The following is a 57671-nucleotide window of genomic DNA, read 5'->3' as shown; positions in this document are numbered from 1 at the left end:
AGCTTCTCGGCTATTGAATAACCGAGCATGCTGAAAGGCGTGTGAAGTTATCCGTAGTACCCGAAAGGGCGCGCTGACTAGACTCAGGGTGATGGGATCCACTTACGATGGTGGATATCATTGCACTACGTCCCGGATATCAATACCCGCCCCGGTTGTGCCAAAGCTGGTACAGGGTTCAGGCAACGGATGTCTCCCCGGAGAAGGAGGCACTGACCTGGTGCACGAAGTATCCGGAACCTTGTCGAAGGGCGATGACTCCCGTATGGGAGGGCAGGACTCTTGCGTACCTGCCACAATAACAAAAGGAGGGACCAGCCATGAGTGTGTTCGTGGTAGGGCAAAGCGGATGCCGGCTGATGCCTGTATCTGAAAGGAAAGCCTGTTTATTACTTGATGGCGGGAAAGCTTCCGTATACCGGAAGGTCCCGTTTACCATAAAACTGAACTATAAGACAGGCAGTACCACACAGCCCGGTTATCTTGGCATAGATACTGGGTCCCAGCAGATCGGGGTGTCCGTTGTGCGGGAAGACGGCACAGTCTTACATAAGGAGGAGATCAGTCTCAGGGATTCCATGACCAAAAGGAAACTACTGGAAACAAGAGCTTCCTTAAGGAGAGGGAGACGCTGCCGCAAGACCCGGTACCGCCACCCAAAATGGAGACCGAAGACCAAACGTATTTACTGTGAGGTGCCTGACAAAAAGGGACGGCACTGGAAGAAACAGAAGAGTACGTTCACATCCGGAAGGCTGAAAGGATGGCTGCCGCCGTCCCTGCAGTCAAAGACAGACCACCATATCCGGTGGATCAAAAAGCTGCAGGGTCTTCTCCCGGAAGGGTACCGCCTTTCCATCGAACTGGGACGTTTCGACCCGGCCCGCATGAAAGATCCTGAGATTCACGGTGACCTGTACCAGAAAGGACCGCAGTACGACTATGAAAATGTCCGTGCCTATGTCCTTGCCCGTGACAGGTATACCTGCCAGGTCTGTAAAAAGAAAGGCGGGAAGCTGCATGTGCACCATATCCTGTACCGGAGCCAGGGGGCTTCCGATAACCCGCAGTATATGGCCACGGTATGCAGCAGCTGCCATACCGTGGAGAACCATCTTCCTGGTGGGATCCTCTATCAGTGGATGCAGGAACAGAAGAAGTTCACCAGGGGTCTTCGGGATGCCACGTTCATGAACATCTTAAGGAAACGCCTCATGAAGACATTCCCGGATGCGGTATTTACCTATGGGAACATCACGAAAGTGGACCGGGAGAAGCTGAAGCTCCCAAAGAGCCATGGGAATGACGCCACAGCCATTGCCCTGGTAAGGACAGTAGTCACTTCCGTTAAGGATGAGGAACCTGTTCTCTATGTCCAGCAGGTAAGGAGAAAGAAGCGTTCCCTTCATGAGGAGACACCGAGGAAGGGACGGAAGGAACCAAACCGGAAAGCTGCACGGAACAGCAAGAACACAAAGGCAGTGACTTTCACGAAAAGACGGGGCGGAAAGAAAACATCCGTTACCGCCTGCCTGTTCGACCGCGTGGAACTGAACGGGAAGAAAGGCTGGATCTCCGGGTTTACCGGGACATCCTGTTATATGAAAGATGCAGAGGATGACTACATCTGTACATCCGGAAAGTATAACCAGGTCAGCCTGTCAAAGCTCAGGATCCTGCATCACTGCGGGAACTGGGTCATAGGGGCAAGGAAACCTCTGGGGAAAGGCTGATGGCTCAAAGAGCCATACTGCTTCCATCCCGGTAATTGAATTACCGAGAATTCCCGCAGAGTGTCTTAAAATTAGATACTTGCAGGAAAATCATACAGATAGGCAACCACGTGATTGGATTTACGGGGCTGTATGATTTTGCAGAAGGATATATTGAGGATATTCTGGGTACAGCACTTCTTCCCGAAGATCCGCCGGCAACCGCATTTCACAAAATCATGCTTTTGCATCAGCAACTGCAGCCCCAGCTTATCTATACAAAACTGGATCTGACCTATGCGGGGACTGATGGAAGAAATGTTCTTGTCCGATCCATTTCCGGGAACAGTCAGGAGCAGAATATGGTAACCCTCCATGCTGACCAGTATATTGGGACAGGAATATCCTTTGCTCCGGATGATTACCTGCTTCCACTTGATTCAGATCAGGCAGCAGATATTGCATTTGCCAAGAATTTTCTGGAAAAAGAAATTTCCGTACATCAGAAGTACGAACGTTTTTCCATGATTGGCGGGCCGCTGCAAGGATATCTTTTGGACAAAAACGGGGTACAAAAAATATTCTGATTTACGAAAACCAATGTGACTTCTTTAATGTTTCGTATACGGTAGGTGAGCAATAGCTGTAAATGAAGATATAATTTATTGAAATTTACCCGTAAGGTAAATTGTGTGTTGACTAATTTACTTTTATATGTTACTATTTATTTACCTCAAAGGTAAATAAAAAAAGAGGTGAGACATTGGATATTACGTACAAAAGCAATAAGATTGAAAAGATTTGTACGGATGCCAAAATATCCGATAGAACGTATGGAAATGAAATGTCAGAAAAGATCCAAATGCGTATAGGAGAAATTGAGGCTGCAGATACTGTGGAAGAGATGATCAAGTATCGTATTGGAAGATGTCATCCATTAATCAATAATCGGAAGGGACAATACGCAGTTGACCTGGTGCATCCGTATAGATTGGTATTTGAAAAGCATGGTAATGAAATTCAAGTAGCACATATAATGGAAATAGTAGATTACCATTAGAAAGAAAAAAATTAAATAGGAGGCAGCACTATGGTGAGAAGTCGCAGTTTTATTGCAACACCACCTGGAGCGACGATTAGAGAGCAGCTTAGCGACAGAGGAATGAGTCAGAAAGAGTTTGCGGTAAGAATGGATATGTCAGAAAAGCATATTAGCAAACTTATTAACGGTGAGGTTCAGTTGACTCCAGAGGTGGCTGTTAGATTGGAAGTAGTATTAGGAATTCCTGCTAAATTTTGGAATAATCTTGAAGCTCTCTACAGAGAAAAATTAGTTAAGGTTAAAGCAGAAAACGCAATGGATGCCGATCAAGAATTATCTAAACAATTGCCATACAGTGAGATGTCTAAGTTCGGATGGATTCCTGAAACAAGAGATCCAAAGGAAAAAGTTATAAATCTTAGAAAATATTTCGAGGTTGTTGAATTATCGTTGTTAGAGAATAGGCAAGTTACAAGAATTGCGTGCAGAAGACTTGCAGTAACTGAAAAGAGTGATTTTGCATTGATGGCTTGGGCTCAGCAAGCGAAAATTTTGGCAAGAAATATTGAAACATCCCCAATTAATATAAAAAAATTAATAAATATTATTCCAGAAATCAGATCTATGACTATTTTGAAACCAAAAGAGTTTTGTTCAAAGATAAAGAGTATGTTATCCGAATGTGGGATTGCTCTTATTTTTTTACCACATTTAAAAGGGTCATTTTTGCAAGGGGCTTCTTTTATGGATGGAAATAAAATAGTTGTGGGTCTTACTGCTAGGGGAAAAGATGCAGATAAATTTTGGTTCAGCTTATTTCATGAGTTGGCTCACATTGTGTTAGGCCATATTGGTCAGTTGGATGGGACAACTGAGCAAGATGAAAAAGACGCTGATACATGGGCAAGAGATACTCTGATATCTAAAACAGCTTTTGATGATTTTGTTGTACAATCAGATTTTTCGGCAATGAGTATTCGAGCGTTCGCAAAAATACATGGTATTGCACCAGGAATTGTTGTTGGCAGATTACAGAATGAAGGCTGTATTAAACATTACATGATGAATGAATTAAAAGCACATTATGAAATAATTGTCTGACTGTCCTGACAGATTCGAAAAGAAACGGATTGGAATATATCCGTTTCTTTTTTTGCTATCTTTTTTCAAAAATGACATATTACAAATGGGAGGTGAAAAAATCCTCCTGTTGTCAGACCGAGTTATTCGGCGGACCAATGTACATTGAAAAGTGAATAATGAAAGGAGAACTAACTATGAAGAGAAAGTTAGTGTCAGTTCTGCTGACAACAGCTATGGTGACTTCTTCGTTAGGTGTGGTGTCTGCGGAATCTATGGGCCCTGCTGCAGAAACATCCTGTAATGAAGCAGTTCAGACCGAAGCTGAAGTGCCGGAAACACAGCCGGAACAGACAGAAAGTGAGTCTGAATCTGAAGCAGTTACAGAGATTCAGACAGAAAGCCAGACGGAGTCACAAACTGTGGTACAGCAGACAGAGTCACAAACGAGTGCGCAGACAAACAAAGAGGCGGAGCCTCAGACGGGTAACCAGACCGATATGCAGACGGAGACGCCAAAAAGTGACCAGACAGACGAACCGGCAGAAGTTCAGACAGATGTCCAGACAGATGCCCAGACTGAGACAGAAGCAGTGGAGGAGACAGAAGAGACTGAAGAGACAGGCCACATGGTCACTGTTAAGACTGAGAAAGCAGATGTCTTTTTTGTGTCAGACCTGCAGAAGTTAAAGGAAGGGGTACTGGAAGACCCGGATCTGAAAAAAGACCCGGTACCAGAAACGGAATCTGATACACAGGAGAAAAAGGATAAACGCGCTGCGGCAATCAAGGCTGCAGGCGAAATCCTGCCAGATGAGTACGTAAAGATCCTGAACGATGAATCCTATCAGCTTTTGATGAAGCAGGAGCATACGTTCAGTCCTTCTGCTTACGTGGACTTCTACGTAGTGCCAGAAGAAGGGTATGAAGTGGATACGGTCAAAGCAGCATCTTCAGTTTATGGGGAACTGCAGGTAACGGACTATGAAAATGGTGCTTATGAAGCAGTCATGCCGGACGATGCGGTTTTACTGGATGTAAAGGCCAAAGAAAAACAGGCAGAATCCGAAATGGAACCGGAAACAGAAACTGAAAAGACCGGGGAGACAGAAAATGGTGTCCAGGAACACTTCCTTGAAAAGGCAGAAGGCACAGAAAGCCTGGATGCATCCCATTTTTCGTCAATGAGACTGGTCGTCCTTGCTTCTGACAGGGACATGATCCTGGATCCGGAACATCTGATCGGGGAATATGACAATATTTACCTTCTGCAGTATACAACTGTAGAACAGGCAATGAACGCTTATGTTTATTATCTTGGAAATGCAGAAGCTGTAGAGCCTGATACTGCAGTAGTGGCTGCTTCAGATGAGCCAACAGAAGAAAAAACAGAGACAGAAGAGAAGCCAGAAACAGAAGCCGAGACAGAAACTGAACCGGATACAGAAGCTGAAACAGAGGCCGATGTGAAGACGGAAACAGAAGCTGAACCGGAAACAAAAGCTGAAACAGAAGCTGAACCGGAAACAAAGCCTGAGACAGAAGCTGAAACGAAAGCTGAACCGGAAACAAACGGGACAGCCATTCCATCCCAGGTAACGGCAGATGCGATCGACAACCCAATTTCCACGCTGGCCGGGGAGCAGGATTCTGCTGCAGCCCAGGCCGAGAGCAAGGTGATCGCACTTCTGGATACCGGGGCAGAAGGCAGTAATGTCATCGACCAGGTATCTATGATCGATGGGGGCCTTGTTGGTTCCGGCAGCCATGCATCTGTTATGGTGGATGCCATTACAGAACAGAACCCGGATGCAAAGATCTTGTCTGTCAGAGTTCTTGGGGATGATAACCTTGGTACGGTTTCTTCCATTGTAGCCGGTATGGAATACGCTATTGCACAGAAGGTGGATTTTATCAATCTTTCCCTGTATGCAAGGAAATCCCTTTCCAACTCCGTGCTCGCCTCTGAGATCCAGAAAGCAGTGGATGCAGGGATCCAGGTTGTGGGTGCAGCCGGAAATGACGGGGCAGACGTTATCAATTATATGCCCGGTTCTGTTGAGAGTGCATGGATCATCGGTGCCTGTGATGAGGAAGGGAACCGGATCGAAAGCTCCAACTATGGTGCAACCGTAGACTATAACGTGACCGGTGACTCCACATCCGTGGCAGCCGCCAGATTTACAGGTTACATTTCAAAATATGGAACGGAAGATATCAGCAGTGATATCATTTTCACTTCTGATGGTGTCACAACAGATAAAGAAGAAGTTTCAGACAAAGAGGAAGACTTTGAGGGAGCTGCTGTTCTGGCAGGGACCCAGGCATGGGGCACAGCGATTGATTTTACCTATGGTTCTGGTTTCCTTTCCTTATGCAAATGGCAGGATGCAACATTTTCCGGATTTGGAGCCCAGCAGGTCAATACCGGAGCCGGAGAGTGGGGGGCTTCCTCACAGACCTGTGTTTACAGACGGTGTACACAAACAGGATCTTTTGATAAAGATGTTTACGTTAAAGTCCCGAACATTGGCGGTTATTACACCGGAAACGGTTATGTCAGTGTAGATGCAAAGATCTTCTGCTATTCAGACCAGGCTACCGGGTTTGTGGTTTCAGCTGCAGATACAGGTCATAGGATCCGATTTGGCAGCCCGTATCTGAAGACCAATAAGAAAGTGGCAATCAATAGTACCAATATACATCTGAGATACCGTTTCTATATCAGTGGGACAAACTCAGAAATTTCCATGACAGGAACCGGGGCGTTTTCAGACATTGATGCGGACAACCAGACCAATTCTTTGCAGATGGAAGGTTACAAGTTCGTAAGGGGTGTCGGGACTGTCTATACCAGTGCCGATACGGAGATCATTAAAAGATCGAAAGCACCGTTAAGCGGGTTCTATGTGGGAACAAAGAACTCTGACGCGGCAAACCATGAAAAGTCACTGATGTTTACCTTTGCTTCAACCCCCGCGGCTCCGTTTGAGATCATTTATCATTGTGGGGGATATTATACTTCCAGTATGACTTATGGTTCTGTGGCATTGAATTACCATTTGATCAATAACCCGCCCACAACCACGAAACCTACCAATAAGCGTTTTGCAATGAATACAAACACCGCTTCCAATTATGGCCAGCTTTCCGGGTATCAGCCTGTTCCCGGGTATAACTTCAGCGGATGGCACAGGGACAGTGCAAATGGGCCGATCTATGTGGGAGACTATACAATGGCAGCCGATGTCAATCTGTATGGATGGTATACGAAGCAGTATGGAAGCCTGACCGTCTGGAAAGGCCTGGATGGCGGACCAGCCGGTTTTTATAATACCATGCCTTTGGCAAATAGGACTTTCCAGGTAAGGCTGTATGGAACAAGCACGACAGGAGAATGGTATGACCAGACCCTGTCCCTTACAGTAGGAAACACAAACTATGTTACGTTTTCCAATGTTCCTGTTGGTACCTATACGCTGGTGGAGTCCGGGATTGACAGCAGGTATTGGTATTGTTCTACAGGCCCCCTGACTATCACGATCACCAATGGTGGTTCTGCCGGGGCAGAGATCCATAACTGGGCATCCTTCGGGAACCTGACAGTAAAGAAGGTCCTTGCAAATGTTACGGAAGAGGCCATCAGTAATGCGGCAGAAAAGAAGTTCCAGTTCACTCTTTTTGGAACATCTGCTTACAACACCCCGGTCAATGAAACACGGGAGCTGACCGGTTCCGGTTCTGTTACATTTAGCAGCATCCCGGCAGGTACCTATACCTTAAAGGAATCCTATTATGACGGGAAGATCTGGACGCCGTTTGCCAACCAGCAGGTGACCATCGAGAAGAATGTGACCAAAGAAGTAAGCGTGGTAAATACCTTTATTCCTGAAAGGACCCAGCAGCCGAAACCGGAAAAGAGCTTGAATACGTTTTATGGAAAGCGTAAGCTGACATTTAAAAGAATCAATGACCGTACTGAGGAAGTAACATTCAGTATCTTCCAGCAGGTCAATGCTTCCTCCCATGAGGCAGTTGCACCTACCCGTCTTACGGTCACCGATGTCCTGGAACCTGCATTCGAGTATAAAGGCTTTAAAGCTTATGTGGGAGATGGTGCGGATGATTCCTGGACGGATGATACCGCATCCTTTAAAGACGCCACAAACGGGAATACGGTTTCCCTTTACAAAGACGCATCGTTCATGTCCGGCCAGTGGTACCGGTTCGATATCACGGTAAAGGTAAGGGAAGGGCTTAACCTGGATAAATATGTCCAGGATGTGGATGGCGTAAATATGTATGTGATCCCGAACACCGCTTCCTCCACTTTCACCTACAAATCCGGGACTCCAAAAGAAGTGACACAGAACACAAATACGGTAATTGTACGGGTGCCGATTGATGAACTGAGTATCATCGTCAAAAAATCGAATGAAGTAACTGGTGAGAATATTGCAAATGCGGAGTTTACCGTCTATGAATGGGATGGAACGGAGTATAGCACGAATGGTCAAAAGATGGTTTATATTTCTAATGCCAACAATACTGCCGGAATATATCAAATCATGCATTTAAAAAAGACTGAAAACAACCAGGGGAAATTCAAGATTGTTGAGACCGTTACCCCATGGGGGCATACGGGTTCTTGGAGCAAAGAGGTTGTGGTAGGGAACAACGCAACAGAAACCTACGAAGCGGCCAACCCAATGGGAACAGGCACGATTACTGTCATCAAAAACGGAACGCATGGGGAAGTCCTTGCCGGTGCTGTATACAGCATCCGGGCGAAAAAGGATATCGTTTCCCCACAGGGAAAGGTATTGGTAACTTCCGGGACAGAGGTAGATACCGTTACTACCGGGGATGATGGGACTGCAAAATCCAAGGAGCTGTATCCTGGAATGTATACGGTCACTGAGACCAAGGCACCTCTTGGCTATGCCCTTAATGAGACCCCGCAGGATGCGGAAGTCAAATACAAGGACAAGGATACAAAAGTAACCAACACAAGTGTCACTTTTGTAAATGACAGGCTATACAGTATGATCACCTTAACAAAGGAGATTGACACAGCTGATATCGTATGGGAACACGATAACCCGACATTTACCTTCCAGGTGGATGGAACGGATGTCCTTGGAAATCCCCATACGTATTACCAGACAGTGGAATTTACCACGGCGAATGTCGGAAACGGAAGCAAGTCTACCTTAAGTACAACATTTGAAGTGCTTGCCGGTACCTATACGGTATCTGAGGAAAAGACAGCCAGGTACAGATTAGACAGCATCCATGATGTAGTCAGTGGAACTGTTAATGGACAGACGGCGGTATTGGATGTATCTGGAAAGAAAGACGGAACACTTACAGAAGGTCCGAAAGGCGCTGCTACATTCTATAATGTAAAGACAACGGATGAAGACCTTACCCATACGGCATTCGTAGAGAACACGATCGCATGATCTTTGGACAGCCCGGTTTTCCGGGCTGTTTTTTTCAGTCCCAGGGATTAGAATAGCGAATTATTCGATATTTGTCAGCGGTCCACAGAGAACTTATATTATTTCTGCGGCAGTAATTGGCCACAGAAGGGCCAAAATAAAATTCTGTTTTGTCGAAATTATGAGCTATGCGTTTGTCTGTAATATGATCATTCCATCCGCAAAAATATATCTTCTCTTTCTCATCAACATTGCGGTAGGAAAGATATTTTTGCAAATACCTGTAGTCAACGCCCTGTTTACTCGAAATGGCAGGAGCCTTTTCAGAAAGGAGTTGGAGGAACAAAAAAGAGTTAAAATGATCATTATTCCAATTCAGTTTCAGAATTTTACAAAGCGAGTAGTAATCATTGTCCTGCATGTATACATTCAGATTACGATCCATCTCTAAGACACATCCCCAATTGCATGTGTGGATTGCAACGAGAATTTCGTAAGCATTTGCTGTAAATGAAAGTATTACATCAAAAGTAAAATGATTGTAGATGAAAGAGTAATGTTCTTTTTCGACGTTGTGAAGTTTCATGTCCTGAATTAAGTTGGAAAATGCCATTGCTTTCATAAATTCCTCCTGTGTAATGTATGTTATTTGAAGAAAAGCAAAATGTTAAGGTCACCTATTTTGATGGTAGTTCGTATTCCGGAAAAATCTATAAATTGGCAGTCCAGATATGCGAAGATGACCATAACACCCCTCATACACTGATGTTCATCTCCCAAGATATGCGTTTTGCCGACAAGGAAGGCGAATTCGGCTGTGCAGCACTTTGGGTAGACAAAATTAAGACGATACAACCCATACCACAATGATAAGAATATTTTTCGACAGTTGCAAGCAAAAGGAGGAAAATATATGTATATGTCTGAATATTTTCTTTGGTATACCGGCCTGCTTTTGAGTTTTTCTACAATCCCATTTGTATTACATTTTCGTGATCCTGTCAGTTCAGGATTTCTTTTGATTGCTTCCTTTTTACAGTTTGCGGGATTGGTTAAGAAAAGCTTCCTATTGATTACTAGGCGGAAGATCAGATCGTATTTTGCATTTCCTGGTCCTTTTTCTGTTTTTTACGGCTTATGCTGTTTGGCACTTGGATGCAGGCATATTTTTTTTGAGCAGGATGTGTTGTCGTATACGAAATTCTGTATTATACTTATGATAATTGGTTTATCTTATTTTGGGTTTTACTTAATACTGAAGGATTTGGAGAAGTTTCCCATGTTTACTATTGTATACGATGTTACAATTGGTTTTCTTTTTGGCATTCCTGTATCCGTGTTTTGGTGGATGTTTTTAAAAGAAACTGCGTTTTTTGCTGTTTCTTATATTTGGTGGCTGTTGTTCTGGGGAAGCCTGTTCGGTTTTATCCTGTTGTTGAAAGACAGCAGCCGAAAAGTCAAAAGGGACGGGCACTTGTTCCATATTTACAAGATGTTCCTTTTTCCAGTGTATTATGTAAAACAAGATGCAGTTTCTTTCTTTTACAAATTTTACTCCGGAAATGGCCACTGTTCCATTAATTGGGATACAGATCTGTCTTGTGCAGAAAAAAGCAAGTTCATTGCGAAAGAACTGTTATATCTAAAGAAAGAAATGGCTGGGATGCCAAAAAACAGATTGTATGTAACAGAAACCCATGACCTGATTATCCGACATATTCATAATATTTGTTTCCAGATACCGGATCCACTGGCAGCTCCCAAAGTTGGTCTTTCTTTTGATGAATTGTATCGGAGTAACTGGGAACAAACAAAAAACTGCAAGAAATGTAAAAATCATCCGGAAGGTAATGACTGTCCTTTCAGTCCCAGAAAACGGCCAACCTACATTGTGTTCTTTAAAAACTAACAAAGACAATAGCCCGGTTTTCCGGGCTGTTTTCATGTAAAGATTTGCACAAACTGTCTATTTGTAGTATATTTAAAAAAAGAAAAAATTTCTTATAGGAATCGTTCAGGCAGAATATATATGACATATTAGAAATAAACGAAAGGAAAAGAAAGCTATGACGAACAAAAAACTTAAAACCCTAGCCGCTGTGATCGCCTGCACTATGGCATTAGGAGCCGCTCCATCAGTCCCGGAAACATCCGGACTGCCTGCAGTTATCACAACCGTGGAGGCAGCAGCAAAAAATGTGGCCCTGAAGGTATCCGGCAAAAAAGTAAAGGTGGGAAAAAAGGTAAAGCTGAATGCGAAAGCCACGAAAGGGGCAAAGCTTTCCTACAAGTCCTCCAATAAGAAGATTGCCACGGTAAGCAGACGCGGGGTCGTCACCGGGATGAAAGCCGGCAAGGTGAAGATCACCATTACGGCGAAAAAAGAAAAGTACAAGACCACAAAGAAAACCGTAACTGTAAAGGTCTCCAGACAAGACCAGGTTATTACAGCACCGGATGTGACCCTGACCGCCGGGCAGAATCTGAACCTTGGGGCAAAAGCCCGCACTGCACTGGCTTACAAAAGCTCCAATACCAAAGTGGTATCCGTAGACCAGAACGGGAACCTGACGGCAAAAAGACCAGGGACGGCAAAGATCACGCTTTCGGCAAAGGCAAGCGTGACATTTAACAAGGCCTCCCGTATCGTCACTGTCAAGGTCGTGAAAAAGACAACACAGCCTGTAACCACACCGAAACCTGCGCCGGTGCCGCAGCCGGTACAGCCAGTACAGCCGGTGCCGCAGCCTTCCCCGACTCCGACAGAAACACCGCAGCCGGATGTGTCCTATGTGACAGATGTAAGGTTTGACGAAACAGCACATAAGACGGACACGATCTACATCGGCGAGCCAAAGGCCAGTACCCTGAAATGGACGGCTACCGGCAATACGACTTTCAGGGATTTTATTTATACCTCCAGTGACCCGTCCATTGCAACGGTTGATGAAAACGGCACCATCACAGGCATTGCCCCAGGCGAAGTCAGGATCACGGCAAGGTCCAAGACACCGTTTGCAGCGGTAGCCGGAGGATCAGAGAATGATTACTTTGCAGCGTCCTGGATGTACCACATTGAGGCAAAACATAATGCAGACTATTGGGGAGTGGGCTTTCCCATTCCTGAAGACCTTCCTGAAAAAGGCAGAAATATAGACATTGGTGGAACTGTTAATCCTATCAAGGAAGATACAGATGCATACAGTGAAGAAAACATTGCCAAATACCTGACCTTCACCTCCAGTGACCCATCCATCGCAACGATCGACGCACATGGGAATATCACTGGTGTATCCAAGGGATACGTGACCATGACCGTAAGGACAAAACTGCCGGTGGATGCAGCAGGAAAGGTCTACCAGGAAGACTCCGCTACGTACCATGTGGGGGACTATACTTATGAGGAGATCCTGGAGGGGCTGACTATGGACACAGTGGCCGGACAGGCTGCACACGAAGTCATGAACGACCTCAGACAAAACCCGGACCACAGGAGTTTCTTTAAGGATTACCCCAGCTATCCAACAAGGGAGTGGTCAGATGGGCTTTTGAGAGATGCGGCAACAAGAGCCTCCAGAAATATCGTTTGCGAGATCCTTGGCGGATGGGTAGAAAATGAAAAATCCAGTGTTAATCCATTAGCATCTCACTGGGGAGCTTTCAACGGTTATGGTGGAAGCGGATGGGAAGGTACAGGACGCGATCTTGGTCATGCGGCATCCGTATTTTTTGAGGACGCAGGGCATTTCGGAAATGAGACTGATCCCAATTTTAAGTATGAGGCAGTTGCTGTTGTTCAGTACAAGAATGCAGCGGGAATAAATTTAACCTCAATGATTGTACAAGCTTCTGAATATGAGAGATATTCCTTGGATAGTATTTTAAATTCATGCAAAATACCTCAAAATCAGTTCTATGATTTCTGTAATCATTTTAAGATTGATATTACAGATGAAAAATGGACGGGCAATTCAGAAAATACTACTTCTGATCAATTCAGTGCGATGTCAAGTAGTCTATTTACTGACGGGAGCTTTACTCAAGCTGAGGAAGGAAATAGTTCTTGTAACAGAGGTTCAGTAGAAAGTGTAGACGAAATAACACCGGAGGAAGTTACAATAGATGAGTCAGATTCTCTGGTAGAAGATTCAGTAGAAGATGTTACGGAAGTACCAACCGAAGAATAGTCTGTAATGTAAAAGAGCTGCCGGCAAGCGACGATTGTATCGCTTGCCAGCAGTTCGTATATTTGGAAAAGAGAAAGCTATGAAAAACAAAAAACTTAAAACCCTGGCCGCTGTGATTGCTTGCACTATGGCATTAGGAGCCGCTCCATCAGTCCCGGAAACATCCGGACTGCCTGCAGTTACCACAACCGTGGAGGCAGCAGCAAAAAATGTGGCCCTGAAGGTATCCGGTAAAAAAGTAAAGGTGGGAAAAAAGGTAAAGCTGAATGCGAAAGCTACGAAAGGGGCGAAACTTTCCTACAAATCCTCCAATAAGAAAATCGCCACGGTAAGCAGACGCGGGGTCATCACCGGGAAGAAGGCCGGCAAGGTGAAGATCACCATTACGGCGAAAAAAGCAAAGTACAAGACCACAAAGAAAACCGTGATCGTAAAGGTCTCCAGACAGGACCAGGTTATTACAGCGCCGGATGTGACCATGACCGCCGGGCAGAATCTGAACCTTGGGGCAAAAGCCCGCACTGCACTGGCTTACAAAAGCTCCAATACCAAAGTGGTATCCGTAGACCAGAACGGGAACCTGACGGCAAAAAGACCAGGGACGGCAAAGATCACGCTTTCGGCAAAGGCAAGCGTGACATTTAACAAGGCCTCCCGTATCGTCACTGTCAAGGTCGTGAAAAAGACAACACAGCCTGTAACCACACCGAAACCTGCGCCGGTGCCGCAGCCGGTACAGCCAGTACAGCCAGTACAGCCGGTGCCGCAGCCTTCCCCGACTCCGACAGAAACACCGCAGCCGGATGTGTCCTATGTGACAGATGTAAGGTTTGACGAAACAGCACATAAGACGGACACGATCTACATCGGCGAGCCAAAGGCCAGTACCCTGAAATGGACGGCTACCGGCAATACGACGTTCAGGGATTTTGTTTACACATCCAGTGACCCGTCCATTGCAACGGTTGATGAAAACGGCACCATCACAGGCATTGCCCCAGGCGAAGTCAGGATCACGGCAAGGTCAAAAACTCCGTTTGCAGCGGTAGCCGGCGGATCAGAGAATGATTACTTTGCGGCGTCCTGGTTGTACCGTATAGAAGCTGTTCATAATGATATCTACGCACAAGGTTTAGGTTTTGGCTTTCCGCGCCCATATGATAAGCGTGGCGAAGATATTATGGATGAAAAGGGTAGAAATATTGACATTGGTGTAGCAACCAATCCTTTTAATGATTTTACCTCAATTATGGGAGTATGGGGGTATGATTCATCGTTAATCGATAAAGAAAAAGAAAAGTACAGTCCGGAAAACTGTGAAAAATACCTGACCTTCACCTCCAGTGACCCATCCATCGCAACGATCGACGCACATGGGAATATCACTGGTGTATCCAAGGGATACGTGACCATGACCGTAAGGACAAAACTGCCAGTGGATGCGGCAGGAAAGGTCTACCAGGAAGACTCCGCAACGTACCATGTAGGGGACTATACTTATGAGGAGATCATGGGGGGACTGACTATGGACACTGTGGCCGGACAGGCTGCACACGAAGTCATGAACGACCTCAGACAGAACCCGGATCACAGGGGTTTCTTTAAGGATTACCCCAGCTATCCAACAAGGGAGTGGGATGAAGGAATTTTACGAAATGCGGTAACAAGAGCATCCAGAAATATTGTGTGTGAGATCCTTGGAGGATGGGTAGAAGGCGAAAAATCTTCTGTTAACCCTCTGGCATCACACGGAGGAGCTTTCAACGGGTATGGTGGCAGCGGATGGGAACATACAGGAAGCGATCTTGGTCATGCTGCATCCGTATTTTTTGAAGATGCAGGGCATTTCGGAAATGAGACAGATCCTTATTTTAAATATGAAGCTGTAGCAGTCGTTCAGTATAAGAATGCAGCGGGAATTAATTTAACTTCTATGATAGTAGCTGCTTCACCCTGTTCGTATGCAGAAGGTTTAAAGAATTGCTTAGACGCAGGTACAACTCCGATAGAATCCAACATTAGGATTTCTCAGATCCCTGAAAATCAGTATTACGATTTTTGTAACCATTTTGGACTTCCTACAACCGATACGATCCCTGCAAATGCGGTTGGAAATACGGAAGATGATTTCAGTGATGGCGCTGAACCCCGTTTGGCACCTGTGGAAACAGCAGGAGAGACATCTGGATTGGATGAGCAGGGAACAAAACCAGCTGATGTAGAGGAAGTAGAAACCGCAGAAGAATCGGTGGAAACTGACGATCCAGAAGAAGTTACGGAAGTTCTAACTGAAGAATAAGTCTGTAATCCTACCTCTAAGCGAATCTCAGGTAGTGGGAGGAATTGTAGAAGAAACTGAACGGCAGCGGTGGGCGGAGAGAAATCGGTATCCCCCGCTGACACGAGGTTAACCACTGTCGGTATTATCCCGGCATGTCAGACTCCGTAAATACCGACTGTGAGTTGAAACAATCGTGCAGAAGAAATTGTGTTAAGTGAATTGATAATGCGGTCCTTTTGTTGCTGTCCTATGGAGCAGGAGGACTGCAAAAATAGTAGCAATTTTCTTTTTTTCGAAAAAAGAAAACTTGACAGGCGCAATAAAAACAGTATAATAATATTAACAGAACCCACCACGCCTCTGATTTTCATGCGCAACCCGGTGGGACTTTTTCATTTATGGGGTGTTTTATGTATCAATATCCAAAACAAATATTAACAATTGAACAGCAGATACAATCATATATTGACGCTGGAATGGAGATAACATCTCGGGAAAATGTAGAAAAGGCATTAAAATCCGTAGGCTTTTACCGTCTGCGTGGATATTCGTTTCATTTATACGATAATTCTGCTAAAAAGTATATTCCTGGAACTAAGTTTGATGATATTTTTCAGTTGTATCAATTTGATCAGGAATTATCTGCCCTGATTTTTTCAATGATTTCTAAAATTGAAGTGGCATTGAGAGTTCGATTAGTGGAGGCGTTGCTGGTACATGGAGATGCTTTGATTTTACAGGATTCATCGATCTTTAAAGAGAAAAAGATGTACTGGCAGAATATGTCTACAATAGCATCAGAGATTGCCCGTTCTAATGATGTGTTCATCAAACATAATTTCGACAATCATGAAGGAGAGGTGCCGGTATGGGCAGTTGTGGAAGTCCTTTCCTTTGGAACATTATCAAAGATAATTAAAAATTTGAAAACAGGTACAGGCAGTGCCTATTCGATTTTGGCGGCTAATTATCAATATATTTCCAGAAAAGGAAATTTTGCAAATCCATCACAGAAAATGTTTGCTTCATGGGTGCAGGCTGTTTCCGTATTAAGGAATATGTGTGCTCATAATTCCAGAATTTACAATCGCACAATACATACAACACCGGAAATTTTGGATGCAGATAAAGTGATACCTTCGCCGGCACATAATGGATTATATCAGATTTTGTTGGCCATGAAATATTTGAGATCATCAGATAAGGAGTGGACAGGCTTTGTAACTAAATTAGAGGCTTTGTTCCAGAAGAATAGCAGTGTCATCAGTTTGGCAGCTATGAATTTTCCAGCAGATTGGAAAGAACATTTAAGTGTTTAAAATCAGTCATATTGCATACAATAGAATTACAGACCTAATCAAGCAAATTTTGCTCAAACCGATTAGGCTTTCGGCGGAGTGTTACGATAAGCACTCCGCCATTTCGAATTGTCACATTTATACACTGTTTGAATTCACATTTATCTGTCACCATCTTCTGTACATACTGGGCCTTCCAGAAATGGAGTCTCTGTTTCTTAGACCCTTTCTTCTTTCCGGAAGTATCCAGGTGTTCGAAGACGACTGTATCCACGTTGTACTTTACTGCCTGTTCTACGATAAAGGACGCTGTCCTTACCGCAATATTGTCATTGATGCCGTTTGCCGCAGCCCACAGGCGCGGCATTCTCTTTGCCCCGTTTTTCTGGGCTTTCTTAAGCCGTCCCACTGCATGGTCCAGACAGTCGTTTTCTGCAGGAAGGGAAAGAAATTTCCTTCCTGCGACCGTGCCGTCTGCTTCCATGACACAGCAGGTACAGGCATTGTTGATCCCCAGGTCCACGGCAAGAATCCGGGTGTTACAGATCTTCTTTTCTTCCAGTTTTGCTTTTTCCTGGAAGGAGAAATCCAGATACCACTTCTTTCCCCTCTTCCGCAACACCGGGACACATTCTTTCCGGTTCCGGCAGTAACGGACGATATAATCCGCATCAGACTTCCTTAAGTTCACCGTTACCCAATCCCAGGTATTACGGACCCAGACTTTGATATTAGCCGTATGATCGGAAAGACGGACGTAACAGCCTTTCTTATATAAGGCAGGACAGGTAAAACCGGCTTTGGGAAGACCTGGTTCCCTGCCTCTGGTCTCTGGGGCTTCCTTTTTCCAGGACTCAAGACGGGAAAGATAAGAAGATACAGAACCAAGAGCTTTCGCAATGGCAGCTCGGCGGTAGTAACTTGGGAACTTGTAAAACTCCTTCCCGAAGTTATACTTTACTTCCGGGCGGCCCGACGTAATGACCGTGATCCTTTCTACTGCATTGACCCGTTCTGTCTGTGTTTTCAGCCGGAACAGTTCTTCTTTCTCCAGAAGGATGACCCTTATGAAGAAATCCACAGACCGACGATACCAGTTCACCGTGTCCTGGAAGATACGGGTAAAACGGTCAATCCTCACACTGTAGGTAGTGAAGATATCCATAAAGGTTCCTCCTTTCGAATTTCTTATCTTTAATATGTAAGATATTCCAGAAAACGGTTCATTTTTATAAGAAATCTTACTGGAACAGCGAATTTAAAGAAGCCTCTAACTCACGACTGAAGTCACGAGAATGCGCGACTGAATTTTTCAACAATAACCATATATTTTAGGATTCTGAGCGGGAATTCCCTAAATATATAAAGAACCTCCAATTTTCTTTAATATGTTAGTTTTGGAAAATGATATCGGAAAATCAGGTATCTTCCCTGGAATCTGACATATTAGGAAAAAGGAGGTTTTTACATGTATGCAATAATTGAAGCCCCAACATTTGGGGAAATGTGTTTTTATTATTCTTATGTGATTCTGGTTGCATTATTCTTGTCTGGTTGGAGGCTGTATGGTTTTGTTCTTTTAATATCAATCGTCATAGCTATTGTTTCCGGACTGTGTCAACGATTTTCTTATTGGAAAGAATACGGTTTCCGGTATATGGTAGATCTTTATCCTGTCGGCTTTTTTAAATTTACCTATACCCTGTTTTGCCTGTATATTTCTGTCAGCAAGGCTTTATATCATGGCTGTGGGAATCCATACTTGGCATATCCTTCTTTTTGTCTTATACTGCTGTCTGTGGATATATGTTATGGCATTGTGAGCCTGACAAGGACAGAAAACGGGGAGAAGTGTATGCTGGTACTAATTTACGATCTTTTATTATCAATAGTTTTTGGACTCCTGGCAGACAGGATTTGGGGCTGTAAACTGGAAGAAATATTCATTTTTGGAAATACGTTGTTACGGGTACTGTTTCTGGTCCTCATTGTGTTCTTCATTCTTTTGTTAAGAGAGTGTCTGGTCAATCTTATTTACAGAAAGAAGAAAAAGGGCCGTCTTCTTCTGGTAAAAAAAATGTTGTTTCTTCCAATTTATTATATTGAGGAGCAGGCAGAACATTTTCAAAAAATATACAAGCTGAACCATCCCGGGAAGTTTTTTAAAACACTGCCGTGCAAAGAAAAGAGTAAATTAATAGCAGAAGAAATGCTGAGAGAAATACGGATGGCACCGAAAGGAAGAATATATCTTACGGAAACACATCAGGTCCTTGCTGACTATGTGGTAAATAAGAATAAAGGCGCAGGATATACCATGATGCCGGGAATCACTGGAAAATCAGACAGTGCTTTCGCATCTGTGTATGGATATAACTGGCGGAACGACTGTCCGAAATGCAGCCGGGACCAGGATGGCTGTCCATATGCAGAAAAGAAACGGAAGACATTTGTTCTTGTATTCCGGAAAAAATGGTAGCTGGCAGGGATCAGCAAAAGACATCTTCGGATGTCTTTTTTTCTTGCAATCTTTTCCAGATTACATATTAAAAGTGAATTAATTTGAAAGAGGGTGATGTTATGGCGTTACTTCACAGGATGAAAAAAGTCTTAAACCCGGTCAACACATCTATTCCGGAAGATGATTTCAGGATTCTTGATTCCTGGACAGAATCAGATAAAGAAATAAATCCGTCTAAGGCAAAGATGAATTACCTGTGTTATAAAATTGAAACCATCGATCCGGAAACAGGGAAAAAGAGTATCCTCTACAAAGCTGTAAAATTTGCCAGGGTGGACCGTCTGCCAAAGTCTGCAAAACAGAGTACGTCTTTCATGGATATGCAGTCACAGGTGTTATCCGCTGTTTACGAGCAGGGATATAATCTGGTCACGATCATTGCAAATGTGATCAAGCCGACACCTGAAGGGCTGATGTATCTCTACGGAGTTCAGGGGGTATCGGATAATATCGATGATGCAAAGGCAAGAGCCGATTCTGACTTTAAAGGTTTTATCGGCAGCATGATGGGTACGTTCCGTGTCCTGCATATGCATGCGATCACTGCAGAGGAAGGTGCATGGCTTGGGGAAAAGATGCGTACCATGAAATTCATGACCGCGGTACGTGGTATCCCAAAGGCTAATACTGCAGGTGAAGATATGGGAAACAAAGGGGTTGGAGGAACAAACCTGAACCCGGATTCCCAGGGGACCCTGGAAGAGATCATTACTGCTATGGCAGATTATGAGTATGTCATAGAGGTATTGTCTACACCGGTATACCATAGAACACTTATGGCATGGACAGCGCAGACAGAAAAACAGATGACGGAATGGTATGGCCAGCTGCAGGGAACAAAATCCTTAAGTTTTAACTTATCTATTCCAATGACATATATGACATCAACTGGTAATTCACAGGGATGGTCGAAGAACTATACCGATTCCAGGACTGTGAGTTATACGCAGGGAGAATCATATAATACTGGATATAGTGAGAGCGTGGGAAAATCCATTTCGCATTCCCTTGGGGAAAGTTTTGGGTTAAGCCATGGTAATTCTGTAACGGATTCTGTTGGGGAAAACCATTCTATAAGTCAAGGGGTAACAAGAGGCCAGACCGTCGGCACAACGGAAGGCATTACCAGAGGCCAGACGATTGGCCAGACGATCGGGCACACACAGGGTGTCACCCGTGGATATACACAGGGTATCACAAGAGGGGAGTCAACCGGTGTTTCTATGTCCCAGGCATCCGGAAATAGTTTAGGAAACTCGTTCGGATCAAGCCGTGGAATCTCATTGGGACAGAACAATAGTGAAAGTATGAGCCAGTCTTATAGTTCCGGGGTCTCCAGAAATCACAGCGATGGGGTATCAAACTCTACAAATATTGGACAAAGCTATAGCCAGAGCGTCAGCCAGAGTGCAAATAAATCTTTTGGGGAGTCATCAAATATATCCCATTCTACGGGCGTAAACAGCAGTGACAGTTATGGTACATCAACCAGCCAGGGAATCGGAGGAAGCCACAATACATCCAACGGGTACAGCAATTCAAACAGCTGGAGCAATGGCTGGAGTAATACCAGTTCAGACAGCACTGGTTATAGCGGGAACCATAGCCATTCAGAGAGTAATTCTGATTCCGTTGGGGGAAATGCGGGCGTCAATGTATTAGGGGTAAGTGCTGGAGTAAATGGTTCGCAATCCGGAGGTACTTCTGATACTACAGGAAGCGGGTTCAATAATAGCCACTCGAACAGTTCGGGAACGTCGGGAAGTAATGGGAAAAGTTTTGGGACATCCCATTCATCATCGGATGGAAGCAGCTGGAACATGGGAGCAGGGACATCCCAGAGCCATTCTGCCGGCTTATCAGAAAGCTATTCTGCCGGCATGGGAAAATCCTACAGTGAAGGATTTGGTTCTTCTTACGGAACATCCCAGGGACTTTCTTATTCTAATGGACAGGGAACGAGTTCAAGTGACAGCATCGGGCAGAGCAGCAGCACATCCTCGGGATATGGTTCCAGTAAAGGAAGCAGTTATGGCGAAAGTGCGAGCAATTCATCAAGCCAGAATGTGGGCCAGTCCTATTCTGTGTCCATCAGCCAGAATAAGGGAACCAGCCTTTCTTCTTCCATGTCACAGTCTGTCAGCCAGAGCGAAAGCATTTCACAGTCACTCAGCCAGAGTGATTCCCTGAGTCGTTCTTACAGCCAGTCAAATAGCGAAAGCGTAAGTCAGTCACAGTCTGTTTCAGATGGGACCAGCAAGAGCCGTTCCGTTGGACAATCCGACAGTGAGTCTTATACCCAATCCGTTTCAAATGGGACAGGTCAGAACTGGGGGCAGTCAAGCAGCGTAGGAAAAGGGCAGAGTTACGGAAGCAGTGAAGGGAAGAGTTCCGGGACGAGCATAGGCAGTACAGGTTCTTTTACAACTGGAACATCCGGTTCACTGGGTCTTGGACCTTCCATTGGTTACAGTAAATCCTACCAGTGGCTGGACCAGCAGGTGAAAGATATCCTGGAACTTTTGGAATACCAGAACGAAAGGCTGAAAAAAGCACTTCGGGGGAATGGGGCTTTTTATACTTATGTGTATATTGCATGTCCGGACATGGATGCATTATCTGTTGCCCAGGCTTCTGCAAAATCCACGTGGCAGAATGAATATGCCATGACACAGCCAATTCAGATCCTGGACCTTTGTGATGAAGAACAGCAGCATCTTCTTTATCATTTCCGTGCCTTTTCTGCTGATGTAACGAGGGAAAATATAGCAGGGGTCAGTGATTACAAATATGCAACAGTCCTGCTGCCAAATGAATACGTTGCATATGCCCATCTTCCACGTGTATCTGAAGGAGGTATTGACACCAATATCGATGATGTTCCGAAGTTCCGTGTTCCGGGACTCCTGCGTGGAAACATCTACATGGGCACACAGCTCAATGCAGAACGTTATACATTCAAAAATGGATACCGTACTCAGTTTGATTACAGGATCAACATTGATGAACTGATGCATGGAGTATTCACTGGGGCTTCCCGTTCCGGAAAGACAGTTGCAGCCATGCGGTTTATCCGTGAGCTGGCAAATTCCAGAAGAACAGCAACTGGAAAACGTCTCCGTATTGTGATCATGGATCCGAAACAGGATTGGAGAGGTATTGCCAGATTCGTGGAACCGGAAAGATTCCGCTTCTACAGTATGGGAAATACCCATTTCAGGCCGATCAACCTGAATCCTTGTAAGATCCCGTATAAGGTAGAACCACAGCACTGGATCGATGGTATCATCAATATTTACTGCCGTGCTTACGGACTTCTTGAACGGGGCAAGCAGATGCTGTCCGATGTATTTTACAAGCTTTACACCCAGGCTGGAGTATTTCCTTCTAAAGGAGAGTTCTTCGATGAAGAGTACATGAATAATAAGGATAATTACAAATTTCCGGAAGTGTACCCTGATTGGGATGCAGAAATTTCCAGGCGATCGGCAAGCGTTACCTTCCATAAGATCTACAAAGATATGCAGCAGACCAGTGATTCTTTCAACGGAGGACAGAAAAGAGCCGGAAATGATACCCTGGATGCATATTCCAGGCTGCTGGAAAGACTTTCCTGTTTTGCAAGACCGTATTCCATTGAATACCGGCTATTCTCAGCAGAGGATAATTTCAGTGATCCGAACTCAAAAGGAACTGGACTTGGCGTTGATGAACTGATTGGTGAAGATGATGTAACGGTATTCGAGTCCTTTGGTTTGGAATCTACTTTTGCAAACTTTATTTTCGGGATCATAACATCTGGCTTTTATAAAGTAGCCAAAGGTTTTGAACGGGGATATCTGAACCCGGCCCAATACGAAACTGTTCTGGTAATTGAAGAGGCAAACAAAGTCCTGACAGGTAATGATACGGCCGGCACAGGCGGCGGTGGAGGAATGGCTTCCCTTTCCGGACAGTCAGAATTTGAAGAAATCCTTGACCAGTCTGCAGGGTATGGACTGTTTATCATTGCAATTACCCAAAAGATATCCATGATGCCTTCATCCATTGTCGCAAACTGCGGTATGTTTTTCCTTGGGAAGATATCCCAGCCGGAAGATGTTGACCTGGCAGTGCGTATGATCGGGCGGGAAGGGCGTATCGACGACAGGGATGTTGTCAAGTGGCTTCCAAAATCCCCAACAGGATGGTTTATCTGCAGGTCAAACCGCGGTTATGATTTTAGGGATGCAGAACCTGTCCTTGTACAGATTGAACCACTGAACAATGCGACCATATCCAACTCTGAATTAGAAGAAATCTTGACAAAGAAAGAAATATCAGCTGTTTTCCAAAAAGCAGCAGGGTAATCCCCTCCCCTCCTGGGGAGGGGATATTGGAGGATCTATTATGTTAAAGGTTAATAAAAATACTTTTATCAATGAAGATAAAATTGAATGTATCTGTGAATACGGATCAAAACCTTTGGTACAACATGCAATGGAAAACGAAAAAGAGGATAAACTTAGGAAAATAAAGGGCAGATATGGATATAACAGCTTGATTGTTATGGATGATGGATATTTGTTTATCTGCCAGAATCACCCTGAGGTATATTTCAAAAGAATGGACATGAGTAATTACGTTATGTTATCTGCAAAAAAACAAGTAATAAAAAAATCCATGGTACGGGAGATCGTAACTAAAACCAATGCCGGACAAAGAAGGGATATTGCAAAAGCCAAAAAGGAAGGCCGTTACTATAATCTGTCAGGTAACAAAAAGACGTTCTACTACATTTTTACTGTCAATAAACATATCTATGGTGCGAATACCTTGTCAGCTATCCGTTAATTACCCACGGTCATGCACTGTTTTTCAGAGGGACGGAAAATCCGTCTCTTTTTTGCTATCTTTCAAAAAAAATTACATATTAATAGAGAAAAGGAAAAAAAAGAAAAGGAGGTAATTATGTCAAAAAACAAGATCATAACATCCTTGATCATCGGTGCTGTACTGTTTTCTTCCATGGCTGCATTTCTGATTTACCATTACATGTCTCCTTCAAGAGGCACAATGTATTTATTCAATGGTTCTTATTCAGCTGGCGATCAGCTTACTGCTGATATGCTGACTCCTGTACAGGTGGATTCAAAGATTGTAATAGCCGGTAAAAAAACGGACGCATCTGCTCAATTTGTCACACCATCTGAATATCAGACTCTGATAAAATCTGGTGATTCTCTCCGCATGGATGTCAGTGAGGGGATGCCTCTTACAACAAGCATGCTGTCTGTTACAGGCGGATCTATTGTTGAGATGAACATGAAATCAGACGCGGTGGCGGTAACAGTCCCGGTAAACGAAAATACAGGTATCACAAATGATTTGAAAGAAGGTTCCCACGTAAACATCTACGCAAACCTGGATTCCACCATTTCCCTGATCCAGCAGAATAAGCGTGTCCTTGAGGTTTATAAGGATAATGGAACGATCACTGGTGTATCTATTGAAGAAAGTATCAATGAATCCATGGAATTAATTTATGCTGTGACAAATGGAAGTATATATCTTGGACTCGTTGATGCAACCGGATATCAGGCTGCAGAAGGAACGGATCCTATGTACACTCCATATGCTGAAACAGAAACTGTCAGTGAAACAGAAACCGTCAGTGAAACAGAAACCGTCAGTGAAACAGAAACTCAACAGACAGAAACGGAACCTCAGGAAGAGACACAGTCTGAAAACGAGACATCTGATGGTAGTGCGGTCTTTACCCCGTAACTAATCTAAAGAGTGTCTTTTGGCACTCCTTTTTTAGAAAGGAAATTTTAGAAAATTTATGAAGAAGATATTATTTATATGTCTGCAAAAGGAAATAGTTGAAGACTTAAGTATTGCATCTATGATGGACATGACAATGGAAATAGAACTGACCTGTTATGATTCTGTCAGTGATATAGATCTTATCGTAACAGGCAAAGCACCTGACCTTGTTGTGTTATCCTATGATGCCCTAAAAACCAGGGATAAGTGGAACTTCAAAGGAATCCCAATCGCTTACCATGCAAAAAATGAACAGGAATTAAAAGATGGTGCAAGATATGGGTTCCCTACAATTGGTATGTCCATGATGGCAGATGAGATATTGGAAGATCTTAAAAAGCCCCCATATAAACCAGATATTTTGTCGGCTCCCCAAAAGGAAACTCCTCAAAAAGAGAAATTAAAACAGATTCCTCAGCCTCAAACTAAAAAGCCAGATAATAAAAAGGAGACGGGATTGATGGATGTTCCTTTTGAAGATGAGGAGGATATTGAAGAAGATCTGGATGAGGAATTCGATATCCCGGAGGATCTTGAAGTGAATGATGAAACCCAATCAGAAGTAATAGAAGAACCGGAGCCATCTGTACCTGTAAAAAAGAAAAAAACTGTTGCACCAAAAGAAGAGGATATTATCGTTGAAGGATTCCGAAAAGATTCCGGTAAGGTAAAAGGAAAAACAAAAGTGATTACAGTATATTCTGCAAAAGGCGGAGTCGGTAAGACTACGATTGCTTCCGAGCTGGCTACATATCTGGCTCTCGTAAATGTAGGCCGTCGCAGGCTACGTGTATGTATTGTGGATTATAACATCGATTTTGGAGATGTACGTTCTACGATTCATATGGGAACAGACGGACTGAACCTTACGAACTGGGCGGAAGAGATACAGGAGCTGATGGAGAAGGGGAAGCGCCCAGAAGATATTCACTACTCATGCAGTGAGATAGAGGAATGGCTTCGTAAAGATAAAAAAAGCGGATTATATGTACTTCCGGCACCTATTAGCAATGAAGACAGCATGAGAATAGAAACAGACTCCCTTTCCATCATTTTAGACAATATTATCAATAATGGAGAGTTTGATTATGTGATCTGTGATACTGGAAACAATACCCGGGACTCTACAATGGTTGCTCTTGAAAAGGCAACCATGATCCTTCTGATCATGACACAGAATGTCAATACGGCAAACTGCGACAAAGCTTTTATTGAAACAATGAAAGCTATTGATTTTGATTTGACCCATACAAAGCTGGTTATCAATAATATCATGCCTCAGAAATCCACAGGGGTATCTGTTCAGGAAATTGTTGAGTTTTTTCCGTATGACTGTGTCGGGAAACTGAAATATAATCCGGATGTCATTAAGGCAGGAAACTATGGGGAACCTCTTGCTTTCCAGCCAGATCATGAATTTACCAAACAGTTAAGAAATATTGTATCTTATGTGCTGCAGGAGGGAAATTTTGATTCTGATGCGAAAGTAGAAAAGAAAAAATCATTCCTGCAAAGGTTGCTTAGAAAATAGGAGGTCTTATTATGGCTTCTATACTGGAACAGAAATTAAAAAATAAAAAAACAGAGATTAGTGATATTGACAGAAGGGTTCAGACAGAACAGATCACTCCAACTGTGAAAGAGAAAAAGAGTATTGGTGATATTATCCAGACAATATCTACGCAGTACCGGAGGGAACTGACTGATAGTACGATAGACCGGAAAGAACTTGATCAGAAAATTGAAAAAACTATACGGGCAGAAATTGAAAAGCTGCCCGTGGATTACGAAAAAAAGCGAAGGCTGGAAAAACTGGCAATCCAAAATATTATTGGACTTGGTCCTTTGCAGCAGTATCTGGATAACCCTGCTATTACAGAGATTGTCGTTCAGAGATATGACAATATTGTTGTTGAGATAAAAGGAAAAATACGTTCTGTAAAGGCATGCTTTTCCGATGAAGAAGCCCTTCAGAATGTTATAAACAGGATCCTTCAGCCGATTGGACGTGCTGTTAACTTAAGCACTCCAAGGGTAGATGCCAGACTAGAGGATGGGTCCCGAGTCTGTGCAACAATTCCACCTATCTCTCCTCATGGTGCAACCCTTACCATACGAAAGTTTAATAATTCCATGATGGTTGCATCCAAATACCTGGAATTAAATTCTATTTCACAGGAAATGCTTGATTTTCTTGAAAAATGTGTTAAAGGAAAAGTGTCAATTTTTGTTTCCGGCGGTACCGGAACCGGTAAGACAACTTTCCTGAACATGCTGTCCTCTTTTCTTCCAGAAGATGAACTTCTTATTACGATAGAGGATACTCTGGAGTTACAGTTAAAACAGAAAAACGTGAGGGCTCTGGAAACGAGAGAAATAAAAAATGCAAACATGGATTCCATTGATATGTCAGCTCTTGTTAAAGCATCTCTTCGAATGAGACCGGATCGTATTATCGTAGGAGAAACACGAGATGGTGCCGTTGTATCCCTTTTATCGGCTATGAGTACCGGACATGAAGGCTCCATGAGCACTGGACATGCAAATTCGCCAGAAAACTTGGTCAATGTCCGTATTCCAACAATGATGGAGATGGACAAAGATTCTTCTTACTCAGAAAGGGCAAAAGCTCTCATGATAGCGGAGGCAATCCAGCTGATTGTACAGCTGAGAAGACTCCCAAATGGGCGAAGGGTGACTTCACATATCTGTTCCGTTGAGGGAATTGGAAAAGACGGAAAGGTAATGCTGAAAAATATCTTTGTGTATGACTATCAGAAAGATCAATTTATATATACAGGGTACTATCCGGAAAAAATAGCAAAACATTTGGAAATGAATGGTGTAGATATGCCGGAAGAATGAAAGATTTTTCTGATAAAAGCTTTCGAAAATGACATATTAGAAGTGGAGGGATAAAGATTTGGAATTTCTACATATTTATCTGCTCGTAGCAGCAGCGGTTGCATGTGTTACTGCAATCTTTGTTACAAAAGTCCTTCAAAGGACAACGATCCTGCAGGGAAGTGGTAACACTTTTATTCAACAGTACCTTGAAAAACTGGAATATAACCTTCGTAGGAGCAAGACAGGTATTACAGTGCAGCAGTTCCTGGCTATGCAAGTTGGATGTCCGGCATTGCTTGCATTTGTGTCATTCTTTTTATCGGATGACCGGTCATTGATGCTGATTTTAATAATACTTGGAGCCATGCTTCCAAACATGTTTATTATGCTACAGAAAGGAAGCGCCGATAAGAAATTTGAAGACCGTTTTGTAAGAGCTCTGACACAGATGGCGTCTTCCCTGCACTCTGGAATGACGGTAGAACAGGCAATTGATTCAGTAGTAAATTGTGAACTGTTGCATGACAGTATCCGGGATGACTTTCGTGTGCTTTCTTCAAAATTAAAACTTGGTACTTCCATATCAGATGCATTCTTTGAATATGCAAAAGATACAGAAAATAAGGATGTTCATGATGTGGCAACTGCGATTACAATCATGACAGATGTTGGTGGTGATGCGGGAGAAGCTATTGAAAAGCTTCAGAAAAATATTGAAGACCGGCTTATGTATCGTAAGAAAAGACAGAGTATGATGACAGAATCCCAGATCATCGTAATTTTCGCAGATGTTATGCCGATCATAATCCTGGTTGGAACATACCTGTTTATGCCGGACATCATCAAATCCTATTTTTCATCAAGCATTATGACGGTCGCGTTCCTTGTTATAGTAGGAATACTGCTTGTTGGATCTGTAATCGTACATAAGATGCTCGGAAATAAGGTAGACCTAAATTAAGGAGGGGTTGTCAATCACCCATGACTGAAGTCACGAGTCTCCGAACGTATTTAGGAGGAAAATCCATATGAGATCTGAGATAATTATAATAATGTGTATGGCGATACTTGCTATTATACTTATACTGTCCTTAATTGCGATATTTGTATATGAAAAGGGGCAAAAAAAACAAACTCTTGGAATGAAAAGAGCAGACGATGACTGGCTTTTTTCAAATTTTCAAAAAAATGTTTTTGATATGTTTTATAAAAATCCTAAAGGTGACAGCTTATGCGGTATCAGCCAGGAAGAATATTTAAGATATTGTAAAATACTGCATACAGCCCCACATATCGAAAATTACGTTGCTCTTAGAATAGAGGCTGCATTAATTTTATTTCTATTTTTACTGGGATCTTTACTTATGTCTTCCAACTTATTATTTATGGATGTTTGTTTGCTTATGGCAGCCGCTGTTATGTATCTGATGTGGATACTTCCTTATTCACAGATAAAAGACAAGGCAGAAGAAAGGTTATTCCATATACAGGATGATCTTCCTAGATTCCTATCATTGTTGGAAAAAGCAATGGATCTTCCAGTTGACCAGGCAATGATTGTAACTGCCACCAAATTTGAATCTCCTTTATCCGAGGATATCATAGACAGTATCAATAGGGTATCTCTTGGAGCAAATGGATGGACAGAAACTTTGGTAGAACTTGCTAAAGTTTATAAAATTGAAGATTTTAGTGACCTGATTCTGGAGATTGTAAACTCCTATGAACAGGGTGTAAATGTAAGAGCCCTGGTAAATAGAAAGGCAAAAGAAGTGGAGGAAACAAGGCTTTATGCGGTAGAAGCACATGATTCAAAAATTAAAACTCTGATCTTTCTTCCAATTATTACACTTAAGGTTCTTCCCTTAATGGTTATGATCTGTCTGCCTATGCTGAGTAACTTTGTATGATGCATGTAAAAGATTTTATGCGGATAAAGCCTCGTAGAGGATTATCGTATATAAATTCACTAGAAAGGAGGATATCATAAATGAAATATCTGAAACGCTTTGTAAAAGAAGAGGATGGAATAGAAACCATCGAATTTATTGGCTTGGTTGCAGTAGCTGCGATTCTGATTGGTGTTATTGTAACGATTGGAACCAGAATGAAATCAACTGCTGATCAGGCAAGTGGTGCCTTGGATACATCAATGAGTCAAGTAGAAGGCATGATGGGTGGAAAATAATCAAACTGCGACTTTTTTTTAGGGGCTGCTATTTGTAGCAGTCCTTATTTTTAGGAGGTGAATTTGTTGAAAAGATACTTAAGTTCATTTGTAAATGATGAAGATGCTGTAGAAGCCATGGAATGGATGGCAATTGTCGCTGTTGCAGCTATTCTTATAGTGATAGCTGTAAAATGTGGAAACAAACTGCTGTCCAAAATGAAAAATATTGCATCAAATATCTGAGGAAGTCGTATGAGTAAATTGTCTTTTATAATAACAATCATTATATTGATTATATCTGCTTATACAGATTTAAGATATCGAAAAGTTCTGAATATCATCACTTTTCCTTCAATAGTGCTAGGACTTGTTCTATGTAAGTTCCCGTTTACAGGGGAGAGCCTATATAGACTGTTATGGATGATGATATTCTTTGCACTTGGATATTTCCGTATGATGGGACTTGGAGATTTAAAACTTATTATGGCTGTAACTGCATTAAGAGGAATCGAAGAATCTTCTGGTATGCTTTTAGCTGGGATTTCGTTACTGCTTATGTATTGCTTCTTAAAAGACCGGAAGAATACAGTGTCGATGCTGAAGGATACGTATAGTACAATTTTTTACCATACTCCTGTTATTAAAAGGTCCAATAAAGAATATCCTCTGGCAGCCTTTTTGTTTCTTGGATATATTATAACGATCCTTGCAAGGAGGTGTTTGTTTGCATAAAGAGATTTTTACAAAGGAATATTGGAAAAAGGGTTCAGCTGAGATGCTGAGTTTCATTGCATTGGCTCCAACAATGCTGATACTATTTGCACTCCTTGTAAGCGTCGTCCAGGCTACCAGCTTTCGAGAAAAACTGGAATATACAACATATGTGGCTGCAAGAGCTGCATCTCTTTCCGATACGCTAAGCGATGCAAAGGATAACGCAAAAAAAGCCGCCACAGCAAATCTTTCTTCATATGGTGATGTTTATGAACCTGGAAGCCTGAAAGTGCAGGTTTCCAATGTTGACGGATGTAACTGGAAGAAAGGCTGTTATATGAAATGCAGGGTTACAGTTAACTTTAAAGGAATTACAACCCTTGTAAACGGTAAGAAGTCTTTCGAAATGGTCATGGCTGTAGAAAAAACAGATAATGCAAAAGAGACAGAAACTGGATCAGGGGGTGTCTGATGAGGAAAAAGTTCTTAAAAAAAAGTTTCTGGCAGCGCGGAAGCGGTGACATTGTTGGTTTTCTCTGTACACTTCCCTGTATCATTCTCATGCTGGTCTTGTTGGTAAGCATTATTCAATTGGGAAGTATTAAAGAAAGGCTTGAGTATACAGCGTACCTTTCCTGCAGACAGGCTGTTGTTGCTACCGATAAAAATGGAAACGGAAGCTGCATGGATGAAGCAAAGGATATTGCTGAAAAAATAGCTGTAGAGGATCTAAAGAAATCGAAATTGAAATATGTAGACGGTTCTGTTAAAGTACGGCTGAATCTTGTACAGCAAAGAGAAAAAGAATCTGGATATTTAGATACTGTATCTGAGCCTGAAGATACTTCGGTTAATTTGGGGAAAGAAACTTCTTCATTAAAGTGGGAAAAAGGAAACTATGTACAGTGTACAGTGTCCGTCAAGATAGAATCCGTGACCCTGTTCTTAAGCGGGACAAAATCTGCGTCTATTGTCATGATGATTGAAAAACCAGCATCAGAAGGTTCCAATTATCCATGGTTTAATCATGTAGGTTAAGGAGGTGATTCTTTCTGAAGCAAAAATTATATATTTTGTACCAGAGGTTTAAGACAATCGAATGGAAAAAAGGCAGTGGTACGGTTATGTACTACATTGCCATCATGTGGCTGATTGCCCTTTCTACAATCCTATTTGCAGAATATTTTCACGCAAATTCCAGTGTTGGCAAAACACAAATGTATGCTGACCTTCTTTCCGATGGTTCTGCATTTGTGGGAAATAATGGATGGGGACTAGATGAATCAGAAGCGAATAGCACATACCAAAAGTTAATTTCTCTTAATAATAAAAATTTTAGGGATTGTATCCCTAAAAAAATTGTATACACAAACACGGACAATAATGGAGATATATCTTCGTATAATAATACGCTATCTGGAGAAATTAATAAGAATAATACAGCCAATGTCACTGTAAATCTTAAAACCCAAACATTAACTGCAAAAAATCCTGTGAACCGAACAAAAAAAGCCAGTACCAGGATTACTTACTCAGGCGGACTTAAAGTTGTATTGGAAGCATATAAGCACTCTTATACATATAATCCAGCAAGCCAGACGGCATATACTTGGGGCGGTGGACACGGAATTGCTTCAGATAGCCTGGCTTGGGAACAGAGTGCTGACTGTTCAGGTTTTGTATCCGGTGTTTTTAGAAAATGTGGATATTATATTCCTTCAGACGTATGTACATGGGACTTAGAGGGGACCGGTAAACTTGTCAATGATTTGGATCAGGCAAGACCAGGAGACATTATATTATTTTGGTATGGTGATGGTCCGTCCCAGCATGTTGCAATTTATGCCGGCAAGAAAAACAATATTCCCTACATTATTCATGCACGTGGAAACCGAACAGACTCTATGGCACGTGGCCCAAGTAAAGGCGTAGACATTACACCATTGAGTTATGTAAATTATTCCAAAATAATGATAAGAAGAATTGTAGATACTTCGTCTGATGCTTATGAAATAAGTTTGGTACAATTGATGTCATATGGATTAACGCGTGATGAAGCAATTGGGTTTGAAGGTCTGAAATCAGCAGGCTATTCTAATACGGCTATTGCAGCTGCAATGGCTAATTGGAGCTACGAAAGCGGGTTCAGCCCTGATGCAGTCGAAGGACAATCTTCCACATATAACAAATCATATCATGATCGAATTGTAACGGGAAATGTCAGTAAAATTGAATTTGTAAATGATGGGAGGGGAGTATTCCACTTTGGAAGTTATGGTTACGGGTTATGCCAGTGGACAACCACCGATTGGGGAAACCCATTTGGGGACAGAAAAGCAAGACTATGGGATTTTGCGCAAAACAGAGGATCGAATGTAGCTGACATATATACACAGGTTTCTTATGCTATATACGAAATGAATACTACGCACACGGCCGTAAGTCCATATTCTGGTTTCAATTCTATGACAGATATCTCACAGGCTACGGCGCTTTTTCAACTCAAATTTGAAGGAATTATGAATAGCACGGTTGGAGAAAGATGCCGGAGAGCACAAGTTTACTTTAATATTATTTCCAGGATGCATAGCTGACTCCAAATGTTTTTGTGCTGGATTCAGTGCAGCCTGAAAAGACCGGGGTACCGGTCTTTTTTTTACAATTTTTTTCAAAAACACATATTAAAGGTGAATCAGAAATTTTGAATAAAGGAGGTAAAAACTGAACACGGAAACCTTGTCGCCCTTTACAGACCTGGGTGGCACTATTATTTTGGAGGAAATTTTATGGCGGTTACAAGATTAAAAACGATTGCTTCCCCTGTAATCACAAAACAAAGCGATGACAGGAAAATGCTCCTTGATAAATGGAAAGTATCAGGGACAAAGAAAGAGGATATGTTTAAATATCTGGAAAAGATGGATGAACTGAATAAGCTTGTTCCAACGATGACAAATGAAATCCAGATATTTACATTAGATCATGTGGATTATGAAAAAGAAACTCTGGTCGGTTATCGGCATGGAGCCGGATACGGAACGATTGCAGAAGAAATTCCCGTTTCTAAGTTGAAAAAGTATGATGGGATGAACAAAGATTTATTAAATGAAACCGAAGATTCAAAATTGCTTTTTATGATCGGAAACGAAATCTTTTTTACAAATAAAAAAGTAGTCGTAACCCTTTCACAAAGAGCTGGAACTGGTACAGGTAAGGCAGCATACATGGATGATTTAAAGGTAAGATTTCACCGAGATGCCGGATATGTTGCTTATATGGAGACATGCCCGGCTATGTGCAGGCTGATGATCCGAAAAGCTGGAAAAGCAAAAAAACTCTATGCTGCATTTGCTGATGCTTACGGTATCATTTCACAGAAAGCTCAGGTGCAGGATTTTATGGACTGTTACGAAAAAGAATTTGGAACATCTGCTGTGTATTATCAGATAGATAATTACAAAACTCAGATCATACTGGAATTTCTTGAGTATGAGCCTTTAGCTTCTATAAAAGGCTTTGAAAACGATATTGTTCCAGGTATTATGATCCAGATGTCAGATACCGGGGACACAGCGTTTTCTGTAACTGGAACGATCCGCACAAGGATCGGCACCGGATATATGCCTACCCCGGTATATTCAAGAAAACATACAAAAAATGCTGCAGAAGGGATTTCCGCTGAGGAAGCCCTTGCATCTATGCTTCCGGAATTTAAAAAACTGCCAGGTGTCTTTAAAAAGCTCTGTTCTGTTGATATCAACAAAGACAGGGAAAAGATAATACGTAAGGCAGTTTCGTTTTGCGGAATCAAAAGGGATGTTTCTGCAAAAGCAGAAGGGGATGCCCTTGATATCGTTCTTAATGCCTTGAAAGAGGAAGAGGCGATCACGGCATGTGATATTGCTGTTTCTATCATTGAAGCGTGTGATTTCCTTTCAGAAGATATGTGTGAAAAATCTTCTGAGAAATTAAAAAACTGCTCCGTAAAATCACTTTATTATAAGTATGCTTGAACGTATCAATGATGTCATCCTTATGGATGGTGTCATTAAAAAGGTGTCTTATTCAAAAAACAGGGATCTGTTCCGGATAGAATTTTCAGATACAAAAGTTGTGTTTGAATTTAGAAACGGAAAAAGAAACAGGGCGGATCTTGTAAAAAAAATGAAGCTGAATGCTGGTGAAAAAGTTATTTGTATCGGAGCGCAAAGTGAATCCAGTCAGTTTTATGCATTTGGATGGGATATCAAAAGAGAAGGCTATTTTAGTCAGAATGGTTATTCTGTTGTAAGGGGAAGAATAGAAAATTCCATTAAACGTGGAAAAAAACAAATGCTGTATGTAAAGAATGGAGATAAACTAATGTCCTTAAAGGTAGACAGCGATGTCTGCTTTGAAAAAGGGAAGGATGTTTCTGCTATCTGTTATTCTTCTCCTTATTCCATATGCAATCATCCATGTAGAAAATGGAAGACAGAAGCATGCGAATGCTGCACAAAAGCAGAAGGAGAAAAAAGATATACGGCAATGGCTGTAAATTATTAAGGAGGAAATTTATATGAGTGCAATAAAAATAAATTCCAAGAGATTCAATCGCAAATTTGAGGCAGAGATATTTCAGAGACCGAATGAGAGGTCAACGGATTGTGTTTTTATCATTTCTCATACTTCTTTGAAAAATATCTTTTATAAACAGTTGACGGATGAGGAACGCCCTAAAATATCGTTTGATATGGTAGATCTTACAAGGCTGCCGGCAATCCCGCCAATGTTTGCAGTAAAAGCTGTCCTCAGTAAAGACAATGTTTGCATTGAGCAGTATGGAGAAATGTTATGTGATGCATGGGTTAATTCCGATCCGATCACCAAAAATAATCCTCTTGCCATCTGCAGTAATCGTGCTTTTGATAAGTGTGTGATCCTGTATCTACAGCTTGAAATTGAAGTGGTTGGGTATGCTGGATATGGATTTTATTCTTCTGAAGAGATTCCTATTGATGGAAGGACTATACCTGTTAATGATTTCAACGAGCTTATGCCTTCTTCTGTCATCACAGGACAGAATATACAGCAGAACAGCTCTCAGGAAAGCTTCAATCAGGCCTGCGAAACCCCGGCTTCATGGAATAGAAATTCTGCTCAGAATATGGGACAGGAGAATGGAAATAATATTCCAAAAGATCAGTGGCAGGATAGTCAGATTCATGTCAGAAGAGTCAGTTATGAGCCACATTTTGCAAAAAGCAAAATAGAAACTGATCATGGAATTTTCTTTTATGATCCCGTCACTTCCGTTTGGGAAAGCCCATCTGTGGATATGCAAAATGTGAATACAGACTTTTTGTATGATGCGGCATCCAGGTGGCTTAGAAGCCATTTATGTAATTTCCGTGGTTAATTTTTATAAGAGTCGCTTATGCGGCTCTTTTTTGCTGTTTGGGAAGAAAAAATGACATATTAAAAGAAAAAAGGAGATAAAAAATGCTTACGATAGAAAATTCATGGAAAAATATCGTTCCGATTTGTGGAAATCATAAAGAAAGAGTAGAGATGGTGATCAATAACGGTCCTCATTCTATGTTCTACTCTTGTCCGAAATATTATCCAGAAAACAGGACGAAAGAAGAAAGGGCTTGTAATAATCGAATTAACCTAATCGAGTATCGGAAAATGATAGATAAGCTGATGGGAATGATTGCAGAAGCGGAAGTAAATGGGGAAACGATTGATTTAACCAATTTCAAATGGTCCAGCAAGGGAACAGAGTATAAAGTATTGGAACACTCAGGAGATAAGCTATACGTGCAAATTCTGAATCTTCGGGCAATGAAAAGGTAAGGAATGTTATGATAGTTATTATTACTGTTCTACTATTTGCTTCTCTTTGTATTGCTTCATATACAGATGTTAAAACGAGAACTATACCTGTATGGCTATTTCCCTCTGTAATGGTTATAGGAAGCGGGATTTTGTTATACATGGAACAATTTGGATATTGGAATCTGATTGGTCTGGCATGTATGTTAATTCCGACTTTTGCATTGGCTACAACAGGAAATTTTGGTGGCGGAGATGTACTGATGCTTTCCGCAATTGGACTTATGTTGGGAGAAGATGTTGTGGGATATGTAGTTGTTCTGGCAACTATAAGTACAGGATTCTTTTTACTGACAAAATTAAGAAAAAGGGAATATCCAATAGCACCATTTGCGTTGGTTTCTTATCTTATTTTTCTAGTTTGGAAAATGCTATCATGAAAAAAGAGCAACTATGTGGTTGCTCTTTTTTGTTAACTTTGCGGATATATTAACTGCCCATCTTCACTTTCTGCGTGGATTTCCTGTAAAGTCCCATCTTTTCCGACCGTTATATAAAATTTGATGTTCTGGTCATTCGTGACCATTAATATCAATGAAGTATCACTTTCTTTTATAGCCTGTGCGTAGGTTGGAGTTCCAAGATTTAAAGAAGACCATATATAAGAAACGTTATCTGCCTGTGTCTGTGAAAGGTTTGCCACCGATTGTAATGCATCTGAAAAACTGGAAACATTTTCGTTCTGGGAATCGGATTGCGTTTCACTCTGAGTTGCCTCGGACTGCCCGGCTGCCTGCGTTTCACTTTGACTTTCACTTTGTTCAGAAGGAAGAGACCCTGGGGTGAATACAGTCCCATTTGTGTCGGAATGGGATACGCTCGAAGCACCATTACTTTCTGTCTGTGTATCATTTGTTTCATCTGTTTCGCTTTCGGATTCATCTGCTGTATAAAAAATCCTGGTCATTCCAAGTCCATTCTGTGCAAGACTTACATAATCGCTTCCAAGCTCTGTCGGAAACTCATAAGTGAGGATATATTGATACGTACCATTTGCAAAATACTCCTGCACAATGGCCATTTGAATATCGTTATTTACATAAGTGGCTTCTCCGTAAATGCTGTTATCTGTCTGCTGGAACTGGTTCAATACAAAATTTGATTTTCCATTAGAAAGGAAGTTCGAATAATCAAGCTCTGTGATGTCAGAGAGCATCGTAGAGTCATTGATAAGGTTTACAGTAAGGGAAGCTCCACTGGATTCATCGTAAGCATAAACAGAGGAATCAGAAGAACCAGTAGTCCATTGATCCGGTACGGCATATTCAAAGTCTCCCTCTAACTGATAAACCAGTCTATATCCGTCCGTGATAGGATCTTCATACTGCCATGAAATACTGTCCAGACAATACCAGATCTCATCTTTTAATTTCTCGTAATTTTCATCATTAAAGGTTACAACTACTTTAGCTACATGTGACCTGTCCCAGATAACATATTCGATGTAATCTGTAATCCCTGACATTCCCTGTGATTGGTAAATCAGATAATAACTGTTATCTGACATGTACTGGAATTCTGTGATCCTCATACCTCGCTGGGAATAAGTTTCAGACAAGGACTCTGCTGTTGCATTATTGACCATTGGATAATATGCCATAACCTGTATCTGGATGGAAGAAGCAGAAGCACTGTGTACATAGGTATCATATCCGTCCTTTGTTACATGCTGCCATCCGTCTGGAATCTGCATGGAAAGATCGATATCCTTGTTCATGTAAGTGTTTGATACAACTTCCTTTTCAGTCTCAGATTCCGATTCTACTGTATAAGTAGAATTTCCTCCATTATAAACATTCAGATTATCCTGTTTGGTAGCAAAAACAATAAAAACAAAGAGCATTGCTGCAATCAGGATCAATGGCCAGAATCTTCCAAATTTGGATCTAAGCCAATACAATTACATCACCCCTTTTCTTTTTAATATGTCATCTTTTACTACAAATGTCACGAAATGACATATTAGAAATATATGAAGGAGGTGTTTGTTTTGGAAGATTACAACATTGCAGGTAGGATCGAGGAATTATGTAATACCCTTGAAAATGCTCTGGCAGAACTGAATGAATATAAGGATGACCCCGATATTTCTATCAGAACACAGATATGTGATGAGGATATATTTCCAAGTTTAAATGAGTTAAATGATATTTTTAAAAATGTGGGGAATTCTGCGCTTATTTCTGCTGTAATCGCATTAAGTGATTATAAGGTCGCTTCTGATATTCCGGACGATGTACAGAATAGTATTATTAAAGCATTCGAAACTACTGCTGTCAAAGGCGGTGGGCTGGATGTTTTTGCAGAAAGTGTACAAAAAGCAATATCAGATATTGAACCTATACATGGTGCTTCTGATGAGAGTATTAAAAAAATAGCACAGATTGTAAAAGAGTTTCTTTCTGATTTTGGAGAATCCAGGGTTGAGAATGACGGAGTTGACAGTGAAAATAAATATTCGGCAATCAGCCAGGTATTTAAGGAAGGATGCGGAGATGTTATCAATACAGTAAATGATGTAATGACCAAACATCTGGATAATATTCCTGAAAATGAAAAAACTGCCATACTGGAGTCCCACGCTGGAAAAGAAATCTTTTCTTATGAAACAAAGCCTGATGGTTCCATAGATATGGATACTGTAAAAGCAAAATCAGGAATGCAGATCAATGATAATGGTTCATTTACTGATAAATTCGGCATTTCATTTTCAGGTGAAATGAAAGCGAAAGTTGATATAGACTACATTGATGAGGCAAAAGAAGGAATTAAGGATTTTGCCCAGCTCCTCAATAATTTATACAAGGCTCAAAACGGAAAACAGTATATTGATGAAAAATGCCTTGGTCCGGTAGAAAGAAATGCCCTTGCCAGAGCTATACATCTGTTTGCAGATGACCTTTATAAGAAAGGTGAAGACAGTAATGTAGATAATTCCCTTGAAAAGTATGGAAAGCTTCTGCAATCTTTGTATAATGTCAACGTCAATCCAGATGACATTGAAAAAATTAAAAATACGGATTTTGTAGAAAAATTCTTCGATAAAGAAGAAGATAAAATATCTTCGGAGGATCAGTCAGATAAGGCAGATTCTAATGTATCCGGTTTCCAACGGGCAGAACATGAATTCACTTCTGATAATACTACGGAAGATACTGGAAATAAGAGACAGGATTCTGATAGGAATAGTCAGGCAGACATGGCTGATAAAGCAGCTTCTGCTGAAAGACATGGAAAATCAATTCTCTGGGAAAAAACAGGGGACGAAAAAGTAGACAGGATGATCGATAAAAGAAACGGTTATATCGAAAAAAATCCTTTGTTCCCAATTTATCGAAGCAATATTGGTTTTACATACACAAATATGAAAATCGTTATCGTTGCGAGAAATAAAGGCCTGGAAATAAATGGAAGGGTGCCGACTTCTTTTGATTGTGCATTGGCAATCAATGGATTTCTTCAGACAAATCTTTTAAATAGTATAGCACTTTCTCTTATTGAAGGAATCTTTGATTTAGTAAGCGGCCCGGTCCCGGATAAAGTAGACAAAGATTCTAAAACAGGAAAGATAGATATAGATTCTGATAGAAGTAAGGACATAGATAACAGTAAGGTGGAAGAGAGAGAGGATGTTGAGAAAGAAGATCTCACCAATGACTCTTCTAAAGATTCAGCTGACGAAAAGGATACTGATGAGAAAGGTCTGAAAGATAGAACAGACTCGGGTTCAGAGTATTTCAAAGATGACGAACCAGAAGATGCTGCAGATAAGAAACCGGTTGATGATACTGAATCAGAAGATAAAGAGCAGGAAGCTGAAAGTAATGTAACAGCAGATACATGGGACGAAACGGATGCCGAACCTAAAGATAAGGAATCAACCGATAATAAGCTTATGGAAAAAGACTCTGCTGATAATGCCAGAGATTCGTTAGAAAAAAATAATCCGGATAATGAACCCAAATCAGAAACTTCCAAAGATTCAGATGTGAAAACCGATAATGAAAAAAATGTGTCTTCTAAAGATAAAGCAGATAAATCGGAGAATAAGGAAGGACCAGTTCTCACTAAAGATGAGCAAATGCTGAAAAGCAGGTTGAATGAGATTTTGTCAGAAAAAATAACTGCTGGAAAAGTCGGAAACGATGGTGAATTAAAAAAACTTATTGGAAATATCCAGAAAACTGAAGGAAAACAGAATATTTCAGATCCGGTAGCAAAGGTTATTGCTTCTATTCAGTATGATAGGCCTGATATAGACCAGGGAAAAATTAAAGCAGTATGCAAAGGAATGGAAAGCATTTCAAAAGCAGACGGCGTATCTGTTAAAATCAAAAATATCCTTAGTAAAACTACAGATGTGCTCAAGAACCCTTCTGCTTACGCTGTCAGTCCGACAGTAGCTCTTCAATGGGAACTGCAGGACAAATTCTCAGATTATGTAAAATCCAAAGTATCGCTTGGTGAGGTAAAGGATAAGCTTCGCATCTGTTTTGAAAAAACTGGTGGGACTGAAAATCCGGATGGATTTCTGAGGATAACGTCAAATGCGGTCGTTAATGTGGTTGCTTCTTTGGCAGATCGGATCAGCTCTGGAGAAAAGGCTGTTTTTTCAAGAATCAATAATATCATGAACAGTATTTCCGCTGTTGCAAAAACTTCTTTTGATAAGGTTTGTTCAGCACTTGAAAAATATGGAACACCGATAAAAATGGATGTTGAAGTAAAACCTTCAGGCTTATCGCTTGTTTCAGTTGATAAAGATAAGGCAGAAGAATTTGATAAATCAAAAGATACTGCTGATAAAGAATCTCCGGATAAGGCATCTGTGAATGATATTGATGATTCTGAATTCAAAGATAAAGAAGAGGCTAAAGAAGAGGTTAAGGACAAAGTAACACAAATGGCCTCCAGTATGTCAGATGTCCTGAAAAAAGAACCTGGTGAGAGAACTTCCGCAGACAGGGACGTACTGTCGAAGCCAAGTGATTCTTATTTTGGAACTGCTTTAAATATCCTGAAAACATATGGTGAGAGTGAAGGAAAAGCAGTTATCCGTGAAGGCATTTTTAAAGCTGTTACAACTCTTATTGATGATCCGAAGTTCAACAAGGACATTGTTTCAAGAATAGGAGATGCTATTGATAAAAATAACATCCTGCATCTTGCTGGAAATAAAATTGAGTTTATCAACGGTGTCAATAAGGGCATTGAAATATACAGAACAATTAAGGATCCTATTAGCATTGTGTTTCCTCAGAATGACTTCCAGCAAGGTCTTCATGACAAGATCTTAGATTTGGTACGACCGGACAGCGATAAGGCGGACATGGATAAAGAACCAGACGATAAAGCTGACAGCGATAAAGAACCGGAGGATAAAGCTGACAGCGATAAAGAACCGGAGGATAAAGCTGACAGGGGCAAAGAACCGGAGGATAAAGCTGACAAGGATAAAGAGCCGGAATATAAAGCCGATAGGGACAAAGAACCGGAGGATAAGGCTGACAAAGACAGGGATAATCTGGCAAGTGAAGAGCCAAAGGACATTGATAAGGAACCAAATGAAAAAGATTTGGAAAATGATCCAGATAAGGCTGAAATAGACAGAGAAGACCCAAAAGAAGATTTAGAAAAATCTTTGGAGGATAAACCAGATCAAGATAAAGAACCGGCTGATAAGACCGAACGGGATGCAGAAGATCCAAAAGAAAGAATAGAGCAGGAACCGGATAATAAAGATCTGGAAAAGGAAAATTCTGATAGGGAAGATCCCAGGGATAAAACTGATGAAGATCCAAAAGATAAAGTAGATGAGGATCCAAAAGATAATCCTGACAATGAAAAGGCTGATCCAGATAAGACGGCTGGTGATGATAAAAAAGACCTTGACAACGAAGATAATCGTCCTGTGGATCAGGAACAGAATCCGATTGATCAGGAAACTGATCCAAATGATATGGAGCAGCCTCCAGAATCAGTAGACAGAGAAAATCCGGATACCGATACCCCAGAGAAAGAACCAGACGATACGGATAATGAACCAGATAAACCAGATGAGGAAGAGTTTGAAAAGAAAAACGGGGGAGATATTGACAGTTCCCTGGAAACTCCACCATCAGCAGGAAATGAAGTATCTGGACATGGTGCAGATATGGACGATGATCCGGACGATGATGAACTTGGCCGTGAAAAGTCAGAAGATAGTCAGAATGATACAGATGGTGGAGAAGTAGGAGAAGATCCTCTTAATGCGGAAATGGTAGAAGAAACAACGGTACCAGAAGCGGATTTTGATGGTTCAGATCTGGCTGGGGTCATGGATAATAAGGAAACAGATGAACCTTCCAGAGAAACAAGTCCAGGCCTGGAAGATGGCGATGGTACACAGGAATTTGCGGACAATGTAGATACTGAGGTTTCTGACATTGCAAACGATATGAAAACAGTGTCAGCCGAACCTGCAGCAGGAAAAGAAGGCATGGATGAAATTTCGGATGCAATAACTGCTTATACAGAAGAGCCGGATTTTGGCTTTTCAGACTTTCTTAACACTCCTCTTACAATAAATGGGGAAGAAATGGCTCTTGGAGAAGCTTATGAGATTGATGCGATATCAAATGAAGACCTCGCAGATGCCCTTGCGGATGCGATATCAAATGATGCTTCAAATATCCTTGAATCCAATGAGCTTATGGAAACATATAGTGATCTGCTTAGTGACCTTTCTGATATGTGTGGAAACTCTTTTACGGAAACACTCTGTGACGCAATGGATCCTTTTGTTTCTGTAGACGAAACGGTGAACCTAGCCTTTGATTCTATAGCTGAAGATATGGCAGTACCTGATTTTACATTGGATTCTATGCCTGACTTTGATGTGATAAATCTTGCAGAAATGGAATTTGATATCATGGACAACATTGATTCAGAAGGAATTATCGGTGATGGAGTAGATTCTGCGATGCAGAATGATTTTGATACTGGTCTGGATAATGGATTGGATAACGGGCTCAATGAAGCTATGGACTTGAATACATCTGATCTTACAAATGATACAGGATTTGACACTTCACCAGACTTGTCTCAGGACATTCAACAGAATACAGCTGATATGCAGACACCGGATACCAGTTATATGGATAGCCAGAACGATTTCAGTACACCAGACAATATGTCAAGTACGCCTGACAGTGTTCCGGATACTGGGTTAACAGAAGCAGGAGCTGATATGAGTGCAGATGTGGCTGCGGACGCAATTGATTATGATGCTCTGATTTTATAACAGAAGGGAGGGAGCACCCGGAAATATGCAAGTTTCATTTCCGGGTGTTAAATATTTTTATGGAAACAATGCTTATCGGAATGTATTTTCTGGCAGCCCTTGTGGGTGTTTTTGCCGGGTTATTTTTAGGATTCAATATTAGGAGCTTTAGTATTTCAAGAGCTGAAAAAAGACGCTATATGCGTCATTATGTAAAAAAGAAGAAACTTGAGGAGAAACATGAAAAAGAAGAACAGTTGAAAACCAGAAATGTAAAGCCAGAAAGAAAACAGCAAAAAAAAGAATCCGGGATACTGATGGAGCGTGTACCTGAAAAAGACAGTTATACAGGTTTTATTTGCGATTCTTCAGGAGAGAATGCTGTAACAAAGATTCAAAACATGAGACATTTACAAGATCAGAAATATAAAAGTAAAGCGAAAAAATAATTTTTCTTAGAAGTTTTCTAAAATGACATATTAAATATGAGAGTAAAGTTCGTCAGCGAAAGATAGCAGGAGGGACATTGTTCTTATGTTCCAGACTTTTTCCTCTTGAAGAACCGAGAATCCAACAGAAAATATCTTGAAAGGAGTTTTATTATGACACATGAAATTAAACCTGAGAACACCATCCAGTGTACTGGAAAAGTAATGTTCAAAAACTTTAACAATGAAACAAAGAGTCTCTTTATTGTAGTAGGGATCTTCACACCGAAGCTTATCTGGGGAAAATTGGATAGTAATAATGAATCAAAATCAGACAATTTTAACCGTGACTTTCCAGCATTTGTTATGAGTGGAGAAAAAGCTATCGAAGTGAACCGAGAAGTAAATGAAGGCGATATTGTTTCCCTGAGAGGGCACATTGAAACTGTTTCTATAATGCGTCCAACAGGTGGAAACAATTTTCATCGTGAATTCCGGATTCGTCTTATCGCAGACGATATATTTCTGGACAATTCTAAAAATGGCTTTTGCAGTGTAAGCCTTGGAGGAGAAATCATTCGTGTTTATCGTAACGAAGACCATAATCTGTACATTGTCACTGTAAGGATAGATATGAAAAACGAAACTAAAAGCCGTGCATCTTTTGTATATTTTGATCGCAATATGGAACTGGAACCTAAGGTAGGAGATTATGTAAATATGTCTGGTATCATCCAGACAAAACGTATGCCTGCACAGGAAGGAAGAAGGGCACAGACTTTGCTCTCTATTGTTGCAAGATATGTAGTTCTTGACCGCATCTAATCACATTCTTGCCGGGCTTTGGCCCGGCTTTTTTCATGTCGTTCTTCTAAAAATACATATTAAAAATGAAACAAAAACTATTGATGAAAGGAGAATATATATGCAATGGAAAAATAAAGGATTTAAAAATGTCATGGATGTAGTACAGCATAATACAGGTTTAGCTGAAGAATTTTTACATCCGTCACAGGGACCGTATTTTATCCAGAATCTGGATCTTATGGCAATGTGGATCCAGGTCTATGCATCACAGAATGCTCCGATTACTGTAATTGGGGACTATGATTGCGACGGTGTGTGTGCTACGGCAGGTTTATACCTCTTACTACGGGAGTTACATGCTGACAATATAAATCTCAGACTCCCTCGCCGTATGTCAGAAGGATATGGATTATCAGAGAAGATTGTAGATGAGGTTAACGGAGGAGTAATTATTACGGTAGACAATGGGATTGCCGCAATTCCAGCTATTAAAAAGGCAAAAGAAAAAGGAATGGTAGTTCTTGTTATCGACCACCATGAGCCTAAGATAGATGGACAGATTGTCCTTCCTGAAGCAGATCTTATCGTAGACCCACATGTTCCTGACCAATTGATTCAGAAAGGAACTTCTGTAAAAACTACTTTCAATGGCTACTGTGGAGCAGGTCTGGTCTATAAACTGGCTCAGATTATGATTCCTGGCACAAAGACTCTGAAAAAGATTTCAGCTTTTGCTGCGATTGCCACAGTTGCAGATGTGATGCCTTTTATTTCCGATAACCGGAATATTTATCATGAGGGAATCCAAAGTATCCGTGACAGGGATATTACACCAGGGCTTCAGTGCATGGTTAATCTTTTACAGTCGGATAATATCATAAATGAAGGAGATATCGGTTTTAAACTGGCTCCAATGTTAAATGCTCCAGGTCGTTTATATGATGATGGAGCAAACATTTCCCTTCAGACACTGATCACCGGAAATTATACCAACGCTTCTATGATGGCGCAGGAATTGAATGGAATTAATGATGTCAGAAAAGGGAAAAAAGAAGAAGCTGTGAAAAGGGCTGTAGATATGATTGAGAAAGAAAACCTTATTGGATCTAATCCTCTCATCATCTGTGATCCGAAAACTGCAGAAGGTGTTGTTGGTTTGGTAGCTGGTTTCCTCAGCGAAGAATATAACTGCTCCGCTATCGTGTTCACAAAAACAGAGCATGGATTAAAAGGCTCTGCCAGGGCTGCAGACTATAACAATATCAAAGAGTCATTGGATAAGTTCCATGACCTGCACCCGGAAATCCTTTCAAAATATGGAGGACATAAAGGGGCTGCTGGATTGTCTATTCCGAAAGAAGGGTTTCTTGAATTTCGAAGAGGAATGAATGAGATTATGGGAGCTCCTCATCCGAAATCAGATATGATTGAATATGATATAGAAATCAGGGCATCTGATATTTCAGATGTTACAGCTGATATTCAACGGTTTGCTCCTTTTGGTGAAGGAAATCCGCCCGTTGTTGTTAAAATCAAAAATTTTAAAACAGTACCTATCGGAAACAGTTTTTATACAGAACTGCGAAAAGGTGCAATTAAATTTTTAGGTCCCGGGTGCAGTGCGATAGCGTTCGATATGGCTGAAAAGTTTAAAACGGAAGGCTGTCCGACCTGTATGGATCTTATTGGAACTCTTGGGTATCAGAACTATATGGGAAAACCAAAGGTTCAGGTAGAAGTTTCAGATTTTGTTCCCTCTGTATCTGAAAAGAAGAAACCCGAACAGGTTAATCAATCCATTGCTTCAATATTATGCCAGTATCACCTGGCTACATAGGAAAAGGCCAACAGGCCTTTTTCTTATGCCCAAAAATCTGATGAAATTCATGAAAAATAACATATTAAAAATAAAAAAAGGAGGAAATGATCTTGAAACAGTTGGTAATGCTATTAGTCCTTCTGGTAGCCTGTTTCTTAGGTTCCTGGACTTATCGGATAAAGACCCCTGTTAACAGACCCGATGAATATGCAGAAGGATATGATGCAAGTGCAGGAGCCTGGTGGAATACTGGAAAGATAGAAGTGGATGATGAGTGGAAGCTGGATCCGGAGATACCATTAAACTATATGCCGGTCCCGGGAGAAAATGAACTTTATATGGTCATCGATAATGATGGGAAGATCATCGGCTACCGAAAAAGGACAAAACAGATTGATGGAAGCTGGAAGTGGGAGGATGTTAACCCGGATATCCCAGATAATTATGAGCCGGTAGATGGACTGGAAAATGTTTATAAGGTAACAGCTGAAGATGGCACGGTCAAGTATTACAAATATGTCCGCAACGATGATGATACCTATGCTTTCGTTGAAGTAGACAGTGAAGGGAATGAGTTGAACAAAAATAAAGATGCTACAACGATTGATGGTAAACATGTCCATATTACAGGAAATGTTTATTCCAAGTTGAATGATCATGGGGTTGTTATCGGATATGAAAAACGTGTGGACAATGGAGATGGTACGTTTTCATGGATTGATACAGATCTGCCAAAATTAACAAACCTTGATGATGCAGCTGGAAATCTGTCTTTACCATCAAGCGGAAACCTGAATACAGGATCCCTTGATACATCAGATGTGGATCAGATGGCAAAGAATATGGCAGACGCAAACGCTGCAGCGGCAAATGGAAGTTCTGATACATACAATGTTAATGTTAACATCAATCAGGGTGGAAACGGAGGAACTACTCCTGGATTCACAGATATCACTCCAGATAAACCTACAATCATCAATAACGGTGATGGAACCCATACAGAAGTTGAAGTGGTAAAAGAAACCAGGAATATTGATGGCTGGACATCTACTTATGAAACTTATGTCAAAAAGACCTATGATGATGCTGGAAACCTTGTTTCTACGATTAGTGAAGGACCTTATGAGGTAGATAACAAGCAGAATATTACTAAGGAAACAGAACCTGTACAGGGTGATATAAGCAAGAAACAGGATACACTTTCAGGTGAGATCGCAAGGGTTATCGGAAATTATACCTATAAAACAGATATTGCGAATGAAATGTTTGCTTTACTGAATGCTCAGAGATCCAAGAATGGACTGGGAACGCTTACAATGTCAGATACAGCTATGCAGATCGCTCAGCTTCGTGCAGCAGATATGGCAGTTTATGACACATCCAGCGGAACACTTCCGACATATGGATCACTCGGAGCTATGTTGTCAGATTACAAAGTAACCAGTTCAGCACCAGGCGAAAATCTTTGGAAATCAATTTCAAGAACTGCGGATGATATACATACAAGGTTCCAGGCCCTTGATTCTGCAAGGAAAACAAGGATGAGTAAAAATGTTACACAATATGGAGTGGCCGTCTGTGAATCGAATGGATATTACTATATATGTGAAGTGGTCCTGTAATTTGGAGCATCCGGAACAGAAAATTTTAAATGACCTCAAAACGCATCCGGAACAGAAAATTTTAAATGACCTCAAAACGAAAGCGGAACAAAAAATTGAAAACAGCCTTATAACATTTAAAATTCAATACTTCACAGTGCCAAAGGAGTTGTCTATGAATAAAGAGCGTCGAATAATTTCTTATATGTTTTGTAAAAAACAGAAAGTATCCAGCCTTGTTGAATTCCAAAGCTAATTCAGAGTTTAAAACAATTTACGGAAAAGACTGGAAAATGATTTCTGGAAAACACAAATTATATATATGGTATTTTGAACTGAGTTCAACATAAAAAAGAGGCCAGTCGGTCTCTTTTTTATGTTGAAACGTGTAGATGAACCATCAAATTAGCGTTATAATATATGTATCTGAAAACATACAAAAAGAGGCGGAGGTGTGCCTTGGATACATTAATTGACATTAATTCATATCCTGTGCAAAAAGCGATGCCCTGATAGAGTCACTTTCAAAAACCTTTAAATCGGAAGTTACGGATCATGTGATTCAGAAAGCATCTGAGGAATATGGCAAGGAGCTTTCTGTATCCACAAAGAAAAATCTGGAACGGAAGCTGCAGACAGAAACCCATGCTGTCGTAGGAAAAGCAGTCGGAGACTTCCAAATCCAACAGAAGATTCTGGAAAAGGAGCGCGAACAGAGACTGGCAGAAGCTACGACCAGAGAAGAAATACAGGCTGTAAACCAACACATTGATGAGCAGAAAAAACAGGCTGTCGAGACGCTGCAGCAAACCATCAAGGAATCCGTAGATACATTCATTGACCCGGTTGTATTTAATGATTCCATAAAAGAGTTTCTTGCTAAGAAAATAGAATTGGCTGACTACTTTGATAAAAAGAATCAGGAAGATATCTTCGATTGCGTACCGCCGCAGAAGACAAACCAGATTTTTACCCCTAAATGGGTGGTAAAAGACATGGTTGACTGTCTGGAAAAAGAAAATCCGGGATGCTTTGATGATCCGGATAAGACCTTTGCAGACCTGTATATGAAATCTGGAATGTACATTACAGAGATTGTCACCCGTTTATACCAGCGTGAACACATGAAAAGTCTGTATCCAGACGACACAGAACGTCTAAACCATATCTTTGCGAAACAGGTATTTGGATGTGCCCCGACAGAGATTATTTACAGGATCTGTCTCAGCTACATTTTGGGGTTCAGTGATGAAATCCGTATCCAAAAACACAATATAAAGCTGTGTGATACTCTGAAATATGCCAAAGATGGTACTCGTCAGCTTCTCGGCTATTGAATAACCGAGCATGCTGAAAGGCATGTGAAGTTATCAGTAGTACCCGAAAGGGCGCGCTGACTAGACTCAGGGTGATGGGATCCACTTACGATGGTGGGTATCATTACACTACGTCCCGGATATCAATACCCGACCCGGTTGTGCCAAAGCCGGTACAGGGTTCAGGCAACGGATGTCTCCCCGGAGAAGGAGGCACTGACCTGGTGCACGAAGTATCCGGAACCTTGTCGAAGGGCGACGACTCCCGTATGGGAGGGCAGGACTCTTGCGTACCTGCCACAATAATAAAAGGAGGGATCAGCCATGAGTGTGTTCGTGGTAGGGCAAAGCGGATGCCGGCTGATGCCTGTATCTGAAAGGAAAGCCCGTTTATTACTTGATGGCGGGAAAGCTTCCGTATACCGGAAAGTCCCGTTTACCATAAAACTGAACTATAAGACAGGCAGTACCACGCAGCCCGGTTATCTTGGCATAGATACCGGGTCCCAGCACATCGGGGTATCCGTTGTGCTGGAAGACGGTACTGTCTTGCATAAGGAGGAGATCAGTCTCAGGGATTCCATGACAAAAAGGAAACTACTGGAAACAAGAGCTTCCTTAAGGAGAGGGAGACGCTGCCGCAAGATCCGGTACCGCCACCCGAAATGGAGACCGAAGACCAAACGTGTATACTGTGAGAAACCGGGTCAGAAAGGCCGGCACTGGAAGAAACAGAAGAGTACGTTCACATCCGGAAGGCCGGAAGGATGGCTTCCGCCGTCCCTGCAGTCAAAGACAGACCACCATATCCGGTGGATCAGGAAACTGCAGGGCCTTCTCCCGGAAGGATACCGGCTTGCCATCGAACTGGGACGTTTCGACCCGGCCCGCATGAAAGACCCGGGGCTCCACGGTGGCCTGTACCAGAAAGGGCCGCAGTACGACTACGAAAATGTCCGTGCCTACGTCCTTGACCGAGACAGGTATACCTGCCAGGTCTGTAAAAAGAAAGGAAGGAAGCTGCATGTACACCATATCCTGTACCGGAGCCAGGGGGCTTCCAATAACCCGCAGTATATGGCCACGGTATGCAGCTGCTGCCATACCACGGAGAACCACCTGCCGGGAGGCGTCCTGTACCAGTGGATGCAGGAACAGAAGAAGTTCACCAGGGGCCTCCGGGATGCCACGTTCATGAACATCTTAAGGAAACGCCTCAGGAAGACATTCCCGGATGCGGTGTTTACCTATGGGAACATCACGAAAGTGGACCGGGAGATACTGAAGCTCCCAAAGAGCCATGGGAATGATGCCACAGCCATTGCCCTGGTAAGGACGGGTGTCACTTCCGTTAAGGATAAGGAACCTGTCCTTTATATCCAGCAGGTAAGGCGAAAGAAACGCTCCCTTCATGAAGAGACCCCGAGGAAGGGACTGAAGGAACTGAACCGGAAAGCTGCACGGAACAGCAAGAACACAAAGGCCGTGACCTTCACGAAAAGACGGGGCGGAAAGAGAACATCCGTTACCGCCTGCCTGTTCGACCGTGTGGAACTGAACGGGAAGAAAGGCTGGATCTCCGGGTTTACCGGGACATCCTGTTATATGAAAGATGCAGAGGATAACTACATCCGTACATCCGGAAAGTATAACCAGGTCAGCCTGTCAAAGTTCAGGATCCTGCATCACTGCGGGAACTGGGTCATTGGAGCAAGGAAACCTCTGGGGAAAGGCTGATTGCTCAAAGAGCCATACTGCTTTCATCTCGGTAATTGAATTACCGAGATGAAAGCAGAGTGTCTTAAAAGTGATGCTCGGTTACTTGTAGACGAGTAGTTCACTCAGGAGTAGTTGACGTAAACATGAATGATGAAAGTATGATACGGAGGAGGTTAAATATGAGGAATAATATACTAATGACATCTGGATATAATTTTGAAGGATATACTATCAGTAACTACCTGGGAGTATATTCAGGAGAATGTGCCCTCGGAACTGGATTTTTAAGTTCGCTGGGTGCAAGTTTTGCAGACTTTTTTGGAACGAATAGTACAATGTATTCAGACAAACTCAAAACAGCAAAGGACTTTGCCATTAATCAGCTGATCGAGCAGATTACGGATGCTGGAGGAGATGCCATTATCGGATTGGATATAGACTATGTTTCTTTTTCATCAGATATAATGGGCGTAGTTGCAACAGGAACGGCCGTAAAGTTATGTTCCACACTGTCTCAGCCAGAAGCTGAGCAGAAATATACTATTTCTACTACAAACGCCCAGCTTCCGTTCACAGCCACTTCCCTTCACATAAATTCCTCTATATCTAAGGAATTTTTATGCTCACTGAAATTATTTCATATGAAAGAATCTTCGGTTTCTGCTGTTTTGACTGATATAACATTTACTGACATTTTTCAGAGAGAAACCACGCTTAAGGACATTGCCTTCACTGGATTTAAACCTGAAACTGCAAGAAATCTTATGAGTGATCCTGTTGTCTGTAATGTATCTTCAGATATATTTAGACTCTTTGCCGACCTTAAGTTGACTGTTAAGAAATATATAACAGACGAAGGCCTGGTTTCCCTTGCAGAAGACGAAATTGAATACAGTTCAATAAATGATTGCAAAGAGGACTCGGAAGACTTTGTTTCAGTATTATTACTGAAGGCTAGTTCCCTTGACAGTGCAAAAGCGATTTATAATTATGTTGTTGAATACAGCGAATCTCACATTGGAACGGTTGATCCAAACCTGATAGCTTTATTGGAAAAACAAAAAAGTATTGAACGTTTTTATGGAAATCGTAAAGATAGTACGATAGACGCTCTGAAAAAATATTTTGAACAACAAAAAGAAGGTTAAGCAACAGCTTGAGGCTGTTACTTAACCTTGTGTACGCGAACAATACCTACCGCCTACGCTAAGCTTAGAGGCGGGGGTATTCTTCGCAATCTGGATAAATAATTCTGGTACAGTGTACTGGATTTCTTTGGTGTTTCTCCTCATCAGTTCATTTGGATATTCCAGCAATGTCTTTTTAAGTTTCTTTGTATCTATTTCCACTATTATTGAAAAGAACGTAAAACCCCAGCCGATGTAGTCGTCTGTCGGTAGTTCACATAGCATTGATTAATCAATACAAAAAAATACGTTTGATATATTCTTTTACGCTACAATCTCTTTTTTTGTCGAAACAAATCGAACGATTGTCCTTGCTGTTATTTGCTGGCTAACGTACACTATAATTATTACTTTAGAAAGAATGAGGGAATTGTATTGACTACTACAGAAAGAATTACATGTGAGAAAATTGAGGAACAGATGAGACGTAACATAGAATGGATCAATCAGAATGATCCGGATATCGTTCAGGACAATGCGGATCTCCTTGAACTGGAGTGCCGCTACGAGGCTCTGGATATCGCGCACGGTATGCGTAGAATAATAGACGACTACATCGCCTGTATCCTGTCCAGGCAGGAACGGATGGAGCAGCTGATTTACTATGCTGCTAAGAAAAATGCCTGAGAATAACAGTCTGTAAAAGGAGCTTGCGCAACGCATAGCTCTTTTTTTATGCAAATTTTTCTGAAATACATATTAATGATGACAGCAAATCTTATGAAGAAAGGAGAAAAACTTAATACTGTCAAAAATTAGAAAATTTTAGGAGGAAACTATTATGAATCAGTACAAGAAAAATGACATGAAAACAAGAATCCTGCAGGCTTATTGGGCATGCAAGTCCGTTCTTTACGCCTATCATGAAGAGGAAAATTTAAAATCGCTTGAAAAATTTGGAGTAGTCATTGATGAGATGTCTGCTTTTGTAGACGCTTTCGATCATTCACCATTATTCCAGATACTTAATGATATTCGTCAGACTGCTTACGAGAAATATCAGCATGACTGGATGATCAGCCATAATGTTGATGAAAAAGCACTGGATAAGGCAGTTAAGGAATACATTGCTGATACATTGGAGGACAACAATTTGGATACGCCGTTTTCAGAATGGCTATTTGACCGTGGCTTTGATGGTTCCATCTGGGCCTGCTATGACGAATTTCTAAATGCAGAATACAGAGATTATTCATATATGAGAAATTTGCTTTCTGCAAAGGAATATCCAGCATATCTTGCCGACATGACAAATTTCTAGGACGAACATTAGGAGTTTTATCCTGAACGCGGAAAATACCCTCGCCTCTAAGCATTAGCGTGGCGGTGGGTATGTTCATTATGTTTATTCTGAAATCCCAAAATTAATATAGGAGGAAATCATTATGTATATCAGATCACAAGACGGATTGTATATTGTTCCGCTTACATTTGCATCTATTTCCATCCACAATTATATTATCCATGTGACACCTTTCACTGGTTCTTCTATCAGGGTCGGAGAATACGATTCCCAGGAAATCTGCAGAAAGGTTGTGGATGAGATTGAGGAGAGAATCAATCGTGCAACAATAGATAATTTTGTTTATCATATGCCGAGCAAAGAGTCTATGCAGGAATTTGCGGATATGAACAAATCCATACAGATGCTGGACAAAAATATTATCTGATCACCGGAGGAAAAACATTATGAAATCATTACCAACAGATATTACACAACTTCAAACAGTTTGTGGTACCCGTGTTATCCTTGATGGCACATCATGTATTACCAATATCACTGATAAAGACATGTTTGACAAATGTCTTATCTACAGTGAAACCAGAAATCAGAAAATCAAAGACGGCATCAAATGTAAGCTAATGGATGAAGACTGGAAATCAAGATGTAAAGAAAACCAGTTCTGGTTCCAGGACACATTGGAAGACATGAAGAAAATGCATCCAACAATGGATGACCGTCTATTGGATCTTCGTCAAAAACTTCTTGATTTTGCAGGAGAGGCAGTCTGTTTTCCAACATACGAAGAAGACCTGGATAATATCTTTAATTATGGTCAATTTTGGGTTGGCAACAACGTGAAATTAATGCGCGGCAAGCCAAACCAGTGTCATGCAAATTCATCCAACTTATGGGAACAGAATAAGAAAGTTACACGTATCTGTACCGGATATGCCTTATCTGAGGATGGTATGTGGAGGCAGCATAGCTGGCTTGTATGGCATAAAGCACGTTCTAATCAGATCGTTGAAACAACTGTAAAACGTGTCGCATACTATGGTTTTGTTATGTCTTATGACATGTGTCAAGAATTTGCCCATGATAATTATTAATACGGAATCACACATGAAAGATTTTAACTTTCCACTGAAGTATGGTGGAACAAAAACCATGTTTGGCACAAAGCTTGATTTGGATAAGCTGGTTGATTGGTACAAGGAAAGACATGCTTAAGGCAGAAAATGAAAGCCGTGAGGCTGAAGCCCCCGCTTCTAAGCATTAGCGTAGGCAGTGGGTATGTTCACAAGGGAGGAAAATTAAATGATTACAACAGTATGTTATGGCACAAAGAGAACCTGGAAAACAAGAGAAGAAGCTATGAGTTTCTTCCTGGAGGGAATGATGGCGTGTGAAGGCAGTGAACAGGAAAGATATTGCAATATTTACATAAAATTGCAGCGTGGACTTGATTACTGCACAGATAAGTGATTTACATAGAAAAAAAGATAGATTATGAGGAAGATAATATGACGCGAAAAGAAATTGAGGAAATTTTAGGAAAAAATGATTCTACGGTCCTGTCCTATAAAGACCGTGGCCCTTGGGGAAATAGTAAATACCGCGGAAACTGCAGCGGATATGTTCAGGCTTTCCTGATCTGGAAATACCAGGTAGAACGTTTCGCTGAATTATTTGCTGGTTCCGGTACTGGTTACGATGTGTGCCAGGATATGGGGGTCGGCTATTTTGGAGCTGACTTAAACCCAAAACCTGTAAGACCAAATATCTGCTGTCTGGATGCTTTTCAGGATGAAGTTCCGGAAGCTTTCTCTTATGCAGATTTCGTATTTATGCACCCGCCATACGGAGCTGAGATCAAGATTCCATATGCTGGCAGTATGTATCCGGATCCATCCGGTGAACTGTCAAAGCATGATCTTGGACAGATGCCATGGCCGGAATTTATGAAAACATTGAATAATGTGGTCATGAAATATTTCGCTTCCATGGAGTCAGGAGCCCGTATGGGGATTTTGATGGGAGATGTTCGAAGGAACGGACACCTTTATTCCATGCTCACGGATATTGTGAAACCCGGAGAACTGGAGCAGATTATCATCAAATATCAGCATAACTGCGTATCCGAAGGACGGACTTATTCGCATAAGAAATTTGTTCCGTTAGTTCATGAGTATATTATGGTACTGAAAAAAATTGCTCCTTATATCCTTGATTTTCAGTTTCCATATCGAAAAGAAATGGATATCAGGGATAGCGCTTCCGCTACATGGAGAGATGTTGTATTTGCAGCATTATCCTCAATCGGCGGTGAAGCAAGGCTTTCAGATATCTATGCAGAGATTGATGGCCATAAAAAAGCTGCCTCGAACCCACACTGGAAAGATAAGGTACGGCAGGTACTGCAGATGTACAGTTCTTTTTACTCCCGCGAAAGAGGAGTATGGGCGATTGCGGCATAAACATAACTCTTGCATCTGAGATGCTATATGATATAATAGGAGGAAAGAAGAAGTGCCAAATAATGCATATGACGACGTTATGAGTGGTACAAGGGATAACAATATTAAATTTTTAGACCTTAGATATGTAATGGAATCACGAGGGTTCTTTTGCAGAATAAAAGGAGATCATTACATCTATTATCGTTCAGATATTCCAGATATTGTTAATATACAGCCAAACGGAAAAATGGCAAAGCCTTATCAAGTGCGTCAAATAAGAAGATTGTTTGCTACATATAATATATAAGGAGGATCTATAATGAAATATACAATGATTATTACATGGTCAGATGAAGATAACTGCTATATAGTAAATGTTCCAGATCTTCCTGGCTGTATGGCAGATGGAAAAACTTATGATGAGGCCGTTCAGAATGCTCAAGTTGTAATAAAAGAATGGCTTGAGACGGCAGAAATGCTTGGTCGCAATAAATCAAAAGTATACGCCTAATAAGGACAGTATTAAAAATTTTAAGGACAGCAATCAAGCTGTCCTTTCAGACTGTAGACAAACTTGGTGTTGGGTGTTATGCCCAGCACCATTTTTCTTTTAAAACTTCTTTTCTTTTTATTCTCTTTAAAATCAACAAAAATCTGGCTGTGTTCCAACCTCGTTTTTCCAGGATCTTTGCCAGTTTTTTCAAATTCATGCATGCAAAGATAAGCCCGGCTTTCATTTCCATCCGTGCTTTTCCTACATACTGTGTATATCGAAATCCATGCTGTTCTTTCGCTGTACCGAAGATCCGCTCTATGGTTTCTTTTCTTAACTGGTAGATCTGTCTGTTTCCGATCGTGTGCCGAA

The 57671-nt window shown here is 41.5% G+C and carries 50 protein-coding genes (1 of these 50 running past the window's edge); 46 read left to right on the top strand and 4 right to left on the bottom strand.

The window, feature by feature from the left end:
• From AB5916_RS12385 to AB5916_RS12360, 6 genes are all read left to right on the top strand, one after another.
• Positions 1-21, top strand: the 3' portion of a protein-coding gene (locus AB5916_RS12385; protein ID WP_368191209.1) for a hypothetical protein. 243 nt of this gene lie to the left of the window's left edge; the window shows 21 of its 264 coding nt (coding positions 244-264); its start codon lies off the left edge, out of view; the stop codon is at positions 19-21.
• 299 nt (positions 22-320) lie between these two features.
• Positions 321-1733 (top strand): RNA-guided endonuclease IscB, encoded by a 1413-nt coding sequence (gene iscB / locus AB5916_RS12380; protein WP_368191207.1) that lies wholly within the window; start codon positions 321-323, stop codon positions 1731-1733.
• 110 nt (positions 1734-1843) lie between these two features.
• Positions 1844-2299, top strand: a complete 456-nt coding sequence (locus tag AB5916_RS12375) for a hypothetical protein (RefSeq protein ID WP_368191205.1) — start codon at positions 1844-1846, stop codon at positions 2297-2299.
• 176 nt (positions 2300-2475) lie between these two features.
• Complete coding sequence (locus tag AB5916_RS12370) at positions 2476-2772, top strand: type II toxin-antitoxin system RelE/ParE family toxin (RefSeq protein ID WP_368191203.1); 297 nt, start codon at positions 2476-2478, stop codon at positions 2770-2772.
• A gap of 30 nt (positions 2773-2802) precedes the next feature.
• Positions 2803-3855: a helix-turn-helix domain-containing protein gene (locus AB5916_RS12365; RefSeq protein ID WP_368191200.1), complete on the top strand. Its 1053-nt coding sequence runs from the start codon at positions 2803-2805 to the stop codon at positions 3853-3855.
• Positions 3856-4031: 176 nt separating this feature from the next.
• The gene (locus AB5916_RS12360) at positions 4032-9299 is read left to right on the top strand and encodes a SpaA isopeptide-forming pilin-related protein (protein WP_368191197.1); all 5268 of its coding nucleotides are present in this window, start codon (positions 4032-4034) and stop codon (positions 9297-9299) included.
• A gap of 34 nt (positions 9300-9333) precedes the next feature.
• Here the strand turns inward: AB5916_RS12360 and AB5916_RS12355 are convergent, their stop codons facing one another.
• Positions 9334-9900, bottom strand: coding sequence for a DUF6037 family protein (locus AB5916_RS12355; RefSeq protein WP_368191195.1), 567 nt, complete (start codon positions 9898-9900; stop codon positions 9334-9336).
• 20 nt (positions 9901-9920) lie between these two features.
• Here AB5916_RS12355 and AB5916_RS12350 point away from each other — a divergent pair, with 20 nt between their 5' ends.
• The 5 genes from AB5916_RS12350 (at position 9921) to AB5916_RS12330 (ending at position 17065) form a co-directional block, all read left to right on the top strand.
• The gene (locus AB5916_RS12350; RefSeq protein WP_368191194.1) at positions 9921-10148 is read left to right on the top strand and encodes a hypothetical protein; all 228 of its coding nucleotides are present in this window, start codon (positions 9921-9923) and stop codon (positions 10146-10148) included.
• Positions 10149-10557: 409 nt separating this feature from the next.
• Positions 10558-11187: a hypothetical protein gene (locus AB5916_RS12345; RefSeq protein WP_368191191.1), complete on the top strand. Its 630-nt coding sequence runs from the start codon at positions 10558-10560 to the stop codon at positions 11185-11187.
• Between the two features lie 157 nt (positions 11188-11344).
• Positions 11345-13465: an Ig-like domain-containing protein gene (locus AB5916_RS12340; RefSeq protein ID WP_368191189.1), complete on the top strand. Its 2121-nt coding sequence runs from the start codon at positions 11345-11347 to the stop codon at positions 13463-13465.
• A 79-nt stretch (positions 13466-13544) separates the two neighbouring features.
• Positions 13545-15764: an Ig-like domain-containing protein gene (locus tag AB5916_RS12335; RefSeq protein ID WP_368191188.1), complete on the top strand. Its 2220-nt coding sequence runs from the start codon at positions 13545-13547 to the stop codon at positions 15762-15764.
• A 392-nt stretch (positions 15765-16156) separates the two neighbouring features.
• On the top strand, positions 16157-17065 hold the full coding sequence (locus AB5916_RS12330) for an Abi family protein (RefSeq protein WP_368191186.1): 909 nt from the start codon (positions 16157-16159) through the stop codon (positions 17063-17065).
• 34 nt (positions 17066-17099) lie between these two features.
• On the opposite strand, the gene AB5916_RS12325 is transcribed toward AB5916_RS12330, so the two are convergent.
• The gene (locus AB5916_RS12325) at positions 17100-18209 is read right to left on the bottom strand and encodes an IS200/IS605 family accessory protein TnpB-related protein (protein ID WP_368191185.1); all 1110 of its coding nucleotides are present in this window, start codon (positions 18207-18209) and stop codon (positions 17100-17102) included.
• Between the two features lie 303 nt (positions 18210-18512).
• Here AB5916_RS12325 and AB5916_RS12320 point away from each other — a divergent pair, with 303 nt between their 5' ends.
• The 19 genes from AB5916_RS12320 to AB5916_RS12230 all read left to right on the top strand — a co-directional run bounded on the left by AB5916_RS12320 (position 18513) and on the right by AB5916_RS12230 (position 37361).
• A complete protein-coding gene (locus tag AB5916_RS12320; RefSeq protein ID WP_368191183.1) occupies positions 18513-19523 on the top strand; it encodes a hypothetical protein in 1011 nt (336 codons plus the stop codon).
• Between the two features lie 101 nt (positions 19524-19624).
• Positions 19625-23914: a serine-rich protein gene (locus tag AB5916_RS12315; protein WP_368191181.1), complete on the top strand. Its 4290-nt coding sequence runs from the start codon at positions 19625-19627 to the stop codon at positions 23912-23914.
• 40 nt (positions 23915-23954) lie between these two features.
• On the top strand, positions 23955-24398 hold the full coding sequence (locus AB5916_RS12310; RefSeq protein ID WP_368191178.1) for a hypothetical protein: 444 nt from the start codon (positions 23955-23957) through the stop codon (positions 24396-24398).
• A 117-nt stretch (positions 24399-24515) separates the two neighbouring features.
• Complete coding sequence (locus AB5916_RS12305; protein ID WP_368191177.1) at positions 24516-25331, top strand: hypothetical protein; 816 nt, start codon at positions 24516-24518, stop codon at positions 25329-25331.
• 58 nt (positions 25332-25389) lie between these two features.
• Complete coding sequence (locus tag AB5916_RS12300; protein WP_368191174.1) at positions 25390-26904, top strand: CpaE family protein; 1515 nt, start codon at positions 25390-25392, stop codon at positions 26902-26904.
• An 11-nt stretch (positions 26905-26915) separates the two neighbouring features.
• Positions 26916-28238: a CpaF family protein gene (locus AB5916_RS12295; protein ID WP_368191172.1), complete on the top strand. Its 1323-nt coding sequence runs from the start codon at positions 26916-26918 to the stop codon at positions 28236-28238.
• Between the two features lie 58 nt (positions 28239-28296).
• A complete protein-coding gene (locus AB5916_RS12290) occupies positions 28297-29181 on the top strand; it encodes a type II secretion system F family protein (RefSeq protein WP_368191169.1) in 885 nt (294 codons plus the stop codon).
• Positions 29182-29248: 67 nt separating this feature from the next.
• A complete protein-coding gene (locus AB5916_RS12285) occupies positions 29249-30130 on the top strand; it encodes a type II secretion system F family protein (RefSeq protein WP_368191167.1) in 882 nt (293 codons plus the stop codon).
• Between the two features lie 80 nt (positions 30131-30210).
• Complete coding sequence (locus tag AB5916_RS12280; RefSeq protein WP_368191164.1) at positions 30211-30408, top strand: Flp family type IVb pilin; 198 nt, start codon at positions 30211-30213, stop codon at positions 30406-30408.
• A gap of 66 nt (positions 30409-30474) precedes the next feature.
• On the top strand, positions 30475-30633 hold the full coding sequence (locus AB5916_RS12275) for a Flp family type IVb pilin (protein ID WP_368191163.1): 159 nt from the start codon (positions 30475-30477) through the stop codon (positions 30631-30633).
• A gap of 9 nt (positions 30634-30642) precedes the next feature.
• Positions 30643-31122 (top strand): A24 family peptidase, encoded by a 480-nt coding sequence (locus tag AB5916_RS12270; protein ID WP_368191162.1) that lies wholly within the window; start codon positions 30643-30645, stop codon positions 31120-31122.
• Positions 31115-31576 carry a hypothetical protein gene (locus AB5916_RS12265; protein WP_368191159.1) on the top strand — a complete coding sequence of 154 codons (462 nt, stop codon included), beginning with the start codon at positions 31115-31117 and terminating at the stop codon, positions 31574-31576. The genes AB5916_RS12270 and AB5916_RS12265 overlap by 8 nt, the downstream gene beginning before the upstream one ends.
• Positions 31576-32142: a hypothetical protein gene (locus AB5916_RS12260; protein ID WP_368191158.1), complete on the top strand. Its 567-nt coding sequence runs from the start codon at positions 31576-31578 to the stop codon at positions 32140-32142. Before AB5916_RS12265 ends, AB5916_RS12260 begins: the two co-directional genes overlap by 1 nt.
• A 104-nt stretch (positions 32143-32246) precedes the next feature.
• Entirely contained in the window at positions 32247-33698 is a 1452-nt protein-coding gene (locus AB5916_RS12255; RefSeq protein WP_368191156.1) for a phage tail tip lysozyme, read from the top strand.
• Positions 33699-33890: 192 nt separating this feature from the next.
• Positions 33891-35117, top strand: a complete 1227-nt coding sequence (locus AB5916_RS12250; RefSeq protein ID WP_368191153.1) for a hypothetical protein — start codon at positions 33891-33893, stop codon at positions 35115-35117.
• On the top strand, positions 35110-35649 hold the full coding sequence (locus tag AB5916_RS12245) for a hypothetical protein (protein WP_368191151.1): 540 nt from the start codon (positions 35110-35112) through the stop codon (positions 35647-35649). Before AB5916_RS12250 ends, AB5916_RS12245 begins: the two co-directional genes overlap by 8 nt.
• 13 nt (positions 35650-35662) lie before the next feature.
• Positions 35663-36502, top strand: coding sequence for a hypothetical protein (locus AB5916_RS12240; RefSeq protein ID WP_368191149.1), 840 nt, complete (start codon positions 35663-35665; stop codon positions 36500-36502).
• Between the two features lie 83 nt (positions 36503-36585).
• Positions 36586-36942 (top strand): hypothetical protein, encoded by a 357-nt coding sequence (locus AB5916_RS12235; RefSeq protein ID WP_368191146.1) that lies wholly within the window; start codon positions 36586-36588, stop codon positions 36940-36942.
• An 8-nt stretch (positions 36943-36950) separates the two neighbouring features.
• Positions 36951-37361: a prepilin peptidase gene (locus tag AB5916_RS12230; RefSeq protein WP_368191145.1), complete on the top strand. Its 411-nt coding sequence runs from the start codon at positions 36951-36953 to the stop codon at positions 37359-37361.
• Between the two features lie 32 nt (positions 37362-37393).
• On the opposite strand, the gene AB5916_RS12225 is transcribed toward AB5916_RS12230, so the two are convergent.
• Positions 37394-38881, bottom strand: a complete 1488-nt coding sequence (locus tag AB5916_RS12225) for a hypothetical protein (RefSeq protein ID WP_368191143.1) — start codon at positions 38879-38881, stop codon at positions 37394-37396.
• Between the two features lie 90 nt (positions 38882-38971).
• Between AB5916_RS12225 and AB5916_RS12220 the strand changes: the two genes are divergently transcribed.
• The 16 genes from AB5916_RS12220 (at position 38972) to AB5916_RS12145 (ending at position 57317) form a co-directional block, all read left to right on the top strand.
• Positions 38972-44266 (top strand): hypothetical protein, encoded by a 5295-nt coding sequence (locus tag AB5916_RS12220; protein ID WP_368191141.1) that lies wholly within the window; start codon positions 38972-38974, stop codon positions 44264-44266.
• 44 nt (positions 44267-44310) lie between these two features.
• The gene (locus tag AB5916_RS12215; RefSeq protein ID WP_368191139.1) at positions 44311-44694 is read left to right on the top strand and encodes a hypothetical protein; all 384 of its coding nucleotides are present in this window, start codon (positions 44311-44313) and stop codon (positions 44692-44694) included.
• 153 nt (positions 44695-44847) lie between these two features.
• Positions 44848-45498: a hypothetical protein gene (locus tag AB5916_RS12210; RefSeq protein ID WP_368191138.1), complete on the top strand. Its 651-nt coding sequence runs from the start codon at positions 44848-44850 to the stop codon at positions 45496-45498.
• A gap of 100 nt (positions 45499-45598) precedes the next feature.
• Positions 45599-47317, top strand: a complete 1719-nt coding sequence (locus AB5916_RS12205) for a DHH family phosphoesterase (protein ID WP_368191137.1) — start codon at positions 45599-45601, stop codon at positions 47315-47317.
• 92 nt (positions 47318-47409) lie between these two features.
• Complete coding sequence (locus AB5916_RS12200) at positions 47410-48921, top strand: CAP domain-containing protein (RefSeq protein ID WP_368191136.1); 1512 nt, start codon at positions 47410-47412, stop codon at positions 48919-48921.
• A 536-nt stretch (positions 48922-49457) separates the two neighbouring features.
• Positions 49458-50237, top strand: a complete 780-nt coding sequence (locus AB5916_RS12195; RefSeq protein WP_368191134.1) for a hypothetical protein — start codon at positions 49458-49460, stop codon at positions 50235-50237.
• A 303-nt stretch (positions 50238-50540) separates the two neighbouring features.
• Entirely contained in the window at positions 50541-51953 is a 1413-nt protein-coding gene (gene iscB / locus AB5916_RS12190; RefSeq protein WP_368191132.1) for an RNA-guided endonuclease IscB, read from the top strand.
• A 161-nt stretch (positions 51954-52114) separates the two neighbouring features.
• Positions 52115-53083: a heavy metal-binding domain-containing protein gene (locus AB5916_RS12185; protein ID WP_368191130.1), complete on the top strand. Its 969-nt coding sequence runs from the start codon at positions 52115-52117 to the stop codon at positions 53081-53083.
• A 459-nt stretch (positions 53084-53542) separates the two neighbouring features.
• Complete coding sequence (locus AB5916_RS12180) at positions 53543-53749, top strand: hypothetical protein (protein WP_368191129.1); 207 nt, start codon at positions 53543-53545, stop codon at positions 53747-53749.
• Positions 53750-53903: 154 nt separating this feature from the next.
• Positions 53904-54383 carry a hypothetical protein gene (locus AB5916_RS12175; RefSeq protein ID WP_368191126.1) on the top strand — a complete coding sequence of 160 codons (480 nt, stop codon included), beginning with the start codon at positions 53904-53906 and terminating at the stop codon, positions 54381-54383.
• Between the two features lie 124 nt (positions 54384-54507).
• Positions 54508-54792: a hypothetical protein gene (locus AB5916_RS12170; protein WP_368191125.1), complete on the top strand. Its 285-nt coding sequence runs from the start codon at positions 54508-54510 to the stop codon at positions 54790-54792.
• A 19-nt stretch (positions 54793-54811) separates the two neighbouring features.
• A complete protein-coding gene (locus tag AB5916_RS12165; RefSeq protein WP_368191122.1) occupies positions 54812-55456 on the top strand; it encodes a hypothetical protein in 645 nt (214 codons plus the stop codon).
• Positions 55457-55664: 208 nt separating this feature from the next.
• Entirely contained in the window at positions 55665-55832 is a 168-nt protein-coding gene (locus AB5916_RS12160; RefSeq protein ID WP_368191121.1) for a hypothetical protein, read from the top strand.
• A 38-nt stretch (positions 55833-55870) separates the two neighbouring features.
• The gene (locus AB5916_RS12155) at positions 55871-56824 is read left to right on the top strand and encodes a hypothetical protein (protein ID WP_368191119.1); all 954 of its coding nucleotides are present in this window, start codon (positions 55871-55873) and stop codon (positions 56822-56824) included.
• A gap of 52 nt (positions 56825-56876) precedes the next feature.
• Complete coding sequence (locus tag AB5916_RS12150; protein ID WP_368191117.1) at positions 56877-57113, top strand: type II toxin-antitoxin system HicA family toxin; 237 nt, start codon at positions 56877-56879, stop codon at positions 57111-57113.
• Positions 57114-57125: 12 nt separating this feature from the next.
• A complete protein-coding gene (locus tag AB5916_RS12145) occupies positions 57126-57317 on the top strand; it encodes a type II toxin-antitoxin system HicB family antitoxin (protein WP_368191115.1) in 192 nt (63 codons plus the stop codon).
• A gap of 76 nt (positions 57318-57393) precedes the next feature.
• Here the strand turns inward: AB5916_RS12145 and AB5916_RS12140 are convergent.
• Positions 57394-57671, bottom strand: a 278-nt coding sequence (locus AB5916_RS12140) for a transposase (RefSeq protein ID WP_368191113.1), incomplete at its 5' end; no start/stop codon positions are given.

This window comes from Blautia sp. 1033sp1_1033st1_G9_1033SCRN_220408 (assembly GCF_040929965.1).
In the GTDB taxonomy this organism is placed as follows: Bacteria; Bacillota; Clostridia; order Lachnospirales; family Lachnospiraceae; genus Blautia_A; species Blautia_A ammoniilytica.
The sequence above is the reverse complement of the archived record's forward strand: the minus strand, read 5'-3'. Positions and strand labels throughout refer to the sequence as shown.

Bases quoted from the DNA above. Each gene is read 5' to 3' on its own strand.
- AB5916_RS12170 (WP_368191125.1), top strand. From the start codon at position 54,508: ATGTATATCAGATCACAAGACGGATTGTATATTGTTCCGCTTACATTT.
- AB5916_RS12250 (WP_368191153.1), top strand. From the start codon at position 33,891: ATGGCGGTTACAAGATTAAAAACGATTGCTTCCCCTGTAATCACAAAA.
- AB5916_RS12305 (WP_368191177.1), top strand. From the start codon at position 24,516: ATGTCAAAAAACAAGATCATAACATCCTTGATCATCGGTGCTGTACTG.
- AB5916_RS12325 (WP_368191185.1), bottom strand. From the start codon at position 18,209: ATGGATATCTTCACTACCTACAGTGTGAGGATTGACCGTTTTACCCGT.
- AB5916_RS12245 (WP_368191151.1), top strand. From the start codon at position 35,110: ATGCTTGAACGTATCAATGATGTCATCCTTATGGATGGTGTCATTAAA.
- AB5916_RS12295 (WP_368191172.1), top strand. From the start codon at position 26,916: ATGGCTTCTATACTGGAACAGAAATTAAAAAATAAAAAAACAGAGATT.
- AB5916_RS12180 (WP_368191129.1), top strand. From the start codon at position 53,543: ATGAGACGTAACATAGAATGGATCAATCAGAATGATCCGGATATCGTT.
- AB5916_RS12365 (WP_368191200.1), top strand. From the start codon at position 2,803: ATGGTGAGAAGTCGCAGTTTTATTGCAACACCACCTGGAGCGACGATT.
- AB5916_RS12255 (WP_368191156.1), top strand. From the start codon at position 32,247: ATGTGGCTGATTGCCCTTTCTACAATCCTATTTGCAGAATATTTTCAC.
- AB5916_RS12345 (WP_368191191.1), top strand. From the start codon at position 10,558: ATGTTTACTATTGTATACGATGTTACAATTGGTTTTCTTTTTGGCATT.
- AB5916_RS12165 (WP_368191122.1), top strand. From the start codon at position 54,812: ATGAAATCATTACCAACAGATATTACACAACTTCAAACAGTTTGTGGT.
- AB5916_RS12315 (WP_368191181.1), top strand. From the start codon at position 19,625: ATGGCGTTACTTCACAGGATGAAAAAAGTCTTAAACCCGGTCAACACA.
- AB5916_RS12240 (WP_368191149.1), top strand. From the start codon at position 35,663: ATGAGTGCAATAAAAATAAATTCCAAGAGATTCAATCGCAAATTTGAG.
- iscB (WP_368191207.1), top strand. From the start codon at position 321: ATGAGTGTGTTCGTGGTAGGGCAAAGCGGATGCCGGCTGATGCCTGTA.
- AB5916_RS12360 (WP_368191197.1), top strand. From the start codon at position 4,032: ATGAAGAGAAAGTTAGTGTCAGTTCTGCTGACAACAGCTATGGTGACT.
- AB5916_RS12175 (WP_368191126.1), top strand. From the start codon at position 53,904: ATGAATCAGTACAAGAAAAATGACATGAAAACAAGAATCCTGCAGGCT.
- AB5916_RS12270 (WP_368191162.1), top strand. From the start codon at position 30,643: ATGAGTAAATTGTCTTTTATAATAACAATCATTATATTGATTATATCT.
- AB5916_RS12145 (WP_368191115.1), top strand. From the start codon at position 57,126: ATGAAATATACAATGATTATTACATGGTCAGATGAAGATAACTGCTAT.
- AB5916_RS12335 (WP_368191188.1), top strand. From the start codon at position 13,545: ATGAAAAACAAAAAACTTAAAACCCTGGCCGCTGTGATTGCTTGCACT.
- AB5916_RS12205 (WP_368191137.1), top strand. From the start codon at position 45,599: ATGCAATGGAAAAATAAAGGATTTAAAAATGTCATGGATGTAGTACAG.
- AB5916_RS12300 (WP_368191174.1), top strand. From the start codon at position 25,390: ATGAAGAAGATATTATTTATATGTCTGCAAAAGGAAATAGTTGAAGAC.
- AB5916_RS12285 (WP_368191167.1), top strand. From the start codon at position 29,249: ATGAGATCTGAGATAATTATAATAATGTGTATGGCGATACTTGCTATT.
- AB5916_RS12310 (WP_368191178.1), top strand. From the start codon at position 23,955: ATGTTAAAGGTTAATAAAAATACTTTTATCAATGAAGATAAAATTGAA.
- AB5916_RS12280 (WP_368191164.1), top strand. From the start codon at position 30,211: ATGAAATATCTGAAACGCTTTGTAAAAGAAGAGGATGGAATAGAAACC.
- AB5916_RS12210 (WP_368191138.1), top strand. From the start codon at position 44,848: ATGACACATGAAATTAAACCTGAGAACACCATCCAGTGTACTGGAAAA.
- AB5916_RS12355 (WP_368191195.1), bottom strand. From the start codon at position 9,900: ATGAAAGCAATGGCATTTTCCAACTTAATTCAGGACATGAAACTTCAC.
- AB5916_RS12320 (WP_368191183.1), top strand. From the start codon at position 18,513: ATGTATGCAATAATTGAAGCCCCAACATTTGGGGAAATGTGTTTTTAT.
- AB5916_RS12235 (WP_368191146.1), top strand. From the start codon at position 36,586: ATGCTTACGATAGAAAATTCATGGAAAAATATCGTTCCGATTTGTGGA.
- AB5916_RS12185 (WP_368191130.1), top strand. From the start codon at position 52,115: ATGAGGAATAATATACTAATGACATCTGGATATAATTTTGAAGGATAT.
- AB5916_RS12330 (WP_368191186.1), top strand. From the start codon at position 16,157: ATGTATCAATATCCAAAACAAATATTAACAATTGAACAGCAGATACAA.
- AB5916_RS12160 (WP_368191121.1), top strand. From the start codon at position 55,665: ATGATTACAACAGTATGTTATGGCACAAAGAGAACCTGGAAAACAAGA.
- iscB (WP_368191132.1), top strand. From the start codon at position 50,541: ATGAGTGTGTTCGTGGTAGGGCAAAGCGGATGCCGGCTGATGCCTGTA.
- AB5916_RS12340 (WP_368191189.1), top strand. From the start codon at position 11,345: ATGACGAACAAAAAACTTAAAACCCTAGCCGCTGTGATCGCCTGCACT.
- AB5916_RS12230 (WP_368191145.1), top strand. From the start codon at position 36,951: ATGATAGTTATTATTACTGTTCTACTATTTGCTTCTCTTTGTATTGCT.
- AB5916_RS12260 (WP_368191158.1), top strand. From the start codon at position 31,576: ATGAGGAAAAAGTTCTTAAAAAAAAGTTTCTGGCAGCGCGGAAGCGGT.
- AB5916_RS12155 (WP_368191119.1), top strand. From the start codon at position 55,871: ATGACGCGAAAAGAAATTGAGGAAATTTTAGGAAAAAATGATTCTACG.
- AB5916_RS12350 (WP_368191194.1), top strand. From the start codon at position 9,921: ATGTTATTTGAAGAAAAGCAAAATGTTAAGGTCACCTATTTTGATGGT.